The 55,414-nt window shown below is 67.4% G+C and carries 52 protein-coding genes and 2 rRNA genes (2 of these 54 only partly in view); 38 read left to right on the forward strand and 16 right to left on the reverse strand.

Going from position 1 to position 55,414, the window contains the following annotated elements; translation table 11 throughout:
* The 5 genes from ACN20X_RS11900 to ACN20X_RS11920 all read left to right on the forward strand — a co-directional run.
* A 23S ribosomal RNA gene (locus ACN20X_RS11900) occupies positions 1 to 1,012 on the forward strand (it extends 1,864 nt beyond the left edge of the window).
* 125 nt (positions 1,013 to 1,137) lie between these two features.
* A 5S ribosomal RNA gene (rrf, locus tag ACN20X_RS11905) occupies positions 1,138 to 1,250 on the forward strand.
* Between the two features lie 126 nt (positions 1,251 to 1,376).
* Positions 1,377 to 2,120, forward strand: coding sequence for a 16S rRNA pseudouridine(516) synthase (locus tag ACN20X_RS11910; protein WP_016449647.1), 744 nt, complete (start codon positions 1,377 to 1,379; stop codon positions 2,118 to 2,120).
* A gap of 19 nt (positions 2,121 to 2,139) precedes the next feature.
* Positions 2,140 to 3,549: a guanine deaminase gene (gene guaD / locus ACN20X_RS11915; RefSeq protein ID WP_250439539.1), complete on the forward strand. Its 1,410-nt coding sequence runs from the start codon at positions 2,140 to 2,142 to the stop codon at positions 3,547 to 3,549.
* A 47-nt stretch (positions 3,550 to 3,596) separates the two neighbouring features.
* The gene (locus ACN20X_RS11920) at positions 3,597 to 4,970 is read left to right on the forward strand and encodes a uracil-xanthine permease family protein (protein ID WP_016449645.1); all 1,374 of its coding nucleotides are present in this window, start codon (positions 3,597 to 3,599) and stop codon (positions 4,968 to 4,970) included.
* Between the two features lie 101 nt (positions 4,971 to 5,071).
* Here ACN20X_RS11920 and ACN20X_RS11925 read toward each other — a convergent pair whose 3' ends face one another.
* The 3 genes from ACN20X_RS11925 to ACN20X_RS11935 are packed head-to-tail and all read right to left on the reverse strand — an operon-like array spanning position 5,072 to position 7,761.
* Complete coding sequence (locus ACN20X_RS11925; protein WP_016449644.1) at positions 5,072 to 5,521, reverse strand: RNA-binding S4 domain-containing protein; 450 nt, start codon at positions 5,519 to 5,521, stop codon at positions 5,072 to 5,074.
* 4 nt (positions 5,522 to 5,525) lie between these two features.
* Complete coding sequence (locus ACN20X_RS11930) at positions 5,526 to 7,013, reverse strand: sensor histidine kinase (protein WP_016449643.1); 1,488 nt, start codon at positions 7,011 to 7,013, stop codon at positions 5,526 to 5,528.
* Positions 7,014 to 7,038: 25 nt separating this feature from the next.
* Positions 7,039 to 7,761 carry a response regulator transcription factor gene (locus ACN20X_RS11935; RefSeq protein WP_016449642.1) on the reverse strand — a complete coding sequence of 241 codons (723 nt, stop codon included), beginning with the start codon at positions 7,759 to 7,761 and terminating at the stop codon, positions 7,039 to 7,041.
* A gap of 100 nt (positions 7,762 to 7,861) precedes the next feature.
* Between ACN20X_RS11935 and ACN20X_RS11940 the strand changes: the two genes are divergently transcribed.
* The 14 genes from ACN20X_RS11940 (at position 7,862) to ACN20X_RS12005 (ending at position 25,789) form a co-directional block, all read left to right on the forward strand.
* The gene (locus tag ACN20X_RS11940) at positions 7,862 to 8,821 is read left to right on the forward strand and encodes a Bug family tripartite tricarboxylate transporter substrate binding protein (protein WP_016449641.1); all 960 of its coding nucleotides are present in this window, start codon (positions 7,862 to 7,864) and stop codon (positions 8,819 to 8,821) included.
* A gap of 216 nt (positions 8,822 to 9,037) precedes the next feature.
* On the forward strand, positions 9,038 to 9,607 hold the full coding sequence (locus ACN20X_RS11945) for a tripartite tricarboxylate transporter TctB family protein (protein WP_016454030.1): 570 nt from the start codon (positions 9,038 to 9,040) through the stop codon (positions 9,605 to 9,607).
* Entirely contained in the window at positions 9,607 to 11,121 is a 1,515-nt protein-coding gene (locus ACN20X_RS11950) for a tripartite tricarboxylate transporter permease (RefSeq protein ID WP_016449639.1), read from the forward strand. The genes ACN20X_RS11945 and ACN20X_RS11950 overlap by 1 nt, the downstream gene beginning before the upstream one ends.
* Before the next feature lie 200 nt (positions 11,122 to 11,321).
* Positions 11,322 to 12,626 (forward strand): SGNH/GDSL hydrolase family protein, encoded by a 1,305-nt coding sequence (locus tag ACN20X_RS11955; RefSeq protein ID WP_473210636.1) that lies wholly within the window; start codon positions 11,322 to 11,324, stop codon positions 12,624 to 12,626.
* 103 nt (positions 12,627 to 12,729) lie between these two features.
* A complete protein-coding gene (locus ACN20X_RS11960; protein WP_244386519.1) occupies positions 12,730 to 13,248 on the forward strand; it encodes a sigma-70 family RNA polymerase sigma factor in 519 nt (172 codons plus the stop codon).
* Between the two features lie 9 nt (positions 13,249 to 13,257).
* Positions 13,258 to 14,295: a FecR domain-containing protein gene (locus ACN20X_RS11965; protein ID WP_473210637.1), complete on the forward strand. Its 1,038-nt coding sequence runs from the start codon at positions 13,258 to 13,260 to the stop codon at positions 14,293 to 14,295.
* Positions 14,296 to 14,458: 163 nt separating this feature from the next.
* Complete coding sequence (locus tag ACN20X_RS11970; RefSeq protein ID WP_267178819.1) at positions 14,459 to 16,273, forward strand: ABC transporter ATP-binding protein; 1,815 nt, start codon at positions 14,459 to 14,461, stop codon at positions 16,271 to 16,273.
* Entirely contained in the window at positions 16,267 to 18,078 is a 1,812-nt protein-coding gene (locus tag ACN20X_RS11975; RefSeq protein ID WP_473210638.1) for an ABC transporter ATP-binding protein, read from the forward strand. Before ACN20X_RS11970 ends, ACN20X_RS11975 begins: the two co-directional genes overlap by 7 nt.
* Positions 18,075 to 19,079, forward strand: coding sequence for an ABC transporter permease (locus tag ACN20X_RS11980; RefSeq protein WP_016454035.1), 1,005 nt, complete (start codon positions 18,075 to 18,077; stop codon positions 19,077 to 19,079). Before ACN20X_RS11975 ends, ACN20X_RS11980 begins: the two co-directional genes overlap by 4 nt.
* On the forward strand, positions 19,079 to 20,041 hold the full coding sequence (locus ACN20X_RS11985; protein ID WP_017405488.1) for an iron chelate uptake ABC transporter family permease subunit: 963 nt from the start codon (positions 19,079 to 19,081) through the stop codon (positions 20,039 to 20,041). Before ACN20X_RS11980 ends, ACN20X_RS11985 begins: the two co-directional genes overlap by 1 nt.
* A gap of 65 nt (positions 20,042 to 20,106) precedes the next feature.
* Complete coding sequence (locus ACN20X_RS11990) at positions 20,107 to 21,144, forward strand: siderophore ABC transporter substrate-binding protein (protein ID WP_016449631.1); 1,038 nt, start codon at positions 20,107 to 20,109, stop codon at positions 21,142 to 21,144.
* 86 nt (positions 21,145 to 21,230) lie between these two features.
* Complete coding sequence (locus ACN20X_RS11995; protein ID WP_473210639.1) at positions 21,231 to 23,753, forward strand: TonB-dependent siderophore receptor; 2,523 nt, start codon at positions 21,231 to 21,233, stop codon at positions 23,751 to 23,753.
* A 140-nt stretch (positions 23,754 to 23,893) separates the two neighbouring features.
* Positions 23,894 to 24,214 (forward strand): ArsR/SmtB family transcription factor, encoded by a 321-nt coding sequence (locus tag ACN20X_RS12000; RefSeq protein ID WP_016449629.1) that lies wholly within the window; start codon positions 23,894 to 23,896, stop codon positions 24,212 to 24,214.
* A 42-nt stretch (positions 24,215 to 24,256) separates the two neighbouring features.
* Entirely contained in the window at positions 24,257 to 25,789 is a 1,533-nt protein-coding gene (locus tag ACN20X_RS12005; protein ID WP_473210640.1) for a sigma-54 interaction domain-containing protein, read from the forward strand.
* A gap of 217 nt (positions 25,790 to 26,006) precedes the next feature.
* Here ACN20X_RS12005 and ACN20X_RS12010 read toward each other — a convergent pair whose 3' ends face one another.
* Entirely contained in the window at positions 26,007 to 26,672 is a 666-nt protein-coding gene (locus ACN20X_RS12010) for a hypothetical protein (protein WP_016454040.1), read from the reverse strand.
* Between ACN20X_RS12010 and ACN20X_RS12015 the strand changes: the two genes are divergently transcribed.
* A complete protein-coding gene (locus ACN20X_RS12015; protein ID WP_473210641.1) occupies positions 26,671 to 27,117 on the forward strand; it encodes a hypothetical protein in 447 nt (148 codons plus the stop codon). The genes ACN20X_RS12010 and ACN20X_RS12015 overlap by 2 nt on opposite strands.
* A gap of 76 nt (positions 27,118 to 27,193) precedes the next feature.
* Here ACN20X_RS12015 and ACN20X_RS12020 read toward each other — a convergent pair whose 3' ends face one another.
* Positions 27,194 to 27,487: a hypothetical protein gene (locus ACN20X_RS12020; protein WP_244160576.1), complete on the reverse strand. Its 294-nt coding sequence runs from the start codon at positions 27,485 to 27,487 to the stop codon at positions 27,194 to 27,196.
* A gap of 107 nt (positions 27,488 to 27,594) precedes the next feature.
* Between ACN20X_RS12020 and ACN20X_RS12025 the strand changes: the two genes are divergently transcribed.
* The 4 genes from ACN20X_RS12025 to ACN20X_RS12040 all read left to right on the forward strand — a co-directional run bounded on the left by ACN20X_RS12025 (position 27,595) and on the right by ACN20X_RS12040 (position 31,006).
* A complete protein-coding gene (locus tag ACN20X_RS12025) occupies positions 27,595 to 28,272 on the forward strand; it encodes a S24 family peptidase (RefSeq protein WP_473210642.1) in 678 nt (225 codons plus the stop codon).
* Between the two features lie 213 nt (positions 28,273 to 28,485).
* Positions 28,486 to 29,220 (forward strand): hypothetical protein, encoded by a 735-nt coding sequence (locus ACN20X_RS12030; RefSeq protein ID WP_473210643.1) that lies wholly within the window; start codon positions 28,486 to 28,488, stop codon positions 29,218 to 29,220.
* Positions 29,221 to 29,222: 2 nt separating this feature from the next.
* Complete coding sequence (locus tag ACN20X_RS12035; protein WP_310039205.1) at positions 29,223 to 30,344, forward strand: TraB/GumN family protein; 1,122 nt, start codon at positions 29,223 to 29,225, stop codon at positions 30,342 to 30,344.
* 392 nt (positions 30,345 to 30,736) lie between these two features.
* Positions 30,737 to 31,006, forward strand: a complete 270-nt coding sequence (locus tag ACN20X_RS12040) for a hypothetical protein (RefSeq protein ID WP_473210644.1) — start codon at positions 30,737 to 30,739, stop codon at positions 31,004 to 31,006.
* 40 nt (positions 31,007 to 31,046) lie between these two features.
* Here ACN20X_RS12040 and ACN20X_RS12045 read toward each other — a convergent pair whose 3' ends face one another.
* The 3 genes from ACN20X_RS12045 to ACN20X_RS12055 form a co-directional block, all read right to left on the reverse strand.
* A complete protein-coding gene (locus tag ACN20X_RS12045) occupies positions 31,047 to 32,114 on the reverse strand; it encodes a porin (protein WP_473210645.1) in 1,068 nt (355 codons plus the stop codon).
* 171 nt (positions 32,115 to 32,285) lie between these two features.
* Complete coding sequence (locus ACN20X_RS12050) at positions 32,286 to 33,143, reverse strand: substrate-binding domain-containing protein (RefSeq protein ID WP_017405477.1); 858 nt, start codon at positions 33,141 to 33,143, stop codon at positions 32,286 to 32,288.
* Between the two features lie 54 nt (positions 33,144 to 33,197).
* Positions 33,198 to 34,172 carry a Bug family tripartite tricarboxylate transporter substrate binding protein gene (locus tag ACN20X_RS12055; protein WP_047218319.1) on the reverse strand — a complete coding sequence of 325 codons (975 nt, stop codon included), beginning with the start codon at positions 34,170 to 34,172 and terminating at the stop codon, positions 33,198 to 33,200.
* A 111-nt stretch (positions 34,173 to 34,283) separates the two neighbouring features.
* On the opposite strand from ACN20X_RS12055, the gene ACN20X_RS12060 reads away from it, so the two are divergent.
* The 10 genes from ACN20X_RS12060 to ACN20X_RS12105 all read left to right on the forward strand — a co-directional run bounded on the left by ACN20X_RS12060 (position 34,284) and on the right by ACN20X_RS12105 (position 45,545).
* Positions 34,284 to 35,186 (forward strand): LysR family transcriptional regulator, encoded by a 903-nt coding sequence (locus ACN20X_RS12060; RefSeq protein WP_016449615.1) that lies wholly within the window; start codon positions 34,284 to 34,286, stop codon positions 35,184 to 35,186.
* Positions 35,187 to 35,483: 297 nt separating this feature from the next.
* Positions 35,484 to 36,065, forward strand: a complete 582-nt coding sequence (msuE, locus tag ACN20X_RS12065) for an FMN reductase (RefSeq protein WP_016454049.1) — start codon at positions 35,484 to 35,486, stop codon at positions 36,063 to 36,065.
* A gap of 338 nt (positions 36,066 to 36,403) precedes the next feature.
* Positions 36,404 to 37,597, forward strand: a complete 1,194-nt coding sequence (locus tag ACN20X_RS12070; protein WP_017406780.1) for a substrate-binding domain-containing protein — start codon at positions 36,404 to 36,406, stop codon at positions 37,595 to 37,597.
* Positions 37,598 to 37,600: 3 nt separating this feature from the next.
* The gene (locus ACN20X_RS12075) at positions 37,601 to 38,383 is read left to right on the forward strand and encodes an ABC transporter ATP-binding protein (protein ID WP_012204469.1); all 783 of its coding nucleotides are present in this window, start codon (positions 37,601 to 37,603) and stop codon (positions 38,381 to 38,383) included.
* Entirely contained in the window at positions 38,380 to 39,129 is a 750-nt protein-coding gene (locus tag ACN20X_RS12080) for a branched-chain amino acid ABC transporter ATP-binding protein (protein WP_016454051.1), read from the forward strand. Before ACN20X_RS12075 ends, ACN20X_RS12080 begins: the two co-directional genes overlap by 4 nt.
* Positions 39,126 to 40,118 (forward strand): branched-chain amino acid ABC transporter permease, encoded by a 993-nt coding sequence (locus ACN20X_RS12085; protein WP_047474935.1) that lies wholly within the window; start codon positions 39,126 to 39,128, stop codon positions 40,116 to 40,118. The genes ACN20X_RS12080 and ACN20X_RS12085 overlap by 4 nt, the downstream gene beginning before the upstream one ends.
* 13 nt (positions 40,119 to 40,131) lie before the next feature.
* A complete protein-coding gene (locus ACN20X_RS12090) occupies positions 40,132 to 41,199 on the forward strand; it encodes a branched-chain amino acid ABC transporter permease (protein WP_310039189.1) in 1,068 nt (355 codons plus the stop codon).
* A gap of 52 nt (positions 41,200 to 41,251) precedes the next feature.
* Positions 41,252 to 43,456, forward strand: coding sequence for a 3-hydroxybutyrate oligomer hydrolase family protein (locus ACN20X_RS12095; RefSeq protein WP_133073401.1), 2,205 nt, complete (start codon positions 41,252 to 41,254; stop codon positions 43,454 to 43,456).
* A gap of 62 nt (positions 43,457 to 43,518) precedes the next feature.
* Positions 43,519 to 44,439: an alpha/beta fold hydrolase gene (locus ACN20X_RS12100; protein ID WP_016449607.1), complete on the forward strand. Its 921-nt coding sequence runs from the start codon at positions 43,519 to 43,521 to the stop codon at positions 44,437 to 44,439.
* 110 nt (positions 44,440 to 44,549) lie between these two features.
* Positions 44,550 to 45,545 carry a rhodanese-like domain-containing protein gene (locus tag ACN20X_RS12105; RefSeq protein WP_016454055.1) on the forward strand — a complete coding sequence of 332 codons (996 nt, stop codon included), beginning with the start codon at positions 44,550 to 44,552 and terminating at the stop codon, positions 45,543 to 45,545.
* 13 nt (positions 45,546 to 45,558) lie between these two features.
* Here the strand turns inward: ACN20X_RS12105 and ACN20X_RS12110 are convergent, their stop codons facing one another.
* The 4 genes from ACN20X_RS12110 to hemH form a co-directional block, all read right to left on the reverse strand.
* Complete coding sequence (locus ACN20X_RS12110; RefSeq protein WP_016449605.1) at positions 45,559 to 45,732, reverse strand: hypothetical protein; 174 nt, start codon at positions 45,730 to 45,732, stop codon at positions 45,559 to 45,561.
* Positions 45,733 to 45,743: 11 nt separating this feature from the next.
* On the reverse strand, positions 45,744 to 46,841 hold the full coding sequence (locus ACN20X_RS12115) for a YeeE/YedE thiosulfate transporter family protein (protein ID WP_046239479.1): 1,098 nt from the start codon (positions 46,839 to 46,841) through the stop codon (positions 45,744 to 45,746).
* A gap of 91 nt (positions 46,842 to 46,932) precedes the next feature.
* Complete coding sequence (locus tag ACN20X_RS12120) at positions 46,933 to 47,907, reverse strand: sulfurtransferase (RefSeq protein WP_017404609.1); 975 nt, start codon at positions 47,905 to 47,907, stop codon at positions 46,933 to 46,935.
* A 146-nt stretch (positions 47,908 to 48,053) separates the two neighbouring features.
* On the reverse strand, positions 48,054 to 49,151 hold the full coding sequence (gene hemH / locus ACN20X_RS12125; RefSeq protein WP_034367489.1) for a ferrochelatase: 1,098 nt from the start codon (positions 49,149 to 49,151) through the stop codon (positions 48,054 to 48,056).
* Positions 49,152 to 49,242: 91 nt separating this feature from the next.
* Between hemH and ACN20X_RS12130 the strand changes: the two genes are divergently transcribed.
* Genes ACN20X_RS12130 through ACN20X_RS12140 form a run of 3 tightly spaced genes read left to right on the forward strand, consistent with a single transcriptional unit; the run spans position 49,243 to position 51,145 of the window.
* Positions 49,243 to 50,013, forward strand: coding sequence for an HAD family hydrolase (locus ACN20X_RS12130; protein ID WP_016449602.1), 771 nt, complete (start codon positions 49,243 to 49,245; stop codon positions 50,011 to 50,013).
* A 30-nt stretch (positions 50,014 to 50,043) separates the two neighbouring features.
* The gene (locus ACN20X_RS12135; protein ID WP_343740073.1) at positions 50,044 to 50,877 is read left to right on the forward strand and encodes a DUF2189 domain-containing protein; all 834 of its coding nucleotides are present in this window, start codon (positions 50,044 to 50,046) and stop codon (positions 50,875 to 50,877) included.
* Between the two features lie 55 nt (positions 50,878 to 50,932).
* Positions 50,933 to 51,145 (forward strand): DUF2788 domain-containing protein, encoded by a 213-nt coding sequence (locus ACN20X_RS12140; RefSeq protein WP_016454060.1) that lies wholly within the window; start codon positions 50,933 to 50,935, stop codon positions 51,143 to 51,145.
* A 173-nt stretch (positions 51,146 to 51,318) separates the two neighbouring features.
* On the opposite strand, the gene ACN20X_RS12145 is transcribed toward ACN20X_RS12140, so the two are convergent.
* From ACN20X_RS12145 to pcaC, 3 genes are all read right to left on the reverse strand, one after another.
* The gene (locus ACN20X_RS12145; protein WP_473210646.1) at positions 51,319 to 52,299 is read right to left on the reverse strand and encodes a tripartite tricarboxylate transporter substrate binding protein BugD; all 981 of its coding nucleotides are present in this window, start codon (positions 52,297 to 52,299) and stop codon (positions 51,319 to 51,321) included.
* A 132-nt stretch (positions 52,300 to 52,431) separates the two neighbouring features.
* On the reverse strand, positions 52,432 to 53,295 hold the full coding sequence (locus ACN20X_RS12150) for an NAD(P)-dependent oxidoreductase (protein WP_473210647.1): 864 nt from the start codon (positions 53,293 to 53,295) through the stop codon (positions 52,432 to 52,434).
* 10 nt (positions 53,296 to 53,305) lie between these two features.
* A complete protein-coding gene (gene pcaC, locus ACN20X_RS12155; RefSeq protein ID WP_016449596.1) occupies positions 53,306 to 53,704 on the reverse strand; it encodes a 4-carboxymuconolactone decarboxylase in 399 nt (132 codons plus the stop codon).
* A gap of 167 nt (positions 53,705 to 53,871) precedes the next feature.
* Here pcaC and ACN20X_RS12160 point away from each other — a divergent pair, with 167 nt between their 5' ends.
* The gene (locus ACN20X_RS12160; protein WP_016449595.1) at positions 53,872 to 54,555 is read left to right on the forward strand and encodes a GntR family transcriptional regulator; all 684 of its coding nucleotides are present in this window, start codon (positions 53,872 to 53,874) and stop codon (positions 54,553 to 54,555) included.
* Between the two features lie 45 nt (positions 54,556 to 54,600).
* On the opposite strand, the gene ACN20X_RS12165 is transcribed toward ACN20X_RS12160, so the two are convergent.
* Positions 54,601 to 55,414, reverse strand: partial view of a Bug family tripartite tricarboxylate transporter substrate binding protein gene (locus ACN20X_RS12165; RefSeq protein ID WP_016449594.1) — the 3' portion only. It continues 206 nt past the right edge of the window; 814 of the gene's 1,020 nt are visible here — the last part of the coding sequence; its start codon lies off the right edge, out of view — the gene reads right to left on this strand; the stop codon is at positions 54,601 to 54,603.

Raw genomic sequence — 55,414 nt, forward strand, 5'->3', positions numbered from 1 at the left:
TCCCAGTAAACGGCGGCCGTAACTATAACGGTCCTAAGGTAGCGAAATTCCTTGTCGGGTAAGTTCCGACCTGCACGAATGGCGTAACGATGGCCACACTGTCTCCTCCAGAGACTCAGCGAAGTTGAAATGTTTGTGATGATGCAATCTCCCCGCGGAAAGACGGAAAGACCCCATGAACCTTTACTGTAGCTTTGTATTGGATTTTGAACGGATCTGTGTAGGATAGGTGGGAGGCTTTGAAGTGAGGACGCTAGTTCTCATGGAGCCGACGTTGAAATACCACCCTGGTGCGTTTGAGGTTCTAACCCAGGTCCCTTATCGGGATCGGGGACAGTGCATGGTAGGCAGTTTGACTGGGGCGGTCTCCTCCCAAAGCGTAACGGAGGAGTTCGAAGGTACGCTAGTTACGGTCGGACATCGTGACGATAGTGCAATGGCATAAGCGTGCTTAACTGCGAGACTGACAAGTCGAGCAGATGCGAAAGCAGGACATAGTGATCCGGTGGTTCTGTATGGAAGGGCCATCGCTCAACGGATAAAAGGTACTCTGGGGATAACAGGCTGATACCGCCCAAGAGTTCATATCGACGGCGGTGTTTGGCACCTCGATGTCGGCTCATCTCATCCTGGGGCTGTAGTCGGTCCCAAGGGTATGGCTGTTCGCCATTTAAAGAGGTACGTGAGCTGGGTTTAAAACGTCGTGAGACAGTTTGGTCCCTATCTTCCGTGGGCGCTGCAGATTTGAGGAAGCCTGCTCCTAGTACGAGAGGACCGGAGTGGACACACCTCTGGTGTATCGGTTGTCACGCCAGTGGCATTGCCGAGTAGCTAAGTGTGGAAGAGATAACCGCTGAAAGCATCTAAGCGGGAAACTCGTTTCAAGATGAGATCTGCCGGGGCCTTGAGCCCCCTGAAGAGTCGTTCAAGACCAGGACGTTGATAGGCTGGGTGTGGAAGCGCAGTAATGCGTTAAGCTAACCAGTACTAATTGCTCGTGAGGCTTGACCCTATAACTTTGATGACGTGATCATCAAGGTGGTTATGCCAAGTAAGGCGCAGTCAAAATACAAAGCTGATTACAGACTCTATGAATTCGTTGTGTTGCTCACAAGAGCAGCATGACAACAAGTTATGCCTGATGACCATAGCAAGTTGGTACCACTCCTTCCCATCCCGAACAGGACAGTGAAACGACTTTGCGCCGATGATAGTGCGGGTTCCCGTGTGAAAGTAGGTCATCGTCAGGCTCTTACAGCCCAAGAAACCCCGTAGCCCAAAGCTACGGGGTTTTTTGCTTGTTTGCGCAGAATACCTGTTCTGGCCCTGCGCGATGTGCGTGCGCCATGGTGGGTGCGCCGGCTTGAAAGACCAACATGCAACTGCAAGACATTCTGTATTCCCAAGGCTTCGGTATCCGCCGCGTGTGCTCGGGCCTGGTCCAGCAGGGCTGGGTGGAACTGTGGGACACCGAGGCCAACGACTGGGTGCGTTGCCTCGACTCCACGCAGGACATCGATCCTGAAGGCCTGCGCTATCGCGTACAGGGCGTGGAGTGGGCCTATCACGCGCTGGGCTATGTGCTGCTGCACAAGCCGGCGGGCACGGAGTGCTCGCAAAAGCCTTCAACCTATCCGAGCATTTACTCGCTTTTGCCCATGCCGCTGCGCCAGCGCCCGAACAAGGGTGCCGTGCAGGGCGTGCAGGCCGTGGGCCGGCTGGACCAGGACACGACGGGCCTGCTGCTGCTCAGCGATGATGGCCAGTTCATCCACCGCATGAGTTCGCCCAAGAAGCACGTGCCCAAGGTCTACCGTGTGACCACCAAGCATGCCGTGGATGCGCGGCAGGTGCAGCGCCTGCTGGAGGGCGTGGTGCTTGATGACGACCCCAAGCCCGTCAAGGCGGCTGCCTGCGAGCAGGTGAGCGAGCATGTGCTGGACCTCACGCTGACCGAGGGCAAGTACCACCAGGTCAAGCGCATGATCGCCGCCGTTGGCAACCGCGTTGAAGGCCTGCACCGCTGGAAGATTGGCGAGCTGGAGCTCACCGAGGACCTGCAGCCGGGCCAGTGGCGCTGGCTGTCGGCCGAGGACCTGGCCAAGCTCAAGGCCAAGTGAAGCTCTCTTGTCGTTTCCCATGATGAATTCCTCTGAGCCGCGCCCAGGCTGGGCCCTGCTGTGCACGGCCTTCGATGCCCCCACGCCGCACGCGCTGCGCATCCGGCTGGACGTGCTGATCGTCGTGGATGGCCGCGGCATGATCGATGCCGTGCTGGAGCGCGGTGATCCCCGCCGCGCCGCTCTGGAGGCCGCGCATGCGGCCGCAGGCACGCTGCAGCGCCTGCCCGAGGGCCAGTACCTTTTGCCCGGCATGGTGGACCTGCATGTGCATGCCCCGCAATGGCCGCAAAGCGGCAAGGCCCTGGATGTGCCGCTGGAAACCTGGCTGCAGGAGTACACCTTTCCCCTGGAAGCGCGCTACGGCGATGCCGGCTTTGCCACATCGGTCTACGACAGCGTGGTGCGTACGCTGCTGGCCAATGGCACGACGACGGCCATGTACTTCGGCACCATCCACGCCGTGGGCAACCAGGTGCTGGCCGAACGCTGCCTGGCCCTGGGCCAGCGCGCCCTGGTCGGCAAGGTGGCCATGGACGAGCCGTCGCAATGCCCCCCGTACTACAAGGACGACAGCGCCGCCGAAGGCATTGCCGAGACGGCGCGCTTCATCGACTGGCTGCGCCAGCATCCGGACAACGCGCAGCAGCGCGTGCTGCCGGTGATCACGCCGCGCTTCATTCCTTCGTGCACCGACGAGCTGCTGCGCGGCCTGGGCGACCTGGCTGGACGCACCGGCGCCCATGTGCAAACCCATTGCTCCGAGAGCGACTGGGCCCACGCCCATGTGCTGGAACGCCAGGGCCGCACCGATGCGCATGCGCTGCATGATTTCGGCCTGCTTACGCGCCGCACGGTCGTGGCCCATGCCAACTTCCTCACGGCCGATGACGTGGCGCTGATGGCGCGCACGGGCGCCTCGGTGGCGCATTGCCCGCTATCCAACTTCTATTTCGCCAACAGCGTTTTCCCCGCGCGCAGCGGCCGCGAGCAGGGCCTGGGCATGGGACTGGCCACGGACATTTCGGGGGGCTACAGCCCCAGCATGTTCGACGCCTGCCGCCATGCCATGACAGCCTCGCTGGCCTTGCACGAAGGCGTGGATCCGGCGCAGACGGCCGCCCGGCGCGGCAGGGCGGGGCAGGGCGTGCAGGCCCGCATCGACCACGTCTTTGCACTGTGGCTGGCCACGGCGGCGGGTGGCGATGCGCTGGACCTTCCCATTGGCCGCATCGAGCCCGGCCATGCCATGGATGCCCTGGCCGTCGACTGCCTGGCGCCGGACTCCAATGTGCAGATCTGGCCCGAGCAGGACGGCCCGGCCGACATCCTGCAGAAGATCATCCACCATGCCACGCGTGCCAATGTGGCCTGCACCTGGGTGCAGGGCGCGTGCGTGCACCGGCGCCAGGCGGCCAGCCCCGCCTGAAGACCGGCTGCGTTTGCGCACTGGCTGTTTCCCGCGTTTTCCGCTCCATGACCGAACCGACCTCCTCCTACGAAGGGCGCCTGATCGCCCGCCCTGACGACCGCGTCACGCTCTCCCAGGCCCTGTTGCTGGGCCTGCAGCATGTGATGGCCATGGACGTGTATGTCGTGCCCTTCATCATTGCCTCGGCCCTGGCGCTGTCGCAGGCCGACGCGGCGTCCATGATCCAGTCCACCTTCCTCGCAGCGGGACTGGGCACGCTGATCCAGACGGCCTGGTGCATGCGCATGCCCGTGGCACAAGGGCCTTCCTACATTCCCCTGGGTGCCATCCTGGCCGTGGCCTTTGGCGCGGGCGGCGGCTTCGGCGGCATGGGAGCGGTCTATGGCGCGCTGATTCCGGGAGCGCTGATCGTCATTGCGCTGGGGGCGCTGGGCTGGTTCCACCGCGTGATCCGCTGGCTGGTGCCGCCCATCGTCGGCGGCACCATCATCCTCGTGGTGGGGCTGTCGCTGCTGCCGATTGCGCTGAGCGCCAACGTGTTCGCGGTCCACGGCGGCATGACGGTCAACCAGTCCATCGCGCTGGCATCGGTATCGGCGGCGCTGCTGATTGCGGCCATGATGCTGGGCCTGCGCTTCGACAACCGGCTGGGCCGCTGGATGCGCCTGTCGTCGGTGATCATCGCGCTGGCTGGCGGCACGGCCGTCGCCTGGGGCATGGGGCTGTTTGCCTGGCAGCCCATTGCCGATGCGCCCTGGCTCACGCTGCCCAAGCTGGCGGGCATCGACTATCCGCTGCAGTTCTCGCTGCCCGCCGTGCTCACCTTCGTCGTGATCTACCTCGTGGTCATGGCGGAGACCACGGGCACGTGGTTCGCGGTCTCGGCCGTGATCAACCAGCCCATCACCAGCCGCCAGCTGGACCGTGGCGCCGTGGGCGAAGGCCTGAGCTGCAGCGTGGCCGCGCTGATAGGTGCCACGCCGGTCACCGGCTACTCCACCAACGCCGGCGTGATCTCCATCACCGGCGTGGCCAGCCGCATGGTTTTCATTGCAGCCGGCCTGGTGCTGGCCTGCCTGGGCTTCCTGGGCAAGTTCTCCGCACTGATCGCGGCCATTCCCTCGCCCGTGATCGGCGGCATGTTCGCCGTGGTCTGCGTGACCATTGCCATGGCGGGCATCCGCATCCTGCGCCATGTGCGCCTGGACGAGCGTGCCATGCTGGTGGTGGGCGTGCCCATCATCTGCTCCTTCTTTGCCACCCTGGCCCCCAAGGACTGGGTGCAGACCCTGCCGGACATGCTGCAGTACCTGCTGGGCTCGGCCGTGACCGTGGGCGCCATGGCCGCCATGGTGATGAACCTCATCCTGCCGCGCGCGCAGGATGACGACGCCCCGGCCAGGGACCAGGTGGTCTGAACGCCGCAGGGCCTGCTTCCCGCAAATCCATGCAAAAAAGGCCATGCGCAGTTGTTGCGCATGGCCTTTTTTGCTGGAAGAGGCGGGCAGGGCCGTGCGATTCAGCGCCGGTCCAGATCGTCGATGGAGGCGCTCCAGCGGCTGTCCCAGCTGCCGCGCTCGCGCACCTGGTCGATCTGGCGGCGGTCGCGCTTGGTGGGGCGGCCTTCGTGCTGGCTGGCGATGCTGCTGGCGGGCTCCGGCGCCAGCCGGCGCTGCTCTGCCAGCCGTTCGCGCTCGGCCAGGCTTTCGGCGGTTTCCTCGTACAGGGCCTGGGCCACGGGGGCGGGGCCCCGCATGCCTGAGAGGCCGCGGATGACCACGGTGCGCGGGACCTGGCCCTGGCGCAGGGCCACGGTGTCGCCGCAGCGCACCTCGCGCGCGGGCTTGACCAGGGCTCCGTTGACGGTGACGCGGCCCTTGCCGATTTCCTCCGTCGCCAGGCTGCGCGTCTTGTAGAAGCGCGCGCACCACAGCCATTTGTCCAGACGCATGGATTCGATATCGGTCATGGCGTTATTGTGCGCGCGGCGCGGGGTGCCTGCCAGTGGTCGGCTGCAGCGGAATCGCCACGTGCGCATGCAGTCCGCAGACCAGGCCTTGCCGGTAGATGTTGCGCAGCTCGATGGCGCCGCCCAGCGTCTGCACGATCTCGTGGCAGATGGCCAGCCCCAGGCCCGAGCCGCTGCGCGCATTGCCGGCCGAAAATGGCTGGAACAGCCTCTGCGCCAGCTCGCTGTCTATGCCCGGCCCGCTGTCGCGCAGGCTGAGCACGGCCTGGCTGCCTGCCTGGTGCACGCTGATGTGCAGGCTGCCGGCCGCAGGCATGTGGCGTATGGCGTTGTGCAGCAGGTTGCGCGTGAGCTCGCGCAGCATCCATTCGTGGGCAGGAACGGGGCAGGGCTCCGTGTCTATGGAAAAGTCGATGTCCTGCTCCGCAATCAGCGGCGACAGTTCGATGGCCACGTCGCGCACCACTTCGTCCAGCAGGCTGGGCGCGGGCGATGCGGGCTCGGCGCTGTCTTCCTGGCGCAGCTGCTCGACCTTGGCCAGCGCCAGCATCTGGTTGGCCAGGCGCGTGGCGCGGTCCACGGTGGCGCCGATTTCCTCAAAGGCCTGCTCGGCCGGCACATCGCCGCGCTGGGCCGACTGCAGCTGTGCCTTGAGCACGGCCAGCGGCGTGCGCAGCTGGTGCGACGCGTCGCGCACAAAGCGCTTCTGGTCCGACAGCAGCTGGCGCAGCCGCAGCATGAGCTGGTTGATGGCCTCCAGCAGCGGCTGCAACTCGCGCGGTGCTGAGGGTGCCGACAGCGGGCTCAGGTCGCCGCGCGGGCGCGATCGCAGGTCGCTGCTGAGCCGGCGCACGGGCTGTGTGGCGCGCTGGACGACGAAGATCACGATCAGCGCCACGGCGGCCACCAGCAGGGCCTGCCGCGCCAGCGTGGTGCGCAGGATCTGCAGGGCCAGCGCTTCACGCAGCTCCAGCGTCTCGGCCACCTGGATCACGGCCATGCCGCGCCCCTTGGCGCTGGCCACGGGCTGCAGCAGCACGGCCATGCGCACGGGCCGGCCCCGGAACTGTGCGTCGTAGAAGTCGACCAGGGCCGCGTAGGGCGGGCGCTGGGGAATGACGCCGTGCCACATGGGCAGCTCGCCAAAGCCCGACACCATTTCCCCCTCCAGCGTGGAGACGCGGTAGAACATGCGGCTCTGGTTGTCGGCCTCGAAGATCTCCAGCGCCGAGTAGGGAACGATGGCATGCAGCTGGGCGGACTCGTCATAGCCCGTCACATCCAGCTGCTCGCTGATGCTCTTGGCCGAGGCCAGCAGCGTGCGGTCATAGGCGGTGTTCAGCGCAGCCAGCGTCTGGTGGTACAGGCTCCAGGTATTGAAGCCAATGAACAGAATGACGGGCACGAGAATGCCCGTCAGCAGCTGGCGGCGCAGCGACCAGGGCTGGCGCGTGCGCGCGGGGGCGGGAAGGGGAAGACCGGGGTCGCGCATGGGCTGCGGTGAGTGGTGGAGTGCCTCAGGCCGACTCGGCCTTGAGCAGATAGCCCAGGCCGCGCAGCGTGACCAGCTGCACGCCCGTGCCCGACAGCTTCTTGCGCAACCGGTAGGCGACGACTTCCACGGCTTCGTACTGCACGTCCGACTCGCCGGGAAACACCAGCGCGAACAGGCGCTCCTTGGCCACGGCATGGCCGGGGCGTGCCAGCAGGGCGTGCATCAGGGCCAGCTCGCGCGGCGTCAGCTCCATGATCTCGCCATCGCGGTGGATGGCGCCGCTGGCCTTGTCGTAGCGCAGCGCACCCATGGCGATGGTCTCGGGCGGCGGCTTGGGCGTGAAGCTGTCGCTGCTGCGGCGCAGCAGGGCGCGCAGCCGGGCCTCCAGCTCGTCGAGGTCGAAGGGCTTGGCCAGGTAGTCGTCGGCACCGGCGTTCAGGCCCAGCACGCGGTCGCCCACGGTGCCGCGCGCGGTCAGGATGAGCACGGGCGTGCGCAGGCCCTGGCCGCGCGCACGCTCCAGCACCTGCAGGCCGTCCAGGCCGGGCAGGCTCAGGTCCAGCACCACGGCGTCGGGCTCGCGCACCAGCCACTGCGCCAGGGCCGAGGGGCCGTCGGCCGCCGTCTCCACCTGGATGCCGCGCCGGATCAGCGTGCGCTGCAGCGTGGTGCGCATGGCGTTGTCATCTTCTACGAGCAGCAATTGCATGGGCCGGACGTTAGCACCGGGCGCGATGCAGGCCATCGTGGCGAGAGCGATCTAGGGATTCCCCTAGGGGTTTGGACAGCCATTTGACAGGTAGCGAACCGATCATCGACAGCCTTACAACACAAGGAGTCAAACCATGCGTCGTGATACTTTTCTGAAGTCGCTGGCCGCACTGGCCGCCGCAGGCAGCCTGCCGCTGTCTGCGCAGGCTGCGGCAGCCGTCAAGATGATGCTGCCGGCCAACCCCGGCGGCGGCTGGGACACCACGGGCCGTGCCCTGGGCAAGGCTTTGCAGGACGCTGGTCAGGCTGCTTCCGTCACCTATGACAACAAGGGCGGCGCCGCCGGCGCCATCGGTCTTGCGCAGTTCGTCAACGGCAGCAAGGGCGATCCCAACGCCATGATGGTCATGGGCGCCGTCATGCTGGGCGGCATCATCACGGGCAAGCCGCCCGTGAACCTGACGCAGGCCACGCCGCTGGCGCGCCTGACCAGCGAATACAACGTGTTCGTGCTGCCCGCCAACTCGCCCTTCAAGAACATGGCCGAGGTGATCGCCCAGCTCAAGAAGGACCCGGGCTCCGTCAAGTGGGGCGGCGGCTCGCGCGGCTCCACCGAGCACATTGCGGCGGCCATGATCGCGCGTGAAGTCGGCGTCGATCCCTCCAAGATCAACTACGTGGCATTCCGTGGAGGCGGCGAGGCCATCTCCGCCATCCTGGGCGGCAACGTCACCGTGGGCGGCAGCGGCTACAGCGAGTTCGCCGAGTACATCGGCACCGGCAAGATGAAGCCCATCGGCGTGACCTCGGGCCAGCGCCTGAAGGGCGTGGACGTGCCCACGCTCAAAGAGCAGGGCATCAACGTGGAGATCGGCAACTGGCGCGGCGTGTACGGCGCGCCCGGCATCACCAAGGCACAGCGCGATGCGCTGGTCGCCATGATCGAGAAGGCCACCAAGAGCAAGGCCTGGGCCGAGGCGCTGCAGAAGAACGACTGGACGCCTGCATGGCTGGCCGGCGATGCCTTCGGCGAGTTCGTGGACCAGGAGTTCGCGAGCCTGCGCGCCACCATGGTCAAGTCCGGCATGGTGTGATCGAGCTGCTGCACCGGCCTCTTGCGGGGTCGGTGCAGCAACAGGCCCGCACTCCTGCGGGCCACGGCAGGCGCCAGTCGCAGCGCCTGCTTCAAGAAGCGGAAGATGCCCGCGCGCCGCGCCAGCGGCTCGCAGGCCCCGGCGGCTTAATTTTTTCCCCACGTCTGCAGCGGTGGCCGGCCCGGTCGCCGGTCCCGCTGCGGCCAGGAACTGACCATGTCCGAGTCCTCACAACCCAATCCACTTGCCACGGATGCCGCCCAGGCTGATGAGCCCAGCGGCTTTCCCTCGGTACGCGCGCAGACCATCGTCGGCTCCGGCGTGCTGCTTGTCGCTGCAGGCCTGGCCTTCGGCGCGCTGCAAATCCCTGGCGATGCCGGCTACGGCGGCGTCGGCCCCAATTTCCTGCCCTGGCTGTGTGCCTTGGTGCTCGCAGTCTGCGGCGCCTGGCTGGTCTGGGAGGCACGCACGGGCGGCTTTCGCGAAGCCTCTTGCGGGGGCGGCCACCCACGAGCCGACATCGGCGCCTTCGTCTGGGTGTCGACGGGCCTGCTGGTCAATGCCGTGCTGATCGGCACCGTGGGCTTCATCGTCAGCTGCACCGTCTGCTACGTGCTGGCCGTGCAGGGCCTGCGCCGTGCCGGCGGCCAGGCCCAGGCGGGCAAGCCCATCACCTGGGCCAAGGACGTGGTCACCGGGCTGCTGATCTCGGCGCCCGTGTTCTGGGCCTTCACGCAATTCCTGGCGATCAACCTGCCAGGCCTGACTGAGACGGGGTGGCTGTAATGGAAATCTTTGACGCACTGCTGGCGGGCTTTGCCACCGCCATCACACCGGCCAACCTGCTGTGGGCCCTGGTCGGCTGCGCCCTGGGCACGGCCGTGGGCGTGCTGCCCGGCATCGGACCGGCCGTGGCCGTGGCCATGCTGCTGCCCATCACCGCCAAGGTCGATGTCACCGCCTCGATGATCTTCTTCGCGGGCATCTACTACGGCGCCATGTACGGCGGCTCCACCACCTCCATCCTGCTGAACACTCCCGGCGAGACCGCGAGCATGGTCACGGCCATGGAGGGCAACAAGATGGCCAAGAGCGGCCGCGCGGGCGCCGCGCTGGCCACCTCCGCCATCGGCTCCTTCGTGGCCGGCACCGTGGCCACCGTGGTCGTCACGCTGTTCGCGCCTTCGGTGGCCGACTTCGCCGTCAAGCTGGGCCCGCCCGAGTACTTCATGCTGATGGTGCTGGCGTTCACCACCGTGAGCGCCGTGCTGGGCCAGAGCGCATTGCGCGGCATGACGGCCCTGTTCCTGGGGCTGGCGCTGGGCTGCATCGGCATGGACCAGATCTCGGGCGCTGCGCGCTACACCATGGGCAAGATGGAACTGCTGGACGGCGTGGACATCGTGCTCGTGGCCGTGGGCCTGTTCGCCGTGGCCGAAGTGCTGTACGCCGCCATGTACGAAGGCAAGGTCGTCGATACGCAAAACAAGATGGGCCGCGTGCACATGACCGGCCGTGACTGGAAGCGTTCGTGGCCCGCGTGGCTGCGCGGCACCGTCATCGGCACGCCCTTCGGCTGCATTCCCGCCGGCGGCACCGAGATCCCGACCTTCCTGAGCTATGCCACCGAGAAGAAACTGGCCAAGGGCGAGGACCGTGCGGAGTTCGGCACCAAGGGCGCCATCGAAGGCGTGGCCGGCCCAGAGGCGGCCAACAACGCCACCGTGACCGCCGCGCTGATCCCGCTGCTGACCCTGGGCATTCCCACCAGCAACACCACGGCCGTGCTGCTGGGCGCCTTCCAGAACTACGGCATCAACCCCGGCCCGCAGCTGTTCAGCTCGTCCGCGGCCCTGGTCTGGGCGCTGATCGCCTCGCTGTACATCGGCAACCTGATGCTGCTGGTGCTCAACCTGCCCATGGTGGGCCTGTGGGTCAAGCTGCTCAAGATCCCGCGTCCCCAGCTGTACGCCGGCATCCTGATCTTCGCCACCGTGGGTGCCTACGGCATGCGCCAGAGCGCGTTCGACCTGTTCCTGCTGTACGGCATCGGCGTACTGGGCGTGATCATGCGCCGCTTCGACTTCCCCACCGCGCCCGTGGTGGTGGGCATGATCCTGGGCCCCCTGGCCGAGGCGCAGATGCGCAACGCCGTGTCCATCGGCGAAGGCAGCTGGTGGATCTTCCTGCAGCGCCCCATGTCGCTGACGCTGATCATCATCGTGGCCTGCGTGCTCATCGTGCCGCGCGTGCTCAAGCGCCTGCAGCCCAAGCCCTCGCCGCAGGCCACTGCCGGCTGACGCCAACCCGTTGCTAGCCGGCCCGTCGATGCTACGCATGGCGTCCACGGGCCCCTGACAGCCCCTGCCTTTCGAGGCAGGGGCTTTTTTCGTCAGCTGGTTGATGCCTTCCATTCACAGATGGTGTTCCAGCAGACCGTCTAGTCCCGCGCCGCCCTTGAATCCATGATCCTGCCATCCACAGACATCGGATTCCTTGCATGCGGCAACTTTTTCCATCGCTTTCCACGGCCTCGGGCGCGGCCCTTCTGGCGCTTGTGATTTCCACGCCAGCCATGGCGGATTCAACGGCGCCGGCGGGTTCGGCTGAAGCCTCCCACTGGGCTGCCACGTGGCAGGCCAGCCCGCAGCCGGTCTGGGGGGCGGATTTCCTCTTTCCCACCAATCTGCCCGCTGTGCTGCAGGACCAGACCGTGCGCCAGGTGGCACGCATCAGCCTGGGCGGGCCGCGCCTGCGCATCGTGCTGTCCAACGCCTACGGCGGCCAGCCTGTGACCGTGGGCAGGGCGACCGTGGCAAAGCCGTTGCCGGCAGGCGCCGTCGAGTCCGGCAGCCTGCAGGCCGTGACCTTTGGCGGCAGCGCGCAAGCCACCATTGCCGCAGGCGCATCCCTGGTCAGCGACCCTGTGGCCTTGCCGCTGGCCTCGCTGTCGCAGGTGGCCGTGAGCCTGTACCTGCCCGGTGCCACGCCTGTGCAGAGTTTTCACTGGGATGGGCGTCAGACCGGCTGGATCGTGGCGGGCGACCAGTCCGCGGCTGCGGCGCTGCGGACTTCGGACCCTGGCGCAATCAGCAGCACGGCCCGCCCGCTGTTGGCGGGCATAGAGGTCGAGGCAGAAGCTGCGGCGCCCGTGGTAGCGGTGATGGGCGACTCCATCACCGACGGTGCCACGGCCAGCCTGGACAGGGACAGCCGTTGGCCGGATTTCCTGGCCGCGCGCCTTGCGCCGCACGGCGCGGCGGTGGTCAATGCCGGCATCTCGGGGGCGCGCCTGCTGTCCGATAGCATGGGCGAGCATGCCCTGGCGCGGCTGGAGCGTGATGTGCTGGCCCAGCCCGGTGTGCGCAGCCTCATCGTGCTGCTGGGCATCAACGATATTTCCTGGCCCGGCACGGCCTTTGCGCCGCGGGCGCAGCGCCCCACGCTGCAGGACATGGCGGAGGGCTATCGCCAGCTGGTTGCCAGGGCGCGCAGCCACGGCCTGCGCGTGATCGGCGCCACCTTGCCGCCTTTCGAGGGCGCCTTGCCAGGCACGCCGCTGGACGACTACTACCAGGACGGCAAGGACGACCTGCGGCGGCAGGTGAATGCATGGATACGGTTGGGCGGCGCCTTCGATGCCGTCATCGACTTCGACGCCGTGCTGCGCGACAGCGCCCACCCGGCACGCATGGCGGCGCGCTTCGACTCGGGCGACCACCTGCATCCTGGCGACGAAGGCAACCGCGCCATGGCCAACGCGGTAGACCTGAACGCCATACTGCCCGGCCTGCCGCAGCGCTAGTGCGTCGCGGCGGCGGGGGCTGGCTTCCATATAAAATGCAAATGGTTCTCATTTGTCATACGTCCCCGGCGTGCCTGCGCCCTGGGGCACAGGGAGGGGTACTGTGGCCGCCGCCAAGTTTGCGCTTCAGCAACAAGTCGAAATTCTCTACACCGATCACCATGGCTGGCTGCGCGGCCTGCTGCGCCGCAAGCTGGGCAATGCCTTTGATGCGGCCGATCTGGCGCACGACGTCTACCTGCAACTGCTGCGCACCGGCCGTGTTCCGCCGGCCGACGAGCACCGCCGCCATCTCACCCAGATCGCCAACGGCCTGGTGATCGACCTGTACCGGCGCCGCCGCGTGGAGGCGGCCTATCTTGAAGCGCTGGCCCTGCTGCCCGAGCAGATGGCGCCCTCCGAAGAAACACGTGCCCTGGCGCTGGAGGCGCTGGTGGAGATCGATGCCGCGCTGAACGGCCTGCCGCCCAAGGCGCGCAAGGCCCTGCTGCTGTGCAAGCTCGACGGCATGGCCTACCGAGATATCGCGGCCGAGCTGGGCGTGTCCGTGTCCTCGGTGGAGAAATACATCGCTGCCGGCCTGCTGGCCTGCTACCAGGCGCTGCACGGCGCCGTGTGCTGAGTGGCCGGCATGTCTTCATCTCCGGCATCGGCCGCGTCAGCCGCATCCACTGACGCCTGCGCAACTGCGTCCGCCAGCGAGCCGCTGGAGCCGGCCATCGTCCAGCGCGCCGCCGAATGGATGGCCCGGCTGTGGGCTGACGACGCCAGCGATGAAGACCGCGCCGCCTGCGCCCGCTGGCGTGCCGAGCATCCGCGGCACGAGCTGGCCTGGAGCCGGCTGCAGGCCTTTGACGACAAGCTGCGCAGCGTGCCCGGCGGCATCGCGCGGCATACGCTGGGGGACACCTCCGCTGCGTCGCCGGCGCCCCGGGGCCGCCGCCGTGCCATGCAGTTGCTGGGCCTCATGGCCACGGCCGGAGGCATTGCCCATGTGGTGCGCGGCACCGATGCATGGCAAATCGCCGCCGCCAGCCATGGCACGGCGCGCGGTGAAGTCCGAGAGATCACGCTGCCGGATGGCACGCAGGTGGTGCTGGCCTCGGCCTCGGCCATCGACCTGCGCTTTGACGAGGCCGAGCGCCTGATCCTGCTGCGCGCCGGCGAAATCCTCGTCACCACCGCGCCCGATCCGCAAAGCACACCCCGCCCGCTGCGCGTGCGCTCGCGCCACGGCACGGTGCAGGCCCTGGGCACGCGCTTCACGCTGCGCCAGGAAGATGAGCAGTCCCGCGTGGCCGTGTTCGAGGGCGCGGTGGAGGTGCGTCCTGCCAGGGCGCCGGGCCAGGTGGTGCGCGTGGATGCGGGGCAGGGCGCCGTCTTCACTGGCGAGCAGGCCCGGGCTCCGGTGCCTGCGCAGGAAAGTGCCGCCGCCTGGGCGCGCGGCGTGCTGGTGGCCGACAACATGCCGCTGGGCGAGCTGGTGGCCGAGTTGGCGCGCTACCGCACGGGCCTGCTGCGCTGCGACCCGCAGGTGGCCGGCCTGCGCGTCACGGGCGTGTTCTCGTTGCGCGATACCGACCGCGCCCTGCACAACCTGGCCCTGGGCCTGCCCGTGCAGGTGGTCTCGCGCACGCGCTACTGGGTCACGGTGCAGGCGCCGGGCTGAGGCTTCTTTCATCGCGGCGCCTTCCCCGTATCTCGGAACCCGTTACCGGCTGATTCAACTTTCTGCCCCTGGGGATTGAGGGTTTGGCGTTCTCGTTCGGAAGACAGGCAAGAGCCCTTGTTTTCTGTTCTTTTCTGTTCCGCCATGCCTTCCAGGAGAACCCATGCACTCACCCGAGGCCGATGACGCCCAGGCCGGCCCCGGCCCCATTGCGCAGACGCTGCAGCCCATCCGCGCGCAGCTTGTTCTTGCCGCGCTGCTGTCGTTTGCGGGCGCCGTGCTGGCGCTGGCGCCGCTGGCCGGCATCGCCCATATCGCGCGGCTGGCGCTGGCCGATGGCGGCATGGTGGCGGCAGATGCCTGGCGCGTCATCGCGCTGTGCCTTGTCTGCCTGTTCGCGGGCATGGCCCTGGTGTCGGCGGGCGAGCTGGTTGCACATCTGGCCGACAACCGTCTCACCCACGGGCTGCGCCTGTCGGCCATGCAGCGGCTGGCGCGTGTGCCGCTGGGCTGGTTCACCGAGCGGGCCTCGGGCCAGGTCAAGCAGGCCATGCAGGACGACGTGGCCACCCTGCACGAGCTGACCGCGCACTTCTACACCACGGTGGGGCGCGGCGCGGGCACGGTGGCCGCTTCTGCGGTCTACCTGGTGGCCATGGACTGGCGCATGGCCCTGGTCTCGGCCCTGCCGTTCGGCATCTTCTTTCTGGTGATGCGCCACGCCATGCAGGCCAGCAGTGCCCACATGCCGGCCTTTGGCGCGGGACTGGCGCGCATCAACAACGCGGTGGTGGAGTTCGTGCACGGCATTCCCGTGGTCAAGGCCTTTGGCGCCAGCGGCCGAGCCCATGGCAGCTACCGCGAGGCCGTCGATGGCTTTACCGACGCCTTCCTCGGCTTTGCGCGTCCGCTGGTGTCGGCGCGCGCTAATGCCAATGCGCTGATCGCGCCCGTAGCCGTGCTGGGGGTGGTGCTGGCCTTTGGCACGCTGTTCACGGCCCTGGGCTGGATGGCACCCGTGGACGTGCTGCCCTTTGCCCTGGTGGCGCCGGGCATCAGCGCGCCGCTGCAGCTGCTCAGCTTCAACCTGCATGCGCTCAACCACGCCACGGGCGCCGCCCAGCGCGTGCAGGCGCTGCTGCGCACGCCCGTGCTGGAGCAACCGGCCGCCGATCAATGCAGGCTGCCCCAAGGCTGCGAAGTCCGCTTCGAAGGCGTGGGCCATGCCTACGAGGCGGGGCATGACGTGCTCAAGGGCATGGATTTCACGCTCAGGCCCGGCACGGTGACCGCCGTGGTGGGGGGCTCGGGCGCGGGCAAGTCCACGCTCGCCCGGCTGCTGCTGCGCTTCTTCGACCCGAACGAAGGGCGCATCACGCTGGGCGGGGTGGACCTGCGGCAGGTCGAGACCCGGCAGCTGTACCGCCACCTGGCCTTTGTGCTGCAGGACGTGCGCCTGGTGCATGCCAGCGTGCGCGAGAACATCGCACTGGGCCGGCCCTCGGCCAGCGCGCAGGAGGTGGAAGAGGCGGCGCGCGCCGCCCACATCCATGAACGCATCCTGGCGCTGCCGCGCGGCTATGACTCCGTGATCGGCGAAGACGCCCAGTTGTCCGGCGGCGAGCAGCAGCGCGTGAGCATTGCGCGCGCCGTGCTGCTGGATGCGCCCGTGCTGGTGCTGGACGAGCCCACGGCCGCTGCCGATGCCGAGAGCGAGGCCGCCATTCAGGAAGCCCTGTCGCGCCTGGCCGCCGGACGCACCCTGCTGGTCATTGCCCACCGGCTGGACACCGTCATGCATGCGGACCAGATCCTGGTGGTGGAAGGCGGAGCCATCCGCGAGCGCGGCCGCCACGCCGAGCTGCTGGCGCTGGGCGGACGCTACGCACGGTTGTGGGCGCTGGGCGGGTACGAATCACAGCCCTCCCAATCCCTGCCTTCCACCCCCGCCCTGGCCCCGGAGCTGCCCCCATGCTGAAGACCCTGATGCAACTGCTGGGCGACGACGCCCGGCTTTTCCGCCGCTATGCCTGCATGGCCGTGCTGCATGGCCTGCTCAGCGGGCTGGTCGTCACGGCCCTGGCGCCCGTGGCGTCGCGCCTGCTGGCAGGCGATACGCGCGGCGCCGCAGCCTGGCTGGCCGTGCTGCTGGCGGGCGTGGTGCTGTGCTGGGCCTGGCAGCGCCAGGTGGAAAAGGCCGGCCTGGGCCTGGGCGCCGCCGTTCTGCGCGTGGCGCGCCACCGGCTGGGCGACCATGTGGCCCGCCTGCCCGTGGGATGGTTCACCCCCGAGAACACGGCCCGGCTCAACCACGTCGTTTCGCAGGGAATGATGGAGGTGGCCCAGCTGCCGGCCCATGTGTTCACGCCCGTGTTCAGCGGCGCCGTGGCGCCCGTTGCCGTGGTGGCCGCGCTGTGTGCCATGGACTGGCGCATGGGCCTGATTGCACTGCTGGCGCTGCCGCTGCTGGCCGGCGTGCTGCTGGTCACCGCGCACCTGGGCCGCCGTGCCGACGAACGCCTGCAGCGCAGCATGGCCGGCACCAGCCAGCGCATGGTGGAATTTGCGCAGGCGCAGTCCGTGCTGCGCGCCTTCAATGGCGAAGGCGGCGGCACGCGCTGGCTGGAGCAGGCCCTGGGCCGGCAGCGCGCATCGGGCGCGCAGTCCATTCGCCTGGCGGCGCTGTCGGGCGTGCTCAATGGCTGGGCCGTGCAGGCCGTGTTTGCGGCCCTGCTGGTGGCCGGCGCGCTGTGGCTGGACGAGCGCCTGGGCGGCGTTGCAGCACAGGGCATGGGCATGGGAATGGAAGCCGCCATCCCCGTGATCGTGGCCCTGCTGCTGGCCTGCCGCCATGTCGATCCGCTGCTGGAGGTGGCCGGCTACGCCGACTCGCTGCGCGCCGCGCGCGTGCAGCTCGATGCCGTGCGCGACATCCTCGCGGTCCAGCCGCTGCCCGAGCCTGCCGTGCCCCAGGCGCCGTGCAATGCCTCGGTGGAGCTGCGCGATGTGGTGTTCCGCTACGCGCCGGGCCAGCCCGAGGTGCTGCGCGGCCTGAGCCTGCGCGTGGAGCCGGGCTCGATGACGGCGCTGGTTGGCGCCTCGGGCTCTGGCAAATCGTCCGTGCTGCGGCTGATCGCACGCTTTTTCGATGTGCAGCAGGGCAGCGTTCTGGTGGGCGGCATCGACGTGCGCCAGATCGCGGGCGAGCGGCTGGCCGGGCAGATCAGCCAGATCTTCCAGGACAGCTACCTTTTCCAGGGCTCCATTGCCGACAACATCCGCATGGGCCGCCCGCAGGCCAGCGATGCCGAGGTGATGGAAGCCGCCCGCCAGGCCGGCGTGGCCGAAATCATCGAGCGCCTGCCGCAGGGCCTGGACACGCCGGTGGGCGAGGGCGGGGCGCGCCTGTCGGGCGGCGAGCGCCAGCGCATCGCCATCGCGCGTGCGCTCATCAAGGATGCGCCCATTTTGCTGATCGACGAGGCCACGGCCGCGCTGGATGCCGAAAACCAGGCCGCCATCGCCCAGGCGCTGGCGCGGCTGCGCGGCCGGCGCACGCTGATCGTGATTGCCCACCAGCTGTCCACCGTGGCCATGGCCGACCAGATCATCGTGCTGGACCAGGGCCGCGTCAGCGAGCAGGGCACGCCGCAGCAGCTGGCACAGGCGCAGGGCCTGTATGCGCGCTTTCTGGCGCGGCGGCGCGCCGCCAAGGGCTGGCGCATTGCGGGAACGCGCACGGTAGCGGGCACGGGCACGGGCACGGGTGAGGACCTCCGTTGAGCGAGCCTGCGAAGCCAACGACAGGGACGCAGGTCCCGCGCCTGGCGCCGTGGCTGCTGCCGTTTGCCGCGCTGTGCTGCGCCTCCGTGCTCACCGGCGCGCGGCAGGTGGAATGGGGGCAGCTGCTGTCGCTGTCGGGCGATGCCTGGCTCACCCTCACGGCCAGCCGCCTGCCGCGCCTGGCAGCGCTGGTGCTCACGGGGGTGGGGCTGTCGGTGTGCGGCGTCGTGCTGCAGCAGATCGTGCAGAACCGATTTGTGGAGCCTGCGACCTGTGGCGGTCTGGACGCGGCCAAGCTGGGCATTCTGGTGTCGCTGACGGTGGCGCCCGCCTCGGCCTTCACCTCGGGCGCGTGGGGCGTGGCCTGGCGCATGGTGTTCGCGCTGGTGTTCTGCCTGGGCGCCAGCCTGCTGTACGTGGCCATCATCCGCCGCATGCGCCTGCGCAACCTGGTGCTGGTGCCCGTGGTGGGCCTGATGTACGGCAGCGTGCTCAGCGCCATTGCCGAGTTCCATGCCTTTCGCCACAACCTGCTGCAAAGCATGCAGGGCTGGCTGCTGGGCGACTTCTCGCGCATTGTGCAGGGCCACTACGAGATCATCTACCTCATCGTGCCCATCGTGGTGCTGACCTATGCGTTTGCGCACCGCTTCACCGTGCTGGGCATGGGCGAGGGCATGGCCACCAGCCTGGGGCTGAGCTATCCGGCGCTGGCCACGCTGGGCCTGGTGCTGGTGGCGGTCACCGTCTCGGCCACGGTCATCACCGTGGGCGCCATTCCCTTCGTGGGCCTGGTCATTCCCAACCTGGTGGCCATGCGATGCGGTGAGAACCTGGGCCGCACCCTGCCCATCGTCGCGCTCAGCGGCGCCTCGCTGCTGCTGGCCTGCGACATCGTGGGCCGGCTGATCATGCACCCCTTCGAGGTGCCGATCGGCCTGACGGCGGGTAGCGTGGGCGGCGTGCTCTTCCTCGTGCTCATCCTGCGCAGAAGGCCGTGATGCGCAAGGCCTTGCCTCACACCACCGCGTGGATTGCGGCTGCCTTGGTGGTGGCCGCGCTGGCGGCCTGCTTCGTGCTGCTGGGCTCGGGGCTGGACTTCGGCTACGTCATTGCACGGCGGCTGACGCGGCTGTCGGCCATCGTCATCGGCGGCATCTGCATTGCGCTGTCGTCCATCGTCTTCCAGACGCTTGCGGGCAACCGCATCCTCACCCCCGCCATCATGGGTTATGAGGCGGTCTACCTGCTGCTGCAGGCGCTGCTGGTGCTGGCCATGGGCGTGCAAAGCCTGGTGGTGCTGGGCCCCAGCGGCAACTTCTGGCTGTCGGTGGCCTGCATGCTGGGCTACTCCTGGGCCCTGCACCGCTGGCTGCTGGGCGGGGGGCGCGACAACGTGTACTTCCTGCTGCTGCTGGGCCTGGTGCTGGGCATGGTGATAGGCACCTTCACGCAGTTCGTGCAGCTGCGCATCAGCCCCGGAGAGTTCTCTGTGCTGCAGGGCTACAGCTACACCTCGTTCAACCGCGCCCGGCCCGCGCAGCTGCTGTGGTCGGCGCTGATCGTGGCCGTGGCCTGCGTGATCGTGCGGCGCAGCCTGCCCGTGCTGGACGTGCTGGCCCTGGGGCGCGAGCAGGCCATCTCGCTGGGCGTGCACTACCAGCGCCAGCTGCGCCTGCAGCTGGCGCTGATTGCCGCGCTGGTGGCGGTGTCCACCAGCCTGCTGGGGCCCACGGCCTTCATGGGCATCTTCGTGGCCCACATCAGCTATGCGCTGGCGGGCACGGCGCGCCACCGGGTCACGCTGCCGCTGGGCTGTGCCGTGGCCGTGTCCATCTTCATCGCGGCGCAACTGGCGGTGGAGCATGTCTTCAACTACCGCACCTCGGTGGGCATCCTCGTCAACCTGGTATGCGGCAGCTACTTCCTTGCACTCATGGTGCGCGGGCGCGGCCGGGCCTGAGCCGAGCACCGGCGCCACCAAAAACACCCAACGCAATGCATCCCATTTTTCAGGAGAGAAAGCCCGTGACCCGTCTGTTCCGCGTTCCCCATCACGCTCCCATGTTGGCCCTGGCTGCTGCCCTGGCCCTGTCGGCCTGCGACCGGCCCGCCAACCCGTCGGCACAGGCCGCAGCGCCGCAGGCGGCGGCCGGCGAGTTCACGCCCGTCACGGTGCAGCACCAGCTGGGCACCACGGTGGTGGAGCGCCCGCCGCAGCGCGTGGCCGCGCTGGACATGAACGAGGCCGACTTCCTCGACCAGCTCGGCGTGCCCATTGCCGGCATGCCCAAGGACTTCGTGCCCCACTTCCTGGCCCGGTACAAGGACGATGCCAACGTGCAGGACCTGGGCTCCATCGTCCAGCCCAACCTGGAGCGCGTGCATGCGCTCAAGCCCGACCTGGTGCTGATCTCGCCCATCCAGGCCAGCGCCTACCAGGAGCTTTCGGGCTTTGCGCCCACGGTTCATTTCGACGTGGACTTCAGGAACAGCGGCACCCGGCACCTGGACACCGTGCGCGATCACCTGCTGACCCTGGGCCGCATCTTCGGCAAGCAGGACCTGGCGCGCGCCAAGGCCGCCGAGATGGACGACAAGGTGGCCCAGGCCCGGCGCGCCACCGAAGGGCGCAAGGAGACGGCCCTCATCGTCATGCACAACAACGGCGCCTTCACCTCGTTCGGGCCGCAGTCGCGCTACGGCTTTGTCTTCAACGCGCTGGGCGTCAGGCCCGCCAGCACGGCGGCCGAGGCCGACCTGCACGGCCAGCCCATCTCCAGCGAATTCATCCAGCAGGCCAACCCGGACATCCTCTACGTGATCGACCGCACGGCCATCATGCAGCGCCGCCCGGGCATGGATGCTGCCGGCATGGACAACCCGCTGCTGCGCCAGACCAGCGCCTGGAAGAACAACCGCGTGGTCTTCGTCGATTCCGAGGCCTGGTACGTCACGGCGGCCAGCGTGACCTCGGTGAAGCTCATGGTCGATGACGTGCTCAAGGGCTATGGCGATGCGCCTGCAGCAGGCGCAGGTCCGGTGGCCGCTGCGGTTGCAAATTGATCGCATTCTCGATTGAGGGTTTGGCTTTCTCGTTCGGAAGACAAGGTGAAACACCCAACGCCTACCCGAATCGAAAGGAGTCCCGCATGGCACTACGCCATCCATCCCGCCCCGCGCACAACGGCGCATCGCGCGCCCTGCCGCACCCGGCCTTTGCCTGCAGGCACACGGCCATCGCCGTGCACATGCTCTGCATGGCGGGCCTGGCACTGGGGGGCCTGGCCGTGGCCATGCCGTCCGCGCTGGCGCAGGCGGCTGCCCAGGGGGCCGCATCTGGAGCCGCCTCCGGGGCGGCACCCGGCGAGGCCCGCCGCGCCTTCAGCATCCCGGCCGGCCCGCTGGGCCAGGCGCTCAACGCCTTTGCCGCATCGGCCGGCGTGGAGCTGACGGTGGATTCCAGCCTGCTGCAAGGCCGCAGCAGCGCAGGCCTGTCGGGCAGCTACAGCGTGGCCGAAGGCTTTGCCGAGCTGCTGCGCGGCCAGGGCCTGCGCGCCCTGCGCGAAGCCAACGGCAGCTACACCCTGGGCCGCGACCGCAACGCCGCAGCGCCCGTGGACGGCGGCGTGCTCATGCCTGCCGTCACCGTGCGCGCACAGGCTCAGCAGGCGCCGGAAGCCTATGCCGGCGGCCAGGTCTCCACGGGCGGCCGCATGGGCCTGCTGGGCGACAAGGACTTCATGGAGACGCCCTTCAACACCATCAGCTACACCGAGAAATTCATCGCTGATCGCCAGGCCCGCGACATCACCGACGTGATCTCCGCCGCCGACCCCACCGTGTTCAGCACGGGCATGACCGGCATCATCAGCGAGAACTACTCCATTCGCGGCTTCAGCTCCAGCATCGGCGATGTGACCTTTGGCGGGCTGTTCGGCGTGGCGCCGTTCTACCGCGCATCGCCAGAAATGTTCGAGCGCGTGGACGTGCTCAAGGGCCCCTCGGCCCTGCTCAACGGCATGCCGCCCGGCGGCTCGGTGGGCGGCACGGTCAACCTCGTGCCCAAGCGCGCGGGCGACGAGCCGCTGACGCGGCTGACCACCTCCTTCATGTCGGATGCGCAGCTGGGCGCCCACATCGACCTGGGCCGGCGGTTCGGCGAGCGCAAGCAGTTCGGCATCCGCTTCAACGGTGTGCTGCGTGACGGCGACGGCGCCGTGAACCACCAGGAAAAAGAGACCCGGCTGGCCTCGCTGGGCCTGGACTGGCGCGGCGACCGTGCCCGCCTGTCGGCCGACCTGTACAGCAGCGAGGACCGCACCGACGGCCTGAACCGCGGCATCAACCTGGCTGCAGGCCTGCCCGTGCCCAGGCCGCCCAAGGCCGACACCCTGCTCAACCCCAGCTGGGCCTTCTACGACACCAAGGACAAGGGCGCCATGGTGCGCGGCGAACTCGACCTGGGCGACCGCGTCACGGCCTATGCCGCCGTGGGCACCAGCAAGACCCGGTACCGCTCCACGGGGGCCTACCTGATCCAGGTCTTCAACACGGCCGGCGACTACCGCACCAACCTGGCCGACCTGGGCTTCGAGATGGACAAGAAGTCGGCCGAAGCCGGCCTCAAGGGCAAGTTCAACACGGCCGGCGTGGGCCACCAGTGGGCGCTCAACGCCACCTACTACACGCATACCGACAAGCAGTTCGGCCGCCGCAACGTGCTGGCCCAGGACTGGATCACCAACATCTACCACCCCATCTGGGGCCCGGCCACCAGCTTCAACGCGCCCCCGATCTCGCGCACCGAACTGCGGCTGACCAGCATCGGCGTGGCCGACACCCTGTCTTTTGCGCAGGACCGCGTGCAGCTCACCCTGGGCCTGCGCCGCCAGCAGGTGCTCAGCGACACCTTCAACGTGGCCACGGGCGCGCGCACCGCGCGCTATGACGAAGGCGCCACCACGCCGGCCGCCGCGCTGCTGGTGAAGGCCAGCGAGCGTGTCTCGGTCTACGCCAACTACATCGAAGGCCTGAGCCAGGGCGCCACCGCACCCATGACGGCGGCCAACGCGGGCGAAGTGTTCGCGCCCTACAAGTCCCGGCAAAAGGAGCTGGGCCTGAAGCTGGACCTGGGCGACTTCGCCCACACCTTCAGCCTCTATGAGATCCAGCGGCCCAACGGCTACACCGATCCCGTCTCCAACGTCTTCTCCTTCGGCGGCGAGCAGCGCAACCGGGGCGTGGAATGGGGCTTCTTCGGCAACGTGGCCACGGGCGTGCGCCTGATGGGCGGCATTGCCTACGTACAGCCCAAGCTCACCCGCACGGCAGGCGGCGTGAACCAGGGCAAGCTGGCGGCGGGCGTGCCCAGGCTGCAGGGCAAGCTGGGCGTGGAGTGGGACCTGCCCGCCGTGCAGGGCCTGACGCTGACGGCCAACGCCACCACGGCTTCCAGGCAGTACATCAATGCCGACAACTCGCTGTCCGTGCCGGGCCGCACCGTGTTCGACATCGGCGCGCGCTACGTGACCACGGCGGCCGGCCATCCGCTCACGCTGCGCGGCAGCATCACCAACGTGGCCAACAAGGCCTACTGGGCCACGCCGCTGTGGACCAGCCTCGGGCTGGGCGCACCGCGCACCTTCATGCTGTCGGCCACGGTTGATTTCTGAGCGATGACAGGGCGGCTTGCCTTCCATCAAGCCGCACCGAGCCTGCGCTGCCGCCCTGCGGGCTATAAACTAGCCCGGTCGGGCGGCAAAGCATGCCAGCCCTCTTGCCCTCCCGCCGTATACCAGGATGACAGACGCCTATGGACAGCCGCAATGACAGCATGGACCTGAGCGACGACAGCGTTTTCGAGAGCGCTGCGGAGTTGTTCCGTGCCATGGCGGCGCCCGTGCGCCTGAAGATCATCAGCGTGTTGTGCAATGGCGAGAAGAACGTGACCGAGCTGCTCGCCAGCATCGCCACCACGCAGCCCAACATGTCCCAGCACCTGAACACGCTGTACCAGGCCGGCGTGCTGGGCCGGCGCCGCGAAGGCGTCAGCATCTACTACTTCATCGCCAACGAGCAGGCTGCGCAGATGTGCTGCGCCATCTGCACCCAGGTCGCCATCGAGCAGGGCTGAGTGCCGCAGCCTGGCAGGGGCGACTCGGCTAGGATGCCATCCATGCCGCCCACACCCACCCTGGTCCAGCCCCTGCCGCTCGATGCCGACGGCATCCTCGCGCTGGCAGCGCGCTCCATGTTCCAGCTGTTCTCCACCATGAGCCAGGGCATGTTCCTGGCCGACAGGGCAGGGCGCATCGTCTGGGTCAACGAGGGCTACCAGCGCTTCCTGCCCGACCTGGGCGTGGCCTCGGTGGATGAGTTCCTGGGCCACATGGTCGAGGACGTCATCCCCAACACCCGCATGCGCCGCGTGCTGGAAACCGGCGAGCCCGTGCTCATCGACCTGCTCACCAACCGCGCCGGCACCTTCGTGGTCAGCCGCATCCCGCTCAAGGACGATGCGGGCGCGGTCATCGGCGCCATCGGCATCGTGCTGTTCGACCAGCCGGAGACCACGCTGCAGCCCCTGATCAGCAAGTTCGCCGTTCTGCAACGCGACCTGGACGAGGCCCGGCGCGAGCTGGCCGCCCAGCGCAACCGCAGCCTGCGCGTGGCCGTGCAGGGCGAGCGCCGCGCCAAGTACAGCTTTGCCAGCTTTGTCGGCAGCAGCCCGGCGGCCGTGGAGGTCAAGCGCCAGGCGCGCCGCGCGGCCCAGTCGCTCAGCCCCGTGCTGCTGCTGGGCGAGACCGGCACCGGCAAGGAGCTGCTGGCCCATGCCATCCACGCCGCATCGGCCCGCAGCGGCGGCCCCTTCGTCACCGTCAACATCGCCGCCGTGCCGGACGCCTTGCTGGAGGCCGAATTCTTCGGCGTCACCCCCGGCGCCTTCACCGGCGCCGACCGCAAGCCGCGCGACGGCAAATTCAGGCTGGCCGACGGCGGCACCCTGTTCCTCGACGAAATCGGCGACATGCCCCTGAACCTGCAGGCCAAGCTGCTGCGCGCGCTGCAGGAAGGCGAGATCGAACCGCTGGGCTCCAACCAGCTCGTGCGCTTTGACGTGCGCGTGGTCGCCGCCACCTCGCGCGACCTGCCGCAGATGGTGCGGGACGGCCGCTTCCGGGAAGACCTCTTCTACCGCCTGCACGTGCTGCCCATCCGCGTGCCGCCGCTGCGCGAACGCAGGCGCGACATCCCGGCCCTGGTCGAAGTCCTCTCCGAAGAACTGGCCCTGCGCAACGACATGCCCCCGCCCGAACTGCTGCCCGACGCCCTGGCCCTGCTGGCCGGCCAGACCTGGCGCGGCAACATCCGCGAACTGCGCAACGTGCTGGAGCAGGCCGCCATGCGCAGCGAAGACACCGCCATCAACGCAGAACAACTGCGCGAAGTGCTGCGCTCATCCGGCGTGGAACCCGCCGCCCCTGCGCCCGGCCCCGAGACTGCACCCGCCCCGTCCCCTGCCCACAACAGCCCCGCCGACACCGACCTGCTGCGCCCCCTGGCCCAGCAGGTGGCCGAGCTGGAACGCAAGGCCATCACCGCCACCCTGGCCGCCAACAGCGGCAACAAACTGGCCACGGCGCGCCAGCTGGGCATCTCGCGGGCCACGCTGTATGACCGGATGGCGGTGCTGGAGCTGCAGGGCTGAGTCACCCGCCGCCTGCAAGCCGTACCGTCGCCAGGTATCGGAGCGATGCTTTGCTGGCATGCCCATACCGCTTGCTGCCCGATGAATATTCGGCGTTCAGAGCTTTCTTGGCGTGCTTCTGGGCAACCGGGGTCTGTAGGTTCCACGGCGCAATTGCGGTGGTGAGAGTCCTAGGGAAGTTGCAATAGATGCTTCTTGCGGCATGGTGATGGGAGTACTACTTTGGCTGATAGGCACGGCCCCCGTTTGCCACCCACAATCTATGGCTCATTCCATAGTAGCCAATGACTCCTTGCGTCATCTGCTTTTTTGCGGCATCCGTGCCGTGCATCCGGTAGATGTTTCTGATGTGCTCGGCCTCGCGGATGTATTGGCTTTCCATGGCGGCATTGAGGGATGGGCGCAAGGGAATTCTTGCAGCAGGTAGCTCGTCTAGCATGGACCTGATCGAGGTCAGGAGATGTTGGTGCTCCACCAATTGTTCAGGCACTGGGTGGCCGCATGCTGCCAGTGCCAAGTCGACGATCCGGCTTGCGTATGGAAGGCTGGGGCGGCGGTCCTCCAGCATGGCGCGGTATTCAGGGGCTGGGGCCAGCGCCGCTAGGAGTGCACCCCAGTTGGACTCTCGCCAGCCGTAGCAAAAAAGCAGATCGTGTAGCAGCGATCTGTCAAAGGCATTGAGGCTGGTGCGAAGAAAATACAGCGAGTCCAGCGGCTCGCAGCGTACTTCGGGGTACAAGGACAGGAACTTGCGGTAGGTGCTGCCCCCGTGGTGGATCGTCTTGAGCAGACGAAGAATTCCACCATTGCTGATCTGCAGGGTTTGAAAAGGTGCAATGCTGATGAATCCAAGGGCATCGCCTGCGAAATAGCGTGGCGTCATGTCATGGGAATGGCTCTGGGGTAAAAATAAATCATCCTCAGGAGATAATTTTGTGAAAATTAAATATAGTAAAAAATGGATATTTATCATCCTGGGGATGGTAGTGTTTACGGTATTGCTTTTGCTGTTCATGATACCAAAGAAACAAGGTGAGAGCATCAGCCCGCGCGGTGTTTACAGGGTTGAGTACTATTACGTGCCATTAGCCCAGAAACTGATTTATCACCAGATGAAAATGCCCATGACTGTGCGTCTTTATGAAGTAAAAACAGGTAGAATTATTTCTGAAAGCGCTGTGGTGGATCTTTGGCTGAATGGCTCAATATATTGGTATCTTGAACCGCCAATGAATAGCATCATGGTGGGAAATGATGTGATATTTGAAAATATTCCAAGGGAGTGCCAAGATTGCCCAAGATTAACTCTTGAGCAAATGACAAATTAGGTCATCGTTGCCAGTAGATACGGACTACCGCCCACAACACATCCCGCTGCGCCGCCGTCACCACATCCAGTCAGCTCTAGTCCCCTGCTCTGAGCTGCACCTGCCAGCGCGGCATCAGCGCGTGCAGAGCCAGCGCCACATCTTCCGGCCCCGGCCGCAAGGGCATGCCTGGCGGCAGATCCACCGACTGCCACATCTCCCGCCGCAGCACGGCAGCGCAGCGCCGCACACACCACCAGGCGCCATGCGGATCGGCCCTGCCCGCATCCGGCTGCCCCGACCAACAGGCCCGGCCCGATGGCGCGCGGGCGGCGTACTTCCAGCGTGCGGCGAAGCGCAGGCCGGGGGTGAAGTGGTGGGTGATGTGCATGGAATAAGGGCAAGCGTGCATTCACAGAAACGATCAATCGCCATTGCATCGTTGGAATCGCTTCTTGTTAACACCCTTTGGTGTAATTCGTGGGCTCAAGTACACCCATGAGCGACACGTCAAATATCCGTTGTGCGAACTTGAATGCCTTTTGCCTGCGCTTGGGCAGGACCAGTCGGAAGGGCGACAACTCGGGCTCCCCTTTGGAGTTGATCAATCGACTTGGCCGGACATCGAGTTATTGGTCTGATCGCTTGAGAGGGAGAAAGCCAATAGGCGCGAAGCTGGCGCGGGAGATAGAAGAGGCGCTGAACCTGCCGAAATATTCCCTTGACGGGGATGAAGAACACAGCGACTTCGTTCAGGTCTCGCAGCTCAGCATTGGCGTGTCCGAAGAGCCGGATGAAGAGAGCACCCTTATGGCGGAGCTTGGCGCCTTGCAGTTCCGGCGCGATTTTTTGCGGTCAGTCGGTGTCAGTGCTGTGAATGCCGCCCTGGTTCATGTGGCAGGAACCAGCATGGAGCCAACGATCCGGGATGGGGCCGTGCTCTTGCTCAATCGTGCGGATGGAACGCCGCGCCGTAGCAGCGTCTATGCATTCGCGTGGGAAGGGCAGATGCTTGTGCGGCGCTTTCAGCGGGTGGGCGATGTTTGGCATGCAGTGGCTGACAACGCTGATAAAAGCGAGCACCCGGATATCGTCATTGCCGGGAAGGCAGAGGGCCTGGTGCAGAGGCATATGGGTTGGGGCCAAGCTCTGAGTCTGTCGTTGCTTGGTGGCTGACTCTTTCATCCGTCGCGGACACTTGAATGCTTTGTGCATGCGTTTGGGATATGGCAGTCGCAGAGCCAAGCGCTTGGCTCTCCCTTGGAACTGATCAACCGGCTTGGCCGGTCGCCCAGCTTTTGTAAATCACCGTCTCGCGACATTGCTGTCATTGAGCAACCGCACCCGCTGCGGCGAGAATGGCATCATGCCGACAGAACGGAGTGACATATGACAAGCCGGATATTGACGGTTGGACTTCTTGCGACGCTGTGCGTTGCGACAGCACAGGCACAGACCCCGCCGGACCTTGCCGATCTTGTCGGCGCGCGCGGCGCCGGCGGGGAAACCCAGATGCAGGCACGTGGCTACCAGCAGGTGCGCGCCACCCGCGTGCGGGAACAATCCTGGACCTTCTGGTGGAGCGACGCGCAGCGTGCCTGCGTGGCGATTTCCACCGACGATGGTCGCTACGCGTCGATCAACCGCATCCCTGAGCAGAACTGTCGTCCTGGAGGCGTGGCAGGCGACATACCGCCGCGCCCGCACCAGCCGGACGCGCTCACACTCATCTGTTACGGTCAGGGCGAGCATGCAGTATTCTCCAGCCACTCGGGCTACGAGTGGAACGACAGGCGCAAGCACTACGAGCCCACGCAGCGCGTGGAGTCTGCGAACGAGCAGTTCCAGACCGGCGTGCAGTTCGAGTTCCGCGATGGCCGGGGACGCATCCACCTGAGCGACAAGATGATTTCGCCCCTGAATTCCGGCGGCGTCGACGGTTGGTGGCAGCTGGAGGATGTGCAGATGTCGCCCGACCGCATCACGGCGCGCTATCAGGTCAACGGCCTCAACAGGCTCAGCGTGAACATCGACCGGCGTACCGGCATGGTCGAGATCAAGGACAAGCCCGGCTTCGTCGGCAAATGCGACCAGGGAGACTGGGGCGCGGGCCGCAAGTTCTGAAGATGGAGGCCTCCACCCCTACAACCGACAGCGGCCCTGTGCGCAGCACGCTGTCAATCCGCTTGACCACATTGCTGTGGGCAGTGCTTGTGCTTTGTTTCGTGGCGGGCCTGCCGATCCTTCTCGGTGCGAGTTGGCTCTCGCTGCCTGCTTTGCTACTAGCAGCCGCGCTGATCGCGGTTCCGCTGGTCTGGACTTGGCGGCGGATCTCGCGTTCGTCCAGGGCACGGTCCTGGGCTGCAAGTTGGCTGCATGGCACCGTCGGATTGTGGTTTTTGTTGTGCGGATTGGCGGCAGCACCGGTGTATGTCCTTGCCGTCATGACGGAGACACGTCCAGCCATCGTGCCCACCGTCACCATGTCCAACGGACCCCGCACCGTCGTGCTGCAAGGCATGCAGCACGTGGGTGCCGAGCGGTTCTTCAAGACCATCGTCTACGACCTTGAGAAGGCATTAGCCGACGGTTATGTGTTGGCCTACGAAGGCGTGGCCAACAGCGATCCGGAAGCCGACGCCTGGTTCAAGAAGGTCCTGACCCAGGGTAAAGACCTTGGCGACAGCTACCGAGAGCTCGGCCAGAACTGCGGTCTCGCCTACCAGATCGACTACTTCGGGCCGGTGGTGGCTGATGCCAAGGCCCACCCCGAACGGCACGTGACCATGGACGTGGACACGCGAGCGATGAAGCAGGAATACGACAGATTGGTGCAGAGCGACCCAGCCTTCGCGGCAGCGATGCGCCAACGTGAAGTGCAGCAAGCCACCGACGCTGAAGACGATTCATCGGACGTCGTGGCGCGTGTGATCGAATGGCAGAAGTCTGGCGATGAGCGGCAGGTCACGCTCGCCGGCACACTGTGCCGCGGGTTCATGACCTATGTGATGCGCCGTTCCGGCCAGGGCGGCGGCGGTGACCTGGACCCGGTGGTGCTCGACTTCCGCAATCGCCACCTTGCAAGGCAATTGCTGGATGACAAGCGCCCGAAAATCTACGTCACGTATGGCGCTGCGCATCTGCCAGGCGTGATGGAAATCATGCAGCGTGAGCCAGGCTGGAAGGTGGAGTCGGTGAAGTGGATGCGCACCATCTCGGCGCCTGAGCATCTGGAGGGGCGGCTTTAACCTGGCGGGGACGCATGGCGCCGAGTGTATTGGTCGAGACTGCTGTCCGGTCTTGAAAACAGACAACACCCGCGCAGCATTCAGCCTCGATTCGCGTCTCTTGATGCACCAAGCGCGCTGCTGCTCGTGCGGAGCAGGGGGCCTGTGCGGCGGCTCTTTTCCGCAGCGGTCGCTCGCGGCTTAGTGGGGTACGACTGCTGATGGCCGGTAGTGCTCGTTCGTCGGCGAAGTCTGGAAGACCGCAACCGCCGCAAAGCCGACACCGACAGGCCCGCGACGAACGACTGCAACGGGTCGATAGCCGTCGTTGGGTTGTCGCCGCTGAACGTCGTCAACCAGCCTGAAGCCGTCGCTCGAAAGTCTTCGCGCGACAACCACAAGAAAGGCAGTTGATGAAAAACCTACTGCGAGGGGCAGCGATCACGGCGTTGCTGGCAACTCTGGGTTGCAGCCAGCCGCCAAATGGCCGGTGGGAAGCGACGCAAAGCGTCGATGTTCTGCTGAAAAAGGGCCACCCGCAGACGGTGGCATTTGTCCTCAACGCAGGGGACGTTTGCGCACTCGGCCAGCAGTGGAGCTTTGAAAAGGAGCTGCGTTACAAGGAAGTGATCTGCCCCAGGGCAAGGGCTGGATCACTTCCGACACGCCGTTCAAAAAGCTGAGCGGCTGAGTTGGCAATGGGGCGAGTGCTCGCAGCTCCCCTCAGAAGCTATGCATCAACCCCGCAGTCACCCCCGTAGCCACATCCTTGTTCTGCCCGCCCTGAAACCCTCCACTCCAGTGCGTGCGGTCCAGTTCCGCATACAGCTTGCTGCGGCGTGACAGCTTGTATTCCGCAAACAGCAGGGCGCGGGTGTAGCCGTCTGCGGCGCGGCCGCTGCGTTCGCGTTCCACGCGGTACAGGGCGGCGGTCAGGTCCAGCGTGCTGCGGGCGGACCAGGTGGCGCCCAGCGAGTGCACGCGCTGCACGGTGCGGGCGGTGGTGGCGTTGGTCTGGCCGTCGCTGCGCGCGGTGTTCAGCGCAAGGCGCAGGTTGTCCCATTGGTAGCTGGCGCCCAGGGTGGCGGCTTTCAGCTCCCACTGGTCTGCGGTCTTGAAGCGCTGGTAGGCGCCGGAGACGGTCCATGTCTTCGTGCCATAGGCCAGGCCCGCGCCGGCCGATGAGCGGGCGGAGCCGCCTTGCGCCGTCTCGCCGAAGCTGTACATGGCGCGGGCGGTGAGGCCGCCGAAGCGGCCGGTGTACTTGACCGAGTTGTCCAGCCGGTACGAGCCCGTGGTGGCGCCCGCGCTGCCGTATTCCACGCCCAGGCCGTGGCTGCTGAGCGCGGCGGTGGCGATGTTGGGGTTGAAGGAGGCAAACCGCATGCCCACGGGGTCCACGGGGCTGATGGCCTCTGCCAGCAGGTTGGTCTGGCGGCCGGCCGTGACCTGGCCCCAGCTGCCGCCCAGGCCCACGATGGCCGCGCGGTCGAAGAATTTGCTGGAGTTGGCGGTGGTGCCGGTGTCCAGGTTCAGGCCGGTTTCCAGGTTGAACAGGGCGTACATGCCGCCGCCCAGGTCTTCGCGGCCCCGAAACCCGAAGCGGCTGGTGGTGTTGACGCCGCTGGACAGCGCGGCGCCCGAGGTGTTGCTGGCCGCGTTGGCAGCGGTGAGGCCGCTGGTGTAGCGCACGCCGGTATCGGCAATGCCGTAGAGCGTGATGCTGGATTGCGCAAGGGCCGACAGCGGTGCAGCGGCGAGGGTGATCAGCACCAGGGTTTTGGTGTTCATGGGTGTGGCGAGGGTGATAGGGCTGGGCAGCGGCATGCCGCAGCGGTGCCGCTGCAATGCCGCTGGATGGAGGTCGAACCGGGGAGGGGGAAGGCCCCCTGTGTGTCGAGGGCCTGAGTGCCTTGAGTGCCTTGCGGGCCTAGAGGGCCTTGAAGGCTCGGGGGCCTGCCGTCAGGGCTTGGCCGCCGGCTCCATGCCGGTGCTGCGCACGATGGGCGCGGCGGCGGGGGCCGCCAGGAAGCGGATCAGGTGTCGCGCCGTGTCAGGGCTCTTGGCGCCGGTGGCCACGCCTGCGGAGAAGAAGACGCGCTGCTGCACTTCATCGGGCAGGGGGCCGACGAATTCCAGCTCCTTGAACGGCAGCAGTTCGCTGACCTGCTGGAAGCCGATGTCCGCATCGCCACGCAGCACCACGGCGCCCACGCGCTCGCTGAGGATGCGGGTGGCCTTGCCCTTCATCTGCTCGGCCACGCCCAGGCGCGGGAACAGTTCGTTGGCCAGGTAGGTGCCGCTGGCGCTGGCCGAGTAGGCAACGGATTTGGCGTCCAGCAGGGTCTGCCTGAGCGCGTCCACGGTGCTGATGTCGGGCTTGGGCGTGCCCTTGCGCACGCTCATGCCGATCATGGAGCGCGCCAGGTCCACGCGGCTGCCCGCTTCCACCTTGCCTTGCGCTGCCAGGTTGTCCAGGGCCGAGTCGGCGAGGATGACCACGTCGAACTGCTCGCCCCGCGCCAGCCGGCTGGGAATGGAGTCCTGCGCATTGCCCATGGAGGCGCCACGCGAGGTGACGACCTTGTGGCCCGTGGCCTGCTCGTACAGGGGTATCAGCTGGTCATAGGCGGCAGAGAAGCCGCCCGAGGTGACCACGCGGATTTCATCTGCGGCGGCGGTGGAAGGCGCGGCAGCGCCCAGGGCCAGGCCCAGGCTGAGGGCGCCGCCCAGCAGCGCGCCCAGGGTGCGGCGGCGCAGCGTGGATGGCACGGAGGACTGCAGAGAGGACTGCAGGGGGGTGGAACGGATGGCGGTCATGGTTTGTCTCCTGGTTTTTTATGGTTGGGGAACGGCTAACGGCTGCCGAGAGAATCAATCGGCGGTGATTTTTCGCTCGCGGATGATGCGGCCCCACTTGGCGTGCTCGGCGGCAATGAACTGGCCCAGTTCCTCGCGGGTGCCCGGGGCGGCGGTCTGGCCGTGCTTGAGCAGGTTGTCGCGCACTTCGGGGGTGTTCAGCACCTTGACCAGCTCGGTGTTCCAGCGGTCCAGCAAGGGCTTGGGCGTCTTGGCGGATGCCACGAAGGCGTACCAGTTGGTGGCGTTGAAGCCGGGGAAGCTTTCGGCCACGGTGGGCACGTTGGGCAGGTAGGCCGGGCGCGTGAGGCCCGTGGTGGCCAGCGGAATGAGCTTGCCCGATTCGATGTGGGGCAGGGCCGTGGGCGGGGCCGCGTAGAAGGAGGTCACGCGGTTGCCCAGCACATCCTGCAGGGCGGGCGCGCCGCCCTTGTAGGGCACGTGCAGGGTGTCGATCTTGGCGACATCGTTGAGCAGTTCACCGGCCAGGTGCGATGCGGAGCCGGGGCCGGTGGAGGCGAAGTCCAGCTTGCCGGGTTCGCGCCTGGCCTTGGCCACGTATTCGCCCAGGGTCTTGATACCCGTGGCGGCCGGCACGACGAGCACGTTGGGAAAGTTCACGCCCATGGTGATGGGGGCCAGGTCCTTGAGCGGGTCGTAGCCGATCTTCATGAAGTGCGGCGCAATGGCCAGCGGGCCGATGGAGCCGAAGAGCAGCACCGAGCCGTCGGACGGGCCATTGGCCACCTGCGTGTGGGCCAGGTTGCCGCCCGCGCCGGGCTTGTTTTCCACGACCACGCTCTGGCCGATGTTCTCGCCCAGCTTCTTGGCGATGATGCGCGCGGCAATGTCGGCCGAGCCGCCTGCAGCAAAGCCGACCACCATGACCACGGGTTTCTTGGGGGGGAAGTCCTGGGCCTGGGCAGCGCCCACGGCCAGGGAAAGAAGGGCTGCCAGGGCGCCGCCCGCGATCAGTCTGCGTTGGTGCATGTCGTCTCCGTTTGTTGGTCTTGCCTGCCCGCAGGGGGCAGCGTTATCAAGGGCGCCATCCTATGCAGGGGCTGCTATTCTGTGAATTGCAACTTTTGGAGGGACTGTTGCATGCAGCGCATCAAATTCGACATGGGGGAGCTGATCGCCTTCGTGACCACGGCCGAGAAGGCCAGTTTTCGCCTGGCCGCAGAAGCGCTTTTCCTGTCGCCGCCTGCCTTGAGCCGGCGCGTGGAGCGCCTGGAGTCGGTGCTGGGCGTGCGGCTGCTGGAGCGCACCACGCGGCAAGTGAAGCTGACCGAGGTAGGCCATGAATTCCTGCAGGAGGCGCGCCGGGCCCTGGCCGGCCTGGACGAGGCCGTGCAGCGCGTGGATGACCAGGTCAAGCTGCGCCGTGGCCGCGTGACGGTTGCCTGCGTGCCTTCGGTGGCCACCAATCTGCTGCCCCCGGTGCTGAAATCCTTTGCCGTGGAGCAGCCCGATGTGCAGGTGCACGTCATCGACGAGAGCGCGCACCAGGTGGTGGAGGCCGTGCTGCGCGGGGAGGCGGATTTCGGCCTGAGCTTCACGGGCAGCCAGGAGCCGTCGCTGCGCTTTGAGGCGCTCACGCGCGAGCGCTATGTGCTGGCCATGCCGCGCAGCCATGCCTGGGCCGGGCGCAGCCAGGTGGAATGGGCCGAGCTGGCGGGCAAGCGCCTGGTGTCCGTCTCCCACCAAAGCGGCAACCGGCTGCTGCTGGACCAGGTGATGGCCGGCCTGCCAGAGCAGCCCGTGGCCTGGCACGAATGCAACCACGTCACGGGCGCCCTGGCCCTGGTGGAAGCGGGCCTGGGCCTGGCCGCCGTGCCCCAGCTGGCCCTGCGCCAGGACCATGCCCAGGTCTGCGGCGTGCCGCTGACCGCGCCCGATGTGTGGCGTACGCTGGGCCTGCTGCAGCGGCGCGATCGCATGCTCGGGCCTGTGGCGCAGGCGTTGCGGGAGTGTCTGGTGCAGGCCCAGGAAGCGGGCCGCTGAGCGGGAATGTCGGTTCGGCAACGGCCCGCTTGTGCGCGATGCAGATGCCCGCCTCGCTTGTGGCCCGGATACTCCCCCGAACAGCACCGACGGGGCAGGTTTAAGGCTTTATATGAGTTTCAATCATGTAATTGTGAGATAAAACCATTTTACTTCATTGATTTGGCTCCATATCATCCGCTCCCATTGTTCGTTTGCATTTTGGGAAGCAGTCATGGCCATCACTTCACCTCGGACCGCATGGTCGCCACAACCGGCTCCCGCGTTGAACCCCGGCCATCTTGCGTGAGAGCAGCAATGACACGTCCACTTCGTCTGGTCGCCGTATCCGGCGGACTGCAGCGCCCCTCCAAGTCTGCCGCCCTGGCAGAGCATCTGTCTGATCTGATCGCCGACGAAGTTCCGTGCGAACAACGCCTGGTGGAACTGGGCCAGCTCGCGCCGCAGCTTGCCGGCGCGGTGTGGCGCTCGCAGTTGCCCGAGACGGTGGAGCGGGAGCTTGCGGCGGTGGAGCAGGCGGATGTGCTGGTGGTGGCCACACCGGTCTTTCGCGGCGCCTACACCGGGTTGTTCAAGCACTTCTTCGACTTCGTCCACCAGGACGCCTTGATCGACAAACCCGTGCTGCTGGCGGCCACCGGTGGAAGCGAGCGCCATGCCCTGGTGATCGACCACCAGTTGCGGCCGCTGTTCAGCTTCTTCCAGGCACGCACCCTGCCACTGGGTGTCTACGCGACCGACAAGGATTTCGTGGACTACCGCCTGCACGACGAGGCACTGCTACAGCGGGCCGCGCTGGCGGTTCAGCGGGCATTGCCGCTGGTCGAGCTGAGGCAGCGCACCATGCCCCATCTGGCCGAATCAGCGGCTGTTGCCTGAAGAAAACAACGGTTTTCTCTCCACGCCCATGGGCCACCCGAACTCATGAAGCTGCTGGCCGGCCAGGACGTAATGGTGGGCCAGGCGCAGGGGAACATCCCAGGAATTCATGGTTTGCCCTGTATCGGATTCAGGCAGCTGTCTTGGAAAAAGACACTGAATCTGTCCAATGGCCAGACACTTTCGGCCCTGGCACGGGCTGCCTGGCCCCGGGGGGCGCAAGGCCGTCCCTGTCTTGGTGCCGCCTGGGCGTGCCTGGCACAAAGCATGCATGGTCCCCTTGCAAAACGGCAGGCCCAGCCAGGCCATCAAGCCGCAAACCCCAAAGGAGACAAACCATGCACCGCCGCCCCTTCCTCCATTGCACCATCGCACTCGCCGCCATGGCCGCTGCAGCTCCTGCTGCACTGGCCCAGCAGGGCGAGATCCGCATTGCCCACGTCTACAGCAAGACCGGCGCGCTGGAGGCCTATGGCAAGCAGACCCAGGCCGGGCTGCTGATGGGGCTGGAGTACGCCACGGGCGGCAGCATGGCGGTGAATGGCAAAAAGCTGGTGGTGATCGAGAAGGACGACCAGGGCAAGCCCGACCTGGGCAAGAGCCTGCTGGCCACGGCGTATTCCGATGACAAGGCCGATCTGGCCGTGGGGCCCACGTCGTCCGGCGTGGCGCTGGCCATGCTGCCGGTGGCCGAGGAGTACAAGAAGATTTTGCTGGTGGAGCCGGCCGTGGCCGATTCGATCACGGGCGACAAGTGGAACAAGTACATCTTCCGCACGGGCCGCAACTCCAGCCAGGACGCCATCAGCAATGCGGTGGCCATCGACAGGGCGGGCGTGACGATTGCCACGCTGGCCCAGGACAACGCCTTCGGCCGCGACGGGGTGAAGGCCTTCAAGGACGCCATCAAGAAGGGCAAGCTGGCGCATGAGGAGTACCTGCCTGCAGCCACCACGGATTTCACGGCAGGGGCGCAGCGGCTGATCGACAAGCTCAAGGACCAGCCGGGCAGGAAGATCATCTGGATCGTCTGGGCCGGGGCGGGCAATCCGTTCAAGATCGCGGACCTGGACCTCAAGCGCTACGGCATCGAGATCGCCACGGGCGGCAACATCCTGCCCGCCATGGCGGCCTACAAGAATCTGCCGGGCATGGAGGGCGCCACGTACTACTACTACGGCATTCCCAAGAACCCGGTGAACGAGGCGCTGGTGTCCATGCACTACAAGCAGTACAAGACGCCGCCGGATTTCTTCACGGCCGGCGGCTTCTCTGCGGCCATGGCCATCGTGACGGCGCTCAAGAAGACAGGTGGAGACACCAAGACCAACGGTCTGATCAAGGCCATGGAGGGCATGAGCTTCGACACGCCCAAGGGCCAGATGACCTTCCGCAAGGAAGACCACCAGGCCCTGCAGAGCATGTACCACTTCAAGATCCGCGTGGACCCGGCGCTGGCCTGGGGCGTGCCCGAGCTGGTGCGCGAGATCAAGCCCGAGGAGATGCAGGTTCCTATCCGCAACGGCCGCTGAGCAATGTTGCGCACAGAGGATCTGACCATCCGCTTCGGGGGCCATGTGGCCGTCAACGGCGTGAGCTGCGCTTTCGAGCCGGGCACGCTGACGGCCATCGTGGGGCCCAACGGGGCGGGCAAGACCACGTATTTCAACCTGATCTCGGGGCAGCTCAAGGCCACGGCCGGGCGCGTGCTGCTGGGCGGGCGCGAGCTGACGGGGCTGGCCCCTTCGGCGCGCACGCGGGCCGGGCTGGGGCGGGCGTTCCAGCTCACCAATCTGTTCCCGCACCTGAGCGTGCTGGAGAACGTGCGCCTGGCCGTGCAGGCGCGCGACGAGGGGCCGCACCGGCGCGGCCTGAACCTGTGGAGCATCTGGAGCGACCACCGCGCGCTCACGCAGCGGGCGCTGCACATCCTCGACCAGGTGGCCCTGTCCGCCCGGCGCGACGAGGCCGTGGCCGCGCTGCCGCATGGCGACCAGCGCAAGCTGGAGGTGGCCTTGCTGATGGCGCTGGAACCCCAGGTCTATATGTTCGACGAGCCCACGGCGGGCATGAGCCATGACGAGGCGCCGGTGATCCTGGACCTGATACGCAAGCTCAAGCAGGACCGCAGCAAGATCATCCTGCTGGTGGAGCACAAGATGGATGTGGTGCGCGAGCTGGCCGACCGCATCATCGTGCTGACCAATGGCACGCTGGTGGCCGATGGGCCGCCGGCCGAGGTCATTGCCTCGCCTGTGGTGCAGCAGGCCTACCTGGGTGTGGTGCCGGAGCAGGGCGCCGTGAAGGAGGCCGCATGAGCGCTGCCGCCAACCTCAACCCAAACCCCAACCTGCTCGAACTGTCGGGCGTGCACACGCATATCGGGGCCTATCACATCCTGCATGGCGTGGACCTGGCCGTGCCGCGCGGGCAGCTGACCATGCTGCTGGGGCGCAACGGCGCGGGCAAGACGACCACGCTGCGCACCATCATGGGCCTGTGGCGGGCCAGCCAGGGGCGCATCGCCTTTGGCGGGGCCGACATCACGGCCCTGCCCACGCCGGCGATTGCGCGGCTGAACATTGCCTATGTGCCCGAGAACATGGGCATCTTCGCGGACCTGACGGTGCAGGAAAACCTGCTGCTGGCCGCGCGCGGCGCCTCGCGCGCTGACCGCATGGACGCGCAGCGGCTGCAGTGGATCTTCGGCATGTTCCCGGCCGTGGAGAAGTTCTGGAACCACCCGGCCGGCAAGCTGTCGGGCGGGCAAAAGCAGATGGTGGCGGTGGCGCGCGCCATCGTGGAGCCGCGTGATCTGCTGATCGTGGACGAGCCCAGCAAGGGCCTGGCACCGGCCATCATCGAGAACATGATCGCGGCCTTCGCCCAGCTCAAGGCGGGCGGCACGACGATTGTGCTGGTGGAGCAGAACCTGGGCTTTGCGCGCCGCCTGGGCGACCGCGTGGCGGTGATGGACAACGGCCGCGTGGTGCACGCGGGCGGCATGGCCGAGTTCTCGGCAGACGCGGCGTTGCAGCAGTCGCTGCTGGGGCTTTCGCTATGAACAAGCTGAACAGGCTGGATGTGGATTTCAAGCCGCTGCTGCTGGTGCCCGTGCTGGCCCTGGTGGCGCTGCCGCTGGTGGGCTCGGCCTCGACCTGGCTGACGCTGACGGTGGCGGGGCTGGCCATGGGGATGATCGTGTTCATCATCGCCTCGGGGCTGACGCTGGTGTTCGGGCTGATGGATGTGCTGAACTTCGGCCACGGCGTGTTCATCGCGCTGGGTGCCTTCGTGGCCACCAGCGTGCTGGGTGCCATGGGCGACTGGACGGGGTCGGACCAGCTGTGGCGCAACCTGCTGGCCGTGCTGCCGGCCATGGTGGTGGCCATGCTGGTGGCGGGCGCCATCGGGCTGGCGTTCGAGCGCTTCATCGTGCGGCCCGTGTACGGCCAGCATCTCAAGCAGATCCTGATCACCATGGGCGGCATGATCATCGGCGAGGAGCTGATCAAGCTCATCTGGGGCCCGCAGCAGATTCCGCTGCCGCTGCCCCAGGGCATGAAGGGCGCCTGGCTGCTGGGCGATGCCGCCGTGGAAAAGTACCGCGTGGTGGCCGTGCTGGTGGGGCTGGCGGTGTTTGCCCTGCTGGCCTGGACGCTGTCGCGCACCAAGATCGGCCTGCTGATCCGCGCGGGCGTGCAGGACCGCGAGATGGTGGAGGCCCTGGGCTACCGCGTGCGCCGCCTGTTCGTGGGCGTGTTCGTGGCGGGCTCGGCGCTTGCGGGGCTGGGCGGGGTGATGTGGGGCATGTACCAGCAGAGCGTGGTGCCGCAGATGGGGGCGCAGGTCAATGTGCTGATCTTCATCGTGATCATCATCGGCGGGCTGGGCAGCACGGGCGGGGCGCTGATCGGCGCGCTGCTGGTGGGGCTGATGGCCAACTACACGGGGTTCCTGGTGCCCAAGGTGGCGCTGTTCTCCAACATCGCGCTGATGGTGGCCATCCTGCTATGGCGCCCGCAGGGCGTCTATCCCGTGGCGAACCGCTGAAGGAGTGATCGACATGCTCAACCGATTGCTTTCCGGCGACCTGCCGCGCAGCCGCGTGCTGGCGGTGCTGCTGCTGTTGATCTTCCTGGGGCTGGCAGCGGCGCCCTTCTTGTTCCCTGGCGTGAAGGCGCTGAACGTGGCGGCCAAGGTGCTGATCTTCGTGGTGCTGGTGGCCAGCTTCGATCTGCTGCTGGGCTATACCGGCATCGTGAGCTTTGCGCACACCATGTTCTTCGGCATTGGCGCCTATGGCGTGGCGATTGCATCGTCGCGCCTGGGCGCGGGCTGGGGCGCGCTGGCGCTGGGAGTGGGCGCGGCGCTGCTGGTGTCGCTGCTGCTGTCGCTGGCCATCGGCCTGTTCTCGCTGCGCGTGCGGGCCATCTTCTTTGCCATGATCACGCTGGCCGTGGCGGCGGCGTTCCAGACGCTGGCCTCCCAACTGTCGGAATGGACGGGCGGGGAGGACGGGCTGAGCTTCAAGCTGCCCGAGTGGCTGTCGCCCAGCTTCGAGCCCTTCGAGAACGAGGTGCTGGGCGTGCTGATCGACGGGCGCATCATCACCTACTACCTGCTGTTCGTGCTGGCCGTGGCGCTGGTGCTGGCGCTGCTGCGCATCGTCAATTCCCCGTTCGGCCGCGTGCTGCAGGCCATCCGCGAGAACGAGTTCCGTGCCGAGGCCATCGGGTACCGGGTGGTGGTGTACCGCACCCTGTCCAGCGTGCTGTCGGCCCTGTTCGCCTGTGTGGCCGGGGCCATGCTGGCGCTGTGGCTGCGCTATAACGGGCCCGATACCTCGCTGTCGTTCGAGATCATGATGGACTGCCTGCTGATCGTGGTGATCGGCGGCATGGGCACCATCTATGGCGCGGCGATCGGCTCGGTGCTGTTCCTCATCGCCCAGAGCTATCTGCAGGACCTGCTGCGCGTGGCCAGCGAGGCCGCGCACAGCCTGCCCTGGCTGGCCGCGCTGCTGTCGCCCGACCGCTGGCTGCTGTGGCTGGGCGTGCTGTTCGTGTTGTCGGTCTACTATTTCCCCACGGGCGTCGTGGGGCGTCTGCGTTCTTCCCGCGCCGGAGCCTGACCAGGGCCCCTGGCGCATTCGTGCATCAGAGAACTACCACAAGGAGATGGGCATGTTGAAGCGTGAAGAGATGGTGTCGTCGATTCCTGCAACCCCCTGGCGCTGGGCCTTCACGGCGCTGGCGGCGGCCGCGCTGGCGGCCTGCGGCAGCGGCGAGCGTGAGCCCAGCAACGATCTGCCCAAGGGCTTTACCGAGCTGGGCGCCACGGTGTATCCGGCCACGGCCACCGGCACGGGCGCCACGGCAGCCACGCAGGACTTGCTGACGGGCGGCCTGGGCAAGACGGGCCTGGGCGCCGCAGCTGCGCCCCTGTACGCGGACCCGGCCAATCCCACGGCGGCGGAGCTGCGGCGCAATGCGCTGTACTCCAACTACCGGGGCATCCTGGACCCCACGGCGGGCGGCGGCTACGGCACGCTGTACGGCCCCAACATCACGGCAGACGGGCAGGTGACTGCGGGCGAAGGGCTGATCCCCGGGCGCGAGTACCTGGCCGTGCTGGACGACGGCACGGGCCGCAAGCAGACCATGGTGGCCGTGCAGGTGCCGGACAGCTTTGACCGCAACCGGCCCTGCATCGTGCTGGGCCCGTCCTCGGGCTCGCGCGGCGTGTATGGCGCCATCGGCACGGCGGGCGAGTGGGGCCTGAAAAAGGGCTGCGCCGTGGCGCTGACCGACGCGGGCAAGGGCGTGGGCCTGCACAACCTGAGCGACGACACCGTCAACAAGCTGGACGGCACCCGCGCCACGCGCACGGACGCCGGCAGCCTGTCCTTCTTTGCCGCACGGCTGACCGATGCGGCGCGCGCCGCCTACAACGCGGCGTTTCCCAACCGCATTGCCATCAAGCACGCGCATTCCCAGCAGAATCCTGAAAAGGACTGGGGCAACGACACGCTGGCCGCGGCCCGCTATGCGCTGTACGTGCTCAATGCCCGCTATGGCACCACGCAGGACCCCGTGCCCTTCGGCAAGGACAACACGCTGGTGCTGGCGGGCTCGGCCTCCAACGGCGGCGCGGCCGTGCTGCGTGCGGCCGAGCTGGATACGGACGGCCTGATCGACGGCGTGGTGGCCTCCGAACCCGTGACCGAGATGCCCACGCGCCAGGGCTACACCATTGCCGTGGGCAATGCGACCATGCCCAACCCGGGCCGCACGCTGGCCGAGTACACCACCTACGGCAACATCTACCAGCCCTGCGCGGCGCTGGCGCCCGATGCGGCGCTGACCGAGACATCCATCTTCAACTACATAGGCCTCACCGCCATGACGGCGCGTGCCGAGGCACGCTGCACCAGCCTGGCCGCCAAGGGCCTGGTCATCGGCGCCACCACGGCCGACCGCGCCGCCAATGCGCTGAGCAAGCTGCGCCTGTACGGCTGGACGCGTGACCACGACCGCATGCACAACGCCCACTACGCGCTGGGCAACGGCCCCATCCTGTCGGCCATGTACACCATGGCCTATGGCCGGTTTGGCGTGGATGCCAACCTGTGCCGCACCAGCTTTGCGGCCGCCAATGCCACGGGCGACGTGGTGCCCGCCACGGGGGCCGCGCTGGCCCAGAGCTTTGCCACGGCCAATGGCACGGCCAACGGTACGCCCGCCACGGTGGTCTACAACGACTCGGTGGGCGGGGCCAAGGCCTGGCAGTTTGCCGTGTCGCCCTCCACGCGCGTGGCCGACTTCGGGCTGGACAACGCGCTGTGCCAGCACGCGCTAGTGACGGGCTTCGATCCGGTGACCGGCTTCAACCTGTCCGAGAGCAGCGTGCCCACGCGCGCCCAGAGCGACGCCGTGCGCGCCGGCATCAACGAGGTGCTGCACACAGCCAAGCTGCGCGGCAAGCCCACCATCATCGTGGCGGGCCGCAGCGATGCGCTGGTGCCGGTCAACCACAATGCGCGCGCCTACACGGTGCTCAACCGTGGCCTGGATGGCTCCAGCACGCGGCTGCGCTATATCGAGGTGGTGAATGCCCAGCATTTCGATGCCTTCCTGCCGTTCTCCGGCTTCGACACGCGCTTCGTGCCGCTGCACCCGTACTTCAACCAGGCCATGGATGCCGTGTGGGCCAACCTGCGCAGCAGCACCGCGCTGCCGGCCAGCCAGGTGGTGCGCACCACGCCGCGCGGCGGCCAGCCGGGCGCGGCGCCTGCCATCACGGCGGCCCAGGTGCCGCCCTTCGTGACGCGGCCCGCAACGGCCAACACCATCGAGGTCAGCGACGGGCTGATCCGCATCCCTGAGTGAGCCAGGCCCCGGGGCGGCCGGCTGCCACGGCGGCCGGCCGCTCCTGCACAGAGATTTCTTCCATGGCTTCCACAGCATCACCCTCGTCCGCATCCCCTTTTGTTGCCGTGCCGGATTCCCGCTACGCGCACTGCTCGGGCTATGAGATCCACTACATGGACTGGCAGCCTGCGCCCGGCGCGGAGCCTGCGGGTACGGTCATCGCCTGGCACGGGCTGGCACGCACGGGGCGCGACATGGATGCGCTGGCGCAGTTCCTGGCGGGGCAGGGCTGGCGCGTGGTCTGCCCCGACACGCTGGGCCGGGGCCTGAGCCAGTGGAGCCGCGCGCCGCGCGAGGAATACCGGCTGGGCTTCTACGCCCGCATTGCGCGCGGGCTGTTCGATGCGCTGGGGCTGGAGCGCGCGCATTGGGTGGGCACGTCCATGGGCGGGGCCATCGGCACGGTCTGCGCCTCGGGCCTGTTCGAGCCTTCGCTGCGCGCCCGCATTGCGACGCTGGTGCTCAACGACAATGCGCCGCAACTGGCCGAGTCAGCGCTGGCGCGCATCAAGGCCTATGCGGGTGAGCCGCCGGCCTTCGACACCGTGGGCGAGCTGGAGGCGTTCTTTCGCCAGGCCTACCGGCCCTATGGCTGGCTCGGCGACTCCGAGTGGCGCAAGCTCACCGAAACCAGCGTGCGCCGCCTGCCCGATGGGCGCGTCACGCCGCACTACGACCCGGCCATGATCGAGCAGTTCACGGCCCATGACGACGACTACGGCATCTGGCCGCACTACGACGCGCTGGAGATCCCCGTGCTGCTGCTGCGGGGCGTGGACTCGGACCTGGTGCTGCCCGAGGTGGCGCGGGAAATGACCACGCGCGGCCCCGGCGCGCGCGGCCTGCTGCACTGGCAGGAGGTGCCCGGCTGCGGCCATGCGCCGGCGCTGAACGTGCCCGCGCACTGGCAATGGGTGCTGGAGCATCTGCAGCGCGGCTGAGCATCAACCCGGGCCGGGCGCGGATGTTGCTGCCGCGCTAGCATTTGCGACGGGTGCAGCCTCGCCTTCTTTTTCGGGTGCGGGCACCGTCTGGGCAAGAGAGGCCTGACATGGGTTTTCTGGTGGAGCTGATCCGTGAGTACGGCTTCGGCATCGTCTTTCTCAATGTGTTCGTCGAGCAATTGGGCGCGCCGATTCCGGCCTACCCGGTGCTGGTCGTGACCGGTGCGCTGGAAGGCGCCGACTGGGTGCGCCTGCTGTGGCTGGTGGCCGTGGCCGTGAGCGCGGCGCTGATTGCCGACCTGTTCTGGTACCAGGCCGGCAAGGCCTACGGCCACCGTGTGCTGGGACGCATCTGCCGCATCTCGCTGTCGCCCGATGCCTGCATCCGCCAGACCGAGACCGTCTATGGCCGCTGGGGCGCAAGGTCGCTGCTGGTGGCCAAGTTCGTGCCGGGCTTCGCCTCCATCGCCAGCGCGCTGGCCGGCGTGATGGGCACGCCGCTGCGCAGCTTCGTGCTGTATGACGGGCTGGGTGCGCTGATCTGGGTGGGCTCGGCCGTGTACCTGGGCTCGCTGTTCAGCTCCACGGTGGAAGACCTGCTGGGCGTGCTCACCGCGCTGGGCCAGTGGGGCCTGTTGCTGCTGGCCGTGGCGCTGGGGCTGTTCATCGTGCGCAAGTGGTGGCAGCGCCATCGCATGGTGCGGTCCCTGCGCATGCCGCGCATGTCGGTGCGCGAGCTGGCGGGCCTGCATGCCCAGGGCATGCAGCCCACGGTGATCGATGTGCGCGCCCTGCCGCAGTACCGCCAGGGCCATATCCCGGGTGCACAGTCCTGGGAGCTGCGCCCGCGCGATGGCGGCGAGTCGCATGCGCACCTGCTGCCCCAGCACGACCATCCCCACGGGGTGGTGGTCTATTGCGACTGTCCCAATGAAATCTCGGCCGCGCGGCTGGCGCGCCAGCTGCAGCGCGCGGGCTTCGCCAACGTGCGCCCGCTGGTGGGCGGCCTCAAGGCCTGGCAGGCGGCCGGCTTCGATGTGGAAACCGCGCCGCTGCCCGTGACGGCCAGCGCGGATGAGGGGCCGGCGCCCAGCGTCCCCTGACCTTGGCCTTGGTCTATTTGCCTGCCGGCATCGAGCAGTGCCCGCCTTGCGTGGCCTTGCCCGAGCCGGCCGCGATCAGCGGTGCCTCGAAGCGCAGGTCCACGGGGGGCGAGTGCAGGTGGTCCCAGGCCAGGAAGAGGACCAGCACGGCCCAGAAGACCGCGCGCAGGCTGTTCTGTTGTGTCATGGCGGGTCCTTTCAGAAATTGAAGTGGCGGCGGATGCGCAGGCCGAAGATGGTGCCGGCAAAGGCCAGCGGCACCCAGATCCAGCCGTGGATGCTGCCCGTGGAGATGCCCGAGAGCATGGCGCCCACATTGCAGCCGAAGGCCAGGCGCGAGCTGTAGCCCAGCACCAGACCGGCCACCAGGGCCACCATCCATTGCGTGCCCGTGAGCGGCTTGGCATTGACGGGCTTGGCGGCAGCCACCCACAGGGCGCCGCCCAGGATGCCGATGTTGGTGATGCTGGTCACGTCCAGCAGCACGGTTTCATGCAGGCGCGCGGCGTTGCCGGGCTGGCTCCAGAACCAGTTGCCGGCCAGGTCCACGGCGCCTGTGGCGTTGGCGATCTTGGCGGCCCACAGGCCGAAGCCGTAGACCACGCCCCAGGGCTGGCCCGCAATGATGAGGTTGAGCGTGGCCAGCACGGCCAGCAGCACGGCGCCCACCACCCACTTGCGCACGAACAGCGGCTTGGCCGGGCGCTTGAGTGCCATGTTGGCGCCACGCACATACCAGGCCACGCCCAGCGCGACCACGGCCAGCGCCGCCAGCGTGGCCAGCAGGGCAGGGGCCCAGCCCCAGGCCGTGACCAGGCCCACGGGCTGGGTGTTGCCCAGGTCCAGCCACCAGCCCAGGTGCAGGCTGCCCAGGAAGCTGCCGATGGCAAACACGGGCAGGATGGCCGCATTCATGGGAATGCCCATGCCGGCCTTGTACAGCGTGCCGCTGCCGCAGCCGTCCGCGATCTGCATGCACAGGCCGAAGACGAAGGCGCCCACCAGCAGGCTGATGCTGGGCGGGCCCAGGGCAGCCGTGAGTTCGGGATAGTGGCCCAGCAGCGGCATGGCCAGCGCAGCGGCCAGCGCCAGCAGCAGCAACTGGCCGAAGACGCCGCTGGCGTCCTTGTCCTCGATCAGCATGCGCCAGCCCGTGGTGAAGCCAAAGCGCTTGCCGGCCAGCACCGCGCCCAGGCCCAGGCCCACGGCGAACAGCGCGGCCTGGCGCACCGAGACGCTCCACAGCAGCCAGCCAAAGAAAACGGCCAGGATGGCCGCAAGAGGAAGTCGTTTCATATCATTTTTCTCCATGCAGTCGCCCTCCCCCGCGAAGCGGGTAGAGAGGCGCCGTGCCACGGGTAAGGCGCGCAAGCGCCTCAGGGGGTGTTTACTTGAACTTTTTTTCCCACCACTGCTTGGCGTCGTAGGCCAGGGATTCGGCGCGGCCGGGCTGGTTGGCCATGGGCGGCGCATCGGCCTGCTGCGTCCAGTCCACCATGGAGCCCGCATACAGCTTGACGCCCGGCAGGCCCGCGACTTCGGACAGGCCGAACCAGTCGGTGGCCGCCCAGTGGCCGGTGTTGCAGAAGGCCACCATGTCCTGGCCCTGCTCGCGCTTGACCTTGGCCGCGATCTGCTTGGCCGTGGCGGTATCGACAAAGGTGGAGGTGCCGGGCACGAACCACTGGTTGAAGTCCAGCTGCTGCGCGCCGGGCAGGGTGCCCGAGAGCTTGGCGGCCGGCGCGCGCGTCTTGCCCTGGTAGAAGGCGTCGGGGCGCGAGTCCACCAGGGCGGCGTTGCTGAGCCTGACGTGCTGGCCCACATCCTCGCGCGTGGCGATCAGGCTGGTGTCGAGCTGGGGCTGGTAGCTGCTGCGGGCCACTTTGACGGCCTCGTTGTCCTGCGGGAGCTTTTGCTCGTTCCAGGCCTTCATGCCGCCGTTGAGCACGGACAGCTCCTTGAGGCCCAGCAGCTTGAGCGTCCAGTACACGCGCGCTGCGGCGCCGAAGTCGGTGGCGTCAGCGCCCGTGGAGACCACGATGGCGTGGGTGGCCGGCGTCAGCCCCAGGGACTGCACGAGTTCGGTGAGCTTGGGCAGCTCGGGCAGTTCGCCGGGATTGGTGGCGGGGCCGCGCCATTTGCCGTAGGGAGCGTTGAGCGCACCGGGAATGTGGCGCTCACCATAGGCCTTGGGATCGCGGATGTCGATGATGCGCACGGCGTCCTGGCCGGCGGCGGCCTGCACGCCTGCGGGCGTGAGCAGGGGTTCGGCGGCGTGGGCCGTGCCCAGGGCGGTGCAGGCAAGGCCCAGCGCCAGCAGCGGGGCCGCCAGGCGCAGAGCAGGGGAAAAGGTCTTGGTCATGATGGCTGGGGCCGGCCATGGAAAACCGGCGGGACAAGCAACAGAGGTGCAATTGTCCCGCTTGCAGCATCTATATACAAAGACGCTTATGCATTCTGCTCATGAGGCAGGGTTATATGGCGCGGTGCACAGGATGCAGAACGGCCTCAGCGCTGTGCGCCCACGGCCTTGGCGCGCTCCAGGCTGGCGTCCAGTTCGGCCTGCGGCGCCTTCTGCGTGGGCCAGCCCTGCAGGTGCTGCTGGGCGATGCGGCTCAGCGCCGTGATCCAGGGCGCGCTGTCGTTGAGGCAGGCGATGTACTCGAACTGCTCGCCGCCCGCATGCATGAAGGCTTCGCGCGCTTCCTGGCTGATTTCCTCCAGCGTTTCCAGGCAGTCGCTGGTGAAGCCGGGGCAGACCACGTCCACGCGCTTGGTGCCGCTGCGTGCCAGCTCGATCAGCGAGGGCTCGGTATAGGGCTCCAGCCATTTGGCCTTGCCAAAGCGCGACTGGAAGGTCACCAGGTATTGCGAGGGCGACAGGCCCAGGCGCTCGGCCAGCAGGCGTGCGGTCTTGCGCGATTCGCAGTGGTAGGGGTCGCCCAGGTGCAGCGTGCGCTCGGGCACGCCGTGAAAGCTCATGACCAGCTTTTCGCCACGGCCGTTGCCGCGCCAATGGGCCTCGATGCGCTGGGCCAGCGCGTCGATGTAGGAAGCGTCGTCGTGGTAGCGGTTGACGAAGCGCAGCTCGGGGATGTGGCGCTGGGTGCGGGCCCAGTCATAGACCGCGTCGAACACGCTGGCCGTGGTCGTGCCCGAGTACTGCGGGTACAGCGGCAGGATGAGGATGCGCGTGGCGCCTTCGGCCTTGAGGGCATCGAGCACGCTGGGGATGGACGGGTTGCCGTAGCGCATGGCATGGCGCACCAGCACGTTGTGCCCGGCCTCGCCCAGCCAGCCGCGCAGCAGCAGGGCCTGGCGCGCGCTCCAGTGCTGCAGGGGGGAGCCGTCCTTCTCATGCCAGACGGTGGCGTACTTGGCCGCCGACTTGGCCGGCCGCGTGCGCAGGATGATGCCGTGCAGGATGGGCAGCCAGGCAATCCTGGGGATCTCGACCACGCGGTCGTCGCCCAGGAATTGCGCCAGGTAGCGGCGCACGGCCGGGGCCGTGGGCGCATCGGGCGTTCCAAGGTTGCACAGCAGCACGGCGGTGCGCTGGGGTTGGTCGTGGCGGAATGGGGGTTCTGGCGCAAAGCGGGATGGCATGGCCCCGATTGTGGCAGGACGCGGCGGCCTGCCATGCGAGCCCGATGACCCGGCGGCAGCCTGCAGCGGCTGCCTTCGCTATGCTCGGACCATGTCCCAAGCCACCACCGCTCCCCTCGCCGAATCCTCATTTGCCCCTGCACTGACCGCCTTGCAGCAGTTGCGCCGCAGCGGCCGCATCCGCGCCATATCCATCGATCTGGATGACACGCTGTGGCCTGTGTGGCCGGCCATCTCGCGTGCCGAACAGGTGCTGCTGGACTGGCTGCACACCCATGCGCCGGCCACGGCCGCGGCGCTGCGTGACGTGGCCGCCGTGCGCGCCATCCGCGTGCAGATCGAGCGCGATCGTCCCGACCTGGCCCATGACCTGAGCGGCCTGCGCCGCGAGTCCATCCGCCTGGCGCTGCAGCGCAATGGCGACGACGGCGCGCTGGCCGAGCCGGCCTTCGATCTTTTCTTTGCCGAGCGCCAGCGCGTGGACTTGTACGAGGACGCGCTGCCCGCCCTGCAGTTCCTGGCCGCGCGCTGGCCCGTGGTGGCCTTGAGCAATGGCAACGCCAGCGTGCATGTGGTGGGCATCGGCGAGCATTTCCATGCCGCGCTGAGCGCCAGCAAGGCCGGCATGGCCAAGCCCGATGTGCGCTTTTTCCACGCGGCAGCGGCGGCGGCTGGCGTGGCGCCTGACGAGGTGCTGCACATTGGCGACGACGCGCGGCTCGACGCGCTGGGCGCCATGGATGCGGGTATGCACGCAGTCTGGCTCAACCGCACGGGCGTAGCATGGCCTCACGAGGGGTCCACGCCCCACGTCACGGTGGCCAGCCTTGCGCAGTTGTGCCAGGGGCTGGCTGACAGCTGACCCTGCCTGCCCGCGAAGCCGCGCCACGCCATGCCCATCAGCCACAGCACAGCTTTCCTCCACCCCCCCGTCCTCCCCGCCGTGCGCAGCATCGGCTGGAAACACCCTTTGAGCTGGCTGGCGCGTGGCGCGCGCGACATGGCCAGGGCGCCCTGGCTGAGCCTGGCACATGGCCTGGTCTTGACCTTGATCGGGTTTTTGATCTTGACGCTGGGGCACAATCGCTTTTGGCTGATGGCCGGGGCCCTGTCGGGGTTCCTGATCGTCGGCCCTGTCGTGGCAACCAGCCTCTACGCCATCAGCCGCGCGCTGGAGCGCGGCGAGGCTGCCGATCTGTCCCTGGTGCGGCGTACCTGGACGCGCTGGCAAAACGGCCATGCGGCCAAGGCCGAGGGGCAGGGCGGCTACTGGTGCCTGGTGCAGTTCGGGCTGCTGCTGTCGCTGGCGGCCACGGGTTGGGTGCTGGTGTCGGCGTCGCTGATCACCGTGCTCTCGCCCGTGCGCATTGCCACTCCGGCGGATTTCCTGCAGCACGTGGTGCTGGCCCGCGACGGGCAGTTGTTTGCGATATGGCTGGCGCTGGGCAGTTTTCTGGCAGCGCCTATTTTTGCGTCCAGCGTGGTGGCCATGCCGCTGATGCTGGACAGGCGGGTGACGGTGCGCCAGGCCGTGCTGACCAGTTGGTTGGCCGTGCTGGCCAACCCTGTGCCTCAGGCACTGTGGGCCGCCCTCATTGTGTTGTTGACCCTGCTGGGCCTGGGCAGCTGGCTGCTGGGACTGGTGGCCGTGATGCCCCTGCTGGGGCACGCGAGCTGGCATGCGTACCGCGACCTGGTGGATGCGTCGACCTTTGCGGCGCGCTGAGCCGGACCGCCCGGCCTGACCGGACTTGCAGGGGAGGAGGTAGGACGGTGTTGTCGTGATATTCGGGTATACAGAAGAACAGATCGCCCATTTCTTCCTCACCTACGGCGTGGGGGCCTTCATCCTCTTCATGGTGTTCATCATCCTGCAGCTGGCACGCCAGTCCAAGGCAGGAAAGTTCGGCACCTTCGTGATTTTCCTGGGCCTGGGCGTGGGCTTTGTCGGCTACGTCGCCAAGATCGTCATCCAGTGGTGGATGGAAAAATGATCGTCACCCCCTGAGCCGCTGCGCGGCTTCCCCCTCTCTCGCTTCGCGGGAGGGGGACGACACCCTCGCGGCGGGGCGGCCCTTGCTCGGTGTCCCAGGCTTTGGGCTGCGTCGGTTTTTGTGCCCTGCTCAGCGCGCCTATCTTCCTGGCCTGCCTGCTCCTTGCTGCGCCTCTATTCCGCCTTGGCCCCCGCAGCCTTGATCACCGGGTCCCAGCGCTTGATTTCTGCGGCGGTGTGCTGGCGCAGGGCGTCGGGGGTAAGGCGGTCTGCGGGCGGGATGATGACGCTCATGTCCGTGAAGCGCTTGACCAGGGCGGGTTCGGCCAGGGCGGTGCGCAGGGATTTGTTGAGGCGCTCGATGACGGCCTGGGGCGTGCCTCGCGGAGCGTACAGGCCGTGCCATACGGCAAGCTCGAAGCCGGGCTGGCCGGCCTGCGCGAAGGTGGGCACATCGGGCAGGGAGGGCAGGCGTTCGCGCGTGGCGACGGCGTAGCCCTTGAGCATGCCCGCCTGTATGTGCGGGCCGGTGGCCACGGGCTGGTCGCAGATGACATCGACATTGCCTGCCACCAGGTCCTGCAGGGCCGGACCCGTGCCACGGTAGGGCACCAGGGTGGCCTCGGTGGAGGTGGTCTGCAGCAGCATGGCGCACAGGTGGGAGGTGGCGCCTACGCCGGCATGCGAGAAGCGCACTTCGCCCGGCTTGGCCTTCATGTGGGCGATGAAGTCCGCCAGCGTGGCGGGCGCAAAGCCTTTGCTGCGCACCAGGATCATGGGCACGTCGCCGGCCAGCGCGATGGGTTCCAGGTCGCGCCTCACATCGAAAGCGAGCTTGCTGTAGAGCGCGGGCGCCGTGGCGATGCCCATGTTGTGCAGCAGCAGGGTGTGGCCGTCGGCCTGGGCGCGTGTGACGCGGCTGGTGCCGATGGTGCCACCGGCGCCGCCCAGGTTCTCGACGATGACCTGCTGGCCCAGGTCGCGCGTCATGGCCTCGGCCAGCACGCGGGCCAGCACGTCGGTGGAGCCTCCGGCCGCGTAGGGAACGACGATGGTGACGGGCTTGTTGGGGAAGGCCTGGGCGGCAAGGCTGGCTGCTGCCAGCGCGGCGGCGAGAAGGGTCTGGGCGAGGGGATTGCGGATGAGGGGGCGCATGGGTTTGTCTCCTGGAGGCGCGTGCAGGGGCCGCCGGCTCTGTGCGGCCGGTTGTCGGTGGCGTGTTTGGTGGCGTGAGGCAGGAAGGCAAGGGCCGCATGCGGCCCTTGACGACGGCGAGACGGCGCAGGCTCAGGCCGGGGCCACGTACCTGTACAGCTCGGTGTGGTCGGCGGTGGGTCCCAGGGATCTGGAGGCCTCGGCCGCCATGGCGCTGACCTGTTCGGCCAGTGCCATGGGCGTGTGCATGGCCTGGCCCAGCGACAGGGCAATGCCCACGTCCTTGGCCTGCAGCGCCAGCGAGAAGCCCGAGTTGAAGGCGCCGTTCAGCATGAATTGGTGGGCCTTGTTTTCGGTGGTGTTGTTCTTGCCGGTGGAGGCATTGATCACGTCCACGATGGTGGCCGGCGCAATGCCGAAGGCCGCGCCTGCGTGGATGGCCTCGGCCGTGGCGATCAGGGCCGCTGCCGAGACATAGTTGTTCAGCGCCTTGAGCGCATGGCCCGCGCCCACGGGGCCGACATGGGTGATGGCCTGGCCCATGCGCTGCAGCAGGGGCAGGTGCTGGGCGAGCAGGTCCGCATCGCCCCCGACCATGATGGACAGCGTGCCCGCAATGGCGCGCTTGACGCCGCCGGAGACCGGCGCATCCAGCAGCCCGATGCCGCGCTCGCCCAGCAGGCCGGCCAGCGCACGCGTGCGGTTGGGGTCGGCAGAGCTCATGTCGATGATGCAGGCGCCGGGCGGCAGGTGCGGGGCCAGTTCGCCCACCACGGCATCGACGATGCGGGAGTCGGGCAGCATGGTGAAGACCACGCTGCAGCCGGCAAAGTCGGCCGCGCCGGATGCCACGGCCACACCCGCATGTTCCTGCGCGAATCGTGCGGTGGCAGCGGGCACGGCGTCCCGGATGACCAGGGCGTGCCCTGCGGCGTGCAGCAGGTGGGCCATGGGCTGGCCCATCATTCCGAGGCCGATGAATCCTATGGTGGTCATGCTGCGTGCCTCAGATGTCCATCTCTTTGAAGACTTCCGAAGCCACGCGGAAGGAGTCGATGGCGGCCGGCACGCCGCAGTAGATGGCGGTCTGCAGGAAGACCTCCTTGATTTCGTCCTTGCTCAGGCCGTTGTTGATGGCGCCGCGCACATGCAGCTTGAGTTCATGCGGGCGGTTCAGCGCCGTGATCATGGCCAGGTTCAGGAAGGAGCGCGTCCTGCGGTCCAGGCCCGGGCGGTTCCAGACATCGCCCCAGCAGTACTGCGTGACCAGCTCCTGCATGTCGATGTTGAAGTCCGTGGCGTTCTGGATGGACGCATCGACATACTCGGCGCCCAGCACCTCGCGGCGGGTGGACAGGCCCTGGTCGAAGAGGGCGGGGTTCTTGGGGGCGTAGGCTCGGGTCATGAAAACTCCTGATGGAAGGCGGTGAAGGTGTCTTTCGGTGGAATGGATTTAATCAGATTGTCAGACAATCATACTTGATGAAAATCGGGATTGCCTGCCGGGCCAGGTGTGTGTATGACAATCCGTCAGTCCGTCCGGCCCCTGGATTGGCGGGTAGGATTCGTCCCATGAACCAGATGCTGCGTGTCCCCCGCGAAGAAACGTCGCTGCGCCAGCGCACGACGCAGACCCTGCGCACGGCCATCCTCGATGGCGTGTTTGCGCCGGGCCAGAAGCTGTCCGAGCGCGAACTGTGCGAGAGCCTTGATGTGAGCCGTTCGTGCCTGCGCGAGTCCCTGCAGCACCTGCAGGCCGAGGGGCTGATCACCATCGTTCCGCACCGGGGTCCCGAGGTCACGGACATCTCGGTGCAGGAAGTGCGCGATATCTACGAGGTGCGGGCCAGCCTGGAGGGCCTGGCCAGCCGGGGCTTTGCGCTGCATGCCTCGGCAGGCCAGCGCGCCGCGCTGCGCGCCAAGCTGGGCGAGCTGGCCGTGCCCGCCGTGGCCAGCGACAAGGTGGCCCTGCTGGCGATCAAGAACCAGTTCTACGACATCCTGATCGAGGGCTGCGGCAATCTGGTGGCCGGCCAGATGCTGCGGCAGCTGAACAACCGCGTGACGGTGCTGCGGCGCATCTCCATGTCCCAGCCCGGGCGCCTGCCGCAGACGCTGGCCGAGCTGGATGCCATCGTGACGGCAATAGAGCAGGGCGACGCGGACCAGGCTGCGCGCCTGAGCGCCGAGCATGTGCAAAAGGCCAGCCAGGGCGTGTTGCGCGCCATGGCCGAGAAGGCTGGCCCGGCCAGCTGATGCCGGGGCCTGCGCCTGTACCTGGGAGTGTCAGTCCGTGTGCGCTCAGTCCGGCTTGACCTGGGCGCGCTTGAGCACCTTTTGCCAGCGCGTCTGCTCGGTGGCAATGAACTGCGCGAACTGCTGGGGCGTGCTGCCGATGGGCTCTGCCGCATCGCCCTGCAGGCGCTTGAGCGCGTCGGGCGCCTTGACGGCCTTGGCGCATTCGGCGGCCAGCTTGTCCACGTGGGCTCGGGTCATGCTGGAGGGGGCGAGCATGCCGTACCACTGGGTCATCTCGAAGCCCGGGAAGCCCTGCTCGGCCACGGTGGGCACATCGGGCAACTGGGGCAGGCGCTGGGTCGATCCCGTGGCGATGCAGCGCACCTTGCCTGCCTTGATGAAGGGCAGCAGAGCGGCGGCGCCGACCGAGGCGGCGTCCAGGCGGCCTGACATCAGGTCCGTCATCATCGGCCCCGTGCCGCGATAGGGCACGTGCAGCATGAAGATCTCGGCCGTCATCTTCAGGTACTCGAAGGCCAGGTGCCCGGCGCTGCCATTGCCGGCCGAGCCGTAGCTGAGCTGGCCGGGTTTTTTCCTGGCATAGGCGATGAGTTCACGCAGGTTCTTGACCGGCACGTCGGGGTGGACCACGTAAAGGCTGGGCACCTTGGCCAGCAGGCTGACGGGCTGGAAGTCCTTGTTCGCGTCGTAGGGCAGCTTGTCGAAGATGTAGGGATTGACGGCCAGCGTGCCGATGTGGCCCAGGATGACGGTGCTCTGGTCATCGGCGCGCGCCACTTCCTGCATGGCGATGTTGCCGGCCGCGCCGGGCTTGTTGTCCACGAAGACGTTCTGGCCCAGGGTCTTGGACAGCTCG

Source organism: Delftia sp. PX-1, assembly GCF_055797465.1.

Excerpts from the sequence above, each read along its gene's own strand:
- ACN20X_RS11910 (WP_016449647.1), top strand. The coding sequence starts at position 1,377 with ATGCAACTGCAAGACATTCTGTATTCCCAAGGCTTCGGTATCCGCCGC.
- guaD (WP_250439539.1), top strand. The coding sequence starts at position 2,140 with ATGATGAATTCCTCTGAGCCGCGCCCAGGCTGGGCCCTGCTGTGCACG.
- ACN20X_RS11920 (WP_016449645.1), top strand. The coding sequence starts at position 3,597 with ATGACCGAACCGACCTCCTCCTACGAAGGGCGCCTGATCGCCCGCCCT.
- ACN20X_RS11925 (WP_016449644.1), bottom strand. The coding sequence starts at position 5,521 with ATGACCGATATCGAATCCATGCGTCTGGACAAATGGCTGTGGTGCGCG.
- ACN20X_RS11930 (WP_016449643.1), bottom strand. The coding sequence starts at position 7,013 with ATGCGCGACCCCGGTCTTCCCCTTCCCGCCCCCGCGCGCACGCGCCAG.
- ACN20X_RS11935 (WP_016449642.1), bottom strand. The coding sequence starts at position 7,761 with ATGGCCTGCATCGCGCCCGGTGCTAACGTCCGGCCCATGCAATTGCTG.
- ACN20X_RS11940 (WP_016449641.1), top strand. The coding sequence starts at position 7,862 with ATGCGTCGTGATACTTTTCTGAAGTCGCTGGCCGCACTGGCCGCCGCA.
- ACN20X_RS11945 (WP_016454030.1), top strand. The coding sequence starts at position 9,038 with ATGTCCGAGTCCTCACAACCCAATCCACTTGCCACGGATGCCGCCCAG.
- ACN20X_RS11950 (WP_016449639.1), top strand. The coding sequence starts at position 9,607 with ATGGAAATCTTTGACGCACTGCTGGCGGGCTTTGCCACCGCCATCACA.
- ACN20X_RS11955 (WP_473210636.1), top strand. The coding sequence starts at position 11,322 with ATGCGGCAACTTTTTCCATCGCTTTCCACGGCCTCGGGCGCGGCCCTT.
- ACN20X_RS11965 (WP_473210637.1), top strand. The coding sequence starts at position 13,258 with ATGTCTTCATCTCCGGCATCGGCCGCGTCAGCCGCATCCACTGACGCC.
- ACN20X_RS11970 (WP_267178819.1), top strand. The coding sequence starts at position 14,459 with ATGCACTCACCCGAGGCCGATGACGCCCAGGCCGGCCCCGGCCCCATT.
- ACN20X_RS11975 (WP_473210638.1), top strand. The coding sequence starts at position 16,267 with ATGCTGAAGACCCTGATGCAACTGCTGGGCGACGACGCCCGGCTTTTC.
- ACN20X_RS11985 (WP_017405488.1), top strand. The coding sequence starts at position 19,079 with ATGCGCAAGGCCTTGCCTCACACCACCGCGTGGATTGCGGCTGCCTTG.
- ACN20X_RS11995 (WP_473210639.1), top strand. The coding sequence starts at position 21,231 with ATGGCACTACGCCATCCATCCCGCCCCGCGCACAACGGCGCATCGCGC.
- ACN20X_RS12000 (WP_016449629.1), top strand. The coding sequence starts at position 23,894 with ATGGACAGCCGCAATGACAGCATGGACCTGAGCGACGACAGCGTTTTC.
- ACN20X_RS12005 (WP_473210640.1), top strand. The coding sequence starts at position 24,257 with ATGCCGCCCACACCCACCCTGGTCCAGCCCCTGCCGCTCGATGCCGAC.
- ACN20X_RS12015 (WP_473210641.1), top strand. The coding sequence starts at position 26,671 with ATGTCATGGGAATGGCTCTGGGGTAAAAATAAATCATCCTCAGGAGAT.
- ACN20X_RS12010 (WP_016454040.1), bottom strand. The coding sequence starts at position 26,672 with ATGACGCCACGCTATTTCGCAGGCGATGCCCTTGGATTCATCAGCATT.
- ACN20X_RS12020 (WP_244160576.1), bottom strand. The coding sequence starts at position 27,487 with ATGCACATCACCCACCACTTCACCCCCGGCCTGCGCTTCGCCGCACGC.
- ACN20X_RS12025 (WP_473210642.1), top strand. The coding sequence starts at position 27,595 with ATGAGCGACACGTCAAATATCCGTTGTGCGAACTTGAATGCCTTTTGC.
- ACN20X_RS12030 (WP_473210643.1), top strand. The coding sequence starts at position 28,486 with ATGACAAGCCGGATATTGACGGTTGGACTTCTTGCGACGCTGTGCGTT.
- ACN20X_RS12035 (WP_310039205.1), top strand. The coding sequence starts at position 29,223 with ATGGAGGCCTCCACCCCTACAACCGACAGCGGCCCTGTGCGCAGCACG.
- ACN20X_RS12040 (WP_473210644.1), top strand. The coding sequence starts at position 30,737 with ATGAAAAACCTACTGCGAGGGGCAGCGATCACGGCGTTGCTGGCAACT.
- ACN20X_RS12045 (WP_473210645.1), bottom strand. The coding sequence starts at position 32,114 with ATGAACACCAAAACCCTGGTGCTGATCACCCTCGCCGCTGCACCGCTG.
- ACN20X_RS12050 (WP_017405477.1), bottom strand. The coding sequence starts at position 33,143 with ATGACCGCCATCCGTTCCACCCCCCTGCAGTCCTCTCTGCAGTCCTCC.
- ACN20X_RS12055 (WP_047218319.1), bottom strand. The coding sequence starts at position 34,172 with ATGCACCAACGCAGACTGATCGCGGGCGGCGCCCTGGCAGCCCTTCTT.
- ACN20X_RS12060 (WP_016449615.1), top strand. The coding sequence starts at position 34,284 with ATGCAGCGCATCAAATTCGACATGGGGGAGCTGATCGCCTTCGTGACC.
- msuE (WP_016454049.1), top strand. The coding sequence starts at position 35,484 with ATGACACGTCCACTTCGTCTGGTCGCCGTATCCGGCGGACTGCAGCGC.
- ACN20X_RS12070 (WP_017406780.1), top strand. The coding sequence starts at position 36,404 with ATGCACCGCCGCCCCTTCCTCCATTGCACCATCGCACTCGCCGCCATG.
- ACN20X_RS12075 (WP_012204469.1), top strand. The coding sequence starts at position 37,601 with ATGTTGCGCACAGAGGATCTGACCATCCGCTTCGGGGGCCATGTGGCC.
- ACN20X_RS12080 (WP_016454051.1), top strand. The coding sequence starts at position 38,380 with ATGAGCGCTGCCGCCAACCTCAACCCAAACCCCAACCTGCTCGAACTG.
- ACN20X_RS12085 (WP_047474935.1), top strand. The coding sequence starts at position 39,126 with ATGAACAAGCTGAACAGGCTGGATGTGGATTTCAAGCCGCTGCTGCTG.
- ACN20X_RS12090 (WP_310039189.1), top strand. The coding sequence starts at position 40,132 with ATGCTCAACCGATTGCTTTCCGGCGACCTGCCGCGCAGCCGCGTGCTG.
- ACN20X_RS12095 (WP_133073401.1), top strand. The coding sequence starts at position 41,252 with ATGTTGAAGCGTGAAGAGATGGTGTCGTCGATTCCTGCAACCCCCTGG.
- ACN20X_RS12100 (WP_016449607.1), top strand. The coding sequence starts at position 43,519 with ATGGCTTCCACAGCATCACCCTCGTCCGCATCCCCTTTTGTTGCCGTG.
- ACN20X_RS12105 (WP_016454055.1), top strand. The coding sequence starts at position 44,550 with ATGGGTTTTCTGGTGGAGCTGATCCGTGAGTACGGCTTCGGCATCGTC.
- ACN20X_RS12110 (WP_016449605.1), bottom strand. The coding sequence starts at position 45,732 with ATGACACAACAGAACAGCCTGCGCGCGGTCTTCTGGGCCGTGCTGGTC.
- ACN20X_RS12115 (WP_046239479.1), bottom strand. The coding sequence starts at position 46,841 with ATGAAACGACTTCCTCTTGCGGCCATCCTGGCCGTTTTCTTTGGCTGG.
- ACN20X_RS12120 (WP_017404609.1), bottom strand. The coding sequence starts at position 47,907 with ATGACCAAGACCTTTTCCCCTGCTCTGCGCCTGGCGGCCCCGCTGCTG.
- hemH (WP_034367489.1), bottom strand. The coding sequence starts at position 49,151 with ATGCCATCCCGCTTTGCGCCAGAACCCCCATTCCGCCACGACCAACCC.
- ACN20X_RS12130 (WP_016449602.1), top strand. The coding sequence starts at position 49,243 with ATGTCCCAAGCCACCACCGCTCCCCTCGCCGAATCCTCATTTGCCCCT.
- ACN20X_RS12135 (WP_343740073.1), top strand. The coding sequence starts at position 50,044 with ATGCCCATCAGCCACAGCACAGCTTTCCTCCACCCCCCCGTCCTCCCC.
- ACN20X_RS12145 (WP_473210646.1), bottom strand. The coding sequence starts at position 52,299 with ATGCGCCCCCTCATCCGCAATCCCCTCGCCCAGACCCTTCTCGCCGCC.
- ACN20X_RS12150 (WP_473210647.1), bottom strand. The coding sequence starts at position 53,295 with ATGACCACCATAGGATTCATCGGCCTCGGAATGATGGGCCAGCCCATG.
- pcaC (WP_016449596.1), bottom strand. The coding sequence starts at position 53,704 with ATGACCCGAGCCTACGCCCCCAAGAACCCCGCCCTCTTCGACCAGGGC.
- ACN20X_RS12160 (WP_016449595.1), top strand. The coding sequence starts at position 53,872 with ATGAACCAGATGCTGCGTGTCCCCCGCGAAGAAACGTCGCTGCGCCAG.